Annotated in this window: 56 protein-coding genes, 2 pseudogenes and 2 riboswitches; of the genes and pseudogenes, 12 read left to right on the forward strand and 46 right to left on the reverse strand. The window is 34.1% G+C overall.

The genetic code is table 11. The features are described 5' to 3' along the window. A partial coding sequence (locus tag C7Y47_RS04285; RefSeq protein ID WP_142507633.1) for an IS110 family transposase occupies positions 1 to 687 on the forward strand: 687 nt, incomplete at its 5' end. A 155-nt stretch (positions 688 to 842) separates the two neighbouring features. On the opposite strand, the gene C7Y47_RS04290 is transcribed toward C7Y47_RS04285, so the two are convergent. Beyond that, the gene (locus tag C7Y47_RS04290; RefSeq protein ID WP_142507634.1) at positions 843 to 1,694 is read right to left on the reverse strand and encodes a leucine-rich repeat domain-containing protein; all 852 of its coding nucleotides are present in this window, start codon (positions 1,692 to 1,694) and stop codon (positions 843 to 845) included. Between the two features lie 254 nt (positions 1,695 to 1,948). On the opposite strand from C7Y47_RS04290, the gene C7Y47_RS04295 reads away from it, so the two are divergent. Continuing rightward, a complete protein-coding gene (locus tag C7Y47_RS04295) occupies positions 1,949 to 2,245 on the forward strand; it encodes a hypothetical protein (RefSeq protein ID WP_142507635.1) in 297 nt (98 codons plus the stop codon). 374 nt (positions 2,246 to 2,619) lie between these two features. On the opposite strand, the gene C7Y47_RS04300 is transcribed toward C7Y47_RS04295, so the two are convergent. After that, positions 2,620 to 3,219, reverse strand: coding sequence for a hypothetical protein (locus C7Y47_RS04300; protein ID WP_436970094.1), 600 nt, complete (start codon positions 3,217 to 3,219; stop codon positions 2,620 to 2,622). Positions 3,220 to 3,979: 760 nt separating this feature from the next. Next, positions 3,980 to 4,582: a hypothetical protein gene (locus C7Y47_RS25410; RefSeq protein WP_255504998.1), complete on the reverse strand. Its 603-nt coding sequence runs from the start codon at positions 4,580 to 4,582 to the stop codon at positions 3,980 to 3,982. A 437-nt stretch (positions 4,583 to 5,019) separates the two neighbouring features. Between C7Y47_RS25410 and C7Y47_RS04310 the strand changes: the two genes are divergently transcribed. Beyond that, on the forward strand, positions 5,020 to 5,448 hold the full coding sequence (locus tag C7Y47_RS04310) for a HEAT repeat domain-containing protein (RefSeq protein ID WP_142507637.1): 429 nt from the start codon (positions 5,020 to 5,022) through the stop codon (positions 5,446 to 5,448). A 245-nt stretch (positions 5,449 to 5,693) separates the two neighbouring features. Here C7Y47_RS04310 and C7Y47_RS04315 read toward each other — a convergent pair whose 3' ends face one another. The 4 genes from C7Y47_RS04315 to C7Y47_RS04330 all read right to left on the reverse strand — a co-directional run bounded on the left by C7Y47_RS04315 (position 5,694) and on the right by C7Y47_RS04330 (position 8,834). Beyond that, entirely contained in the window at positions 5,694 to 6,137 is a 444-nt protein-coding gene (locus tag C7Y47_RS04315) for a DUF3997 domain-containing protein (RefSeq protein ID WP_142507638.1), read from the reverse strand. Between the two features lie 257 nt (positions 6,138 to 6,394). Continuing rightward, positions 6,395 to 6,955: a TIGR00730 family Rossman fold protein gene (locus tag C7Y47_RS04320; protein ID WP_142507639.1), complete on the reverse strand. Its 561-nt coding sequence runs from the start codon at positions 6,953 to 6,955 to the stop codon at positions 6,395 to 6,397. 101 nt (positions 6,956 to 7,056) lie between these two features. Next, the gene (locus tag C7Y47_RS04325; RefSeq protein WP_142507640.1) at positions 7,057 to 7,626 is read right to left on the reverse strand and encodes a TIGR00730 family Rossman fold protein; all 570 of its coding nucleotides are present in this window, start codon (positions 7,624 to 7,626) and stop codon (positions 7,057 to 7,059) included. Positions 7,627 to 7,699: 73 nt separating this feature from the next. Next, positions 7,700 to 7,798: riboswitch (purine riboswitch) on the reverse strand. Between the two features lie 151 nt (positions 7,799 to 7,949). Then, positions 7,950 to 8,834 (reverse strand): aminoglycoside phosphotransferase family protein, encoded by an 885-nt coding sequence (locus C7Y47_RS04330; RefSeq protein WP_142507641.1) that lies wholly within the window; start codon positions 8,832 to 8,834, stop codon positions 7,950 to 7,952. Between the two features lie 231 nt (positions 8,835 to 9,065). On the opposite strand from C7Y47_RS04330, the pseudogene C7Y47_RS04335 reads away from it, so the two are divergent. After that, positions 9,066 to 9,622 (forward strand): annotated as a pseudogene (locus C7Y47_RS04335) (DDE-type integrase/transposase/recombinase); the annotation flags it as partial. Between the two features lie 427 nt (positions 9,623 to 10,049). On the opposite strand, the gene C7Y47_RS04340 reads toward C7Y47_RS04335, so the two are convergent. From C7Y47_RS04340 to C7Y47_RS04375, 8 genes are all read right to left on the reverse strand, one after another. After that, positions 10,050 to 10,427, reverse strand: a complete 378-nt coding sequence (locus C7Y47_RS04340) for an SET domain-containing protein (protein WP_142507643.1) — start codon at positions 10,425 to 10,427, stop codon at positions 10,050 to 10,052. A 105-nt stretch (positions 10,428 to 10,532) separates the two neighbouring features. Further along, positions 10,533 to 10,742 (reverse strand): hypothetical protein, encoded by a 210-nt coding sequence (locus tag C7Y47_RS04345; RefSeq protein ID WP_142507644.1) that lies wholly within the window; start codon positions 10,740 to 10,742, stop codon positions 10,533 to 10,535. Positions 10,743 to 11,035: 293 nt separating this feature from the next. Beyond that, positions 11,036 to 11,350 carry a thioredoxin family protein gene (locus C7Y47_RS04350; RefSeq protein ID WP_142507645.1) on the reverse strand — a complete coding sequence of 105 codons (315 nt, stop codon included), beginning with the start codon at positions 11,348 to 11,350 and terminating at the stop codon, positions 11,036 to 11,038. Between the two features lie 140 nt (positions 11,351 to 11,490). Then, positions 11,491 to 11,676: an FAD-dependent oxidoreductase gene (locus C7Y47_RS04355; protein WP_142507646.1), complete on the reverse strand. Its 186-nt coding sequence runs from the start codon at positions 11,674 to 11,676 to the stop codon at positions 11,491 to 11,493. Positions 11,677 to 11,796: 120 nt separating this feature from the next. After that, complete coding sequence (locus tag C7Y47_RS04360; protein ID WP_142507647.1) at positions 11,797 to 12,630, reverse strand: CPBP family intramembrane glutamic endopeptidase; 834 nt, start codon at positions 12,628 to 12,630, stop codon at positions 11,797 to 11,799. 160 nt (positions 12,631 to 12,790) lie between these two features. Beyond that, entirely contained in the window at positions 12,791 to 13,393 is a 603-nt protein-coding gene (locus tag C7Y47_RS04365; protein ID WP_185903390.1) for an NDxxF motif lipoprotein, read from the reverse strand. A 296-nt stretch (positions 13,394 to 13,689) separates the two neighbouring features. Beyond that, entirely contained in the window at positions 13,690 to 14,484 is a 795-nt protein-coding gene (locus C7Y47_RS04370; RefSeq protein ID WP_142507649.1) for a MerR family transcriptional regulator, read from the reverse strand. Between the two features lie 201 nt (positions 14,485 to 14,685). Beyond that, positions 14,686 to 15,561 carry a helix-turn-helix transcriptional regulator gene (locus C7Y47_RS04375; RefSeq protein ID WP_142507650.1) on the reverse strand — a complete coding sequence of 292 codons (876 nt, stop codon included), beginning with the start codon at positions 15,559 to 15,561 and terminating at the stop codon, positions 14,686 to 14,688. Positions 15,562 to 15,913: 352 nt separating this feature from the next. Between C7Y47_RS04375 and C7Y47_RS04380 the strand changes: the two genes are divergently transcribed. After that, positions 15,914 to 17,107 (forward strand): macrolide family glycosyltransferase, encoded by a 1,194-nt coding sequence (locus tag C7Y47_RS04380; RefSeq protein ID WP_142507651.1) that lies wholly within the window; start codon positions 15,914 to 15,916, stop codon positions 17,105 to 17,107. 121 nt (positions 17,108 to 17,228) lie between these two features. Here the strand turns inward: C7Y47_RS04380 and C7Y47_RS04385 are convergent, their stop codons facing one another. Next, entirely contained in the window at positions 17,229 to 17,678 is a 450-nt protein-coding gene (locus C7Y47_RS04385) for a VOC family protein (RefSeq protein ID WP_142507652.1), read from the reverse strand. Between the two features lie 298 nt (positions 17,679 to 17,976). Here C7Y47_RS04385 and C7Y47_RS04390 point away from each other — a divergent pair, with 298 nt between their 5' ends. The 3 genes from C7Y47_RS04390 to C7Y47_RS04400 all read left to right on the forward strand — a co-directional run bounded on the left by C7Y47_RS04390 (position 17,977) and on the right by C7Y47_RS04400 (position 21,037). Next, positions 17,977 to 18,915, forward strand: a complete 939-nt coding sequence (locus C7Y47_RS04390; protein WP_142507653.1) for a helix-turn-helix transcriptional regulator — start codon at positions 17,977 to 17,979, stop codon at positions 18,913 to 18,915. A gap of 305 nt (positions 18,916 to 19,220) precedes the next feature. Further along, positions 19,221 to 20,303 (forward strand): helix-turn-helix transcriptional regulator, encoded by a 1,083-nt coding sequence (locus C7Y47_RS04395; protein ID WP_142507654.1) that lies wholly within the window; start codon positions 19,221 to 19,223, stop codon positions 20,301 to 20,303. Positions 20,304 to 20,515: 212 nt separating this feature from the next. Next, on the forward strand, positions 20,516 to 21,037 hold the full coding sequence (locus C7Y47_RS04400; RefSeq protein WP_142507655.1) for a GrpB family protein: 522 nt from the start codon (positions 20,516 to 20,518) through the stop codon (positions 21,035 to 21,037). Between the two features lie 369 nt (positions 21,038 to 21,406). On the opposite strand, the gene C7Y47_RS04405 is transcribed toward C7Y47_RS04400, so the two are convergent. After that, a complete protein-coding gene (locus C7Y47_RS04405) occupies positions 21,407 to 22,501 on the reverse strand; it encodes a DUF418 domain-containing protein (protein ID WP_142507656.1) in 1,095 nt (364 codons plus the stop codon). A 280-nt stretch (positions 22,502 to 22,781) separates the two neighbouring features. Here C7Y47_RS04405 and C7Y47_RS04410 point away from each other — a divergent pair, with 280 nt between their 5' ends. Then, entirely contained in the window at positions 22,782 to 23,510 is a 729-nt protein-coding gene (locus C7Y47_RS04410) for a MerR family transcriptional regulator (protein WP_142507657.1), read from the forward strand. Positions 23,511 to 23,755: 245 nt separating this feature from the next. Here C7Y47_RS04410 and C7Y47_RS04415 read toward each other — a convergent pair whose 3' ends face one another. From C7Y47_RS04415 to C7Y47_RS04480, 14 genes and pseudogenes are all read right to left on the reverse strand, one after another. Further along, the gene (locus tag C7Y47_RS04415; protein ID WP_142507658.1) at positions 23,756 to 24,478 is read right to left on the reverse strand and encodes an SDR family NAD(P)-dependent oxidoreductase; all 723 of its coding nucleotides are present in this window, start codon (positions 24,476 to 24,478) and stop codon (positions 23,756 to 23,758) included. 115 nt (positions 24,479 to 24,593) lie between these two features. Further along, positions 24,594 to 24,788, reverse strand: a pseudogene (locus C7Y47_RS25415) (DUF2087 domain-containing protein); the annotation flags it as partial. A 492-nt stretch (positions 24,789 to 25,280) separates the two neighbouring features. Beyond that, positions 25,281 to 26,147: a hypothetical protein gene (locus tag C7Y47_RS04425; protein ID WP_142507659.1), complete on the reverse strand. Its 867-nt coding sequence runs from the start codon at positions 26,145 to 26,147 to the stop codon at positions 25,281 to 25,283. 285 nt (positions 26,148 to 26,432) lie between these two features. After that, positions 26,433 to 27,608 (reverse strand): hypothetical protein, encoded by a 1,176-nt coding sequence (locus C7Y47_RS04430; protein WP_142507660.1) that lies wholly within the window; start codon positions 27,606 to 27,608, stop codon positions 26,433 to 26,435. 12 nt (positions 27,609 to 27,620) lie between these two features. Continuing rightward, complete coding sequence (locus C7Y47_RS04435) at positions 27,621 to 28,448, reverse strand: hypothetical protein (protein ID WP_142507661.1); 828 nt, start codon at positions 28,446 to 28,448, stop codon at positions 27,621 to 27,623. Beyond that, on the reverse strand, positions 28,445 to 29,134 hold the full coding sequence (locus C7Y47_RS04440) for an ABC transporter ATP-binding protein (RefSeq protein WP_142507662.1): 690 nt from the start codon (positions 29,132 to 29,134) through the stop codon (positions 28,445 to 28,447). Before C7Y47_RS04440 ends, C7Y47_RS04435 begins: the two co-directional genes overlap by 4 nt. Next, positions 29,131 to 29,520, reverse strand: a complete 390-nt coding sequence (locus tag C7Y47_RS04445) for a GntR family transcriptional regulator (RefSeq protein WP_142507663.1) — start codon at positions 29,518 to 29,520, stop codon at positions 29,131 to 29,133. The genes C7Y47_RS04440 and C7Y47_RS04445 overlap by 4 nt, the downstream gene beginning before the upstream one ends. 419 nt (positions 29,521 to 29,939) lie before the next feature. Further along, a complete protein-coding gene (locus tag C7Y47_RS04450; protein ID WP_142507664.1) occupies positions 29,940 to 30,815 on the reverse strand; it encodes a hypothetical protein in 876 nt (291 codons plus the stop codon). A 414-nt stretch (positions 30,816 to 31,229) separates the two neighbouring features. Further along, positions 31,230 to 31,403: a DUF5071 domain-containing protein gene (locus tag C7Y47_RS26040; protein WP_142507919.1), complete on the reverse strand. Its 174-nt coding sequence runs from the start codon at positions 31,401 to 31,403 to the stop codon at positions 31,230 to 31,232. Next, positions 31,404 to 31,934: an aminoglycoside phosphotransferase family protein gene (locus tag C7Y47_RS25420; RefSeq protein WP_255504999.1), complete on the reverse strand. Its 531-nt coding sequence runs from the start codon at positions 31,932 to 31,934 to the stop codon at positions 31,404 to 31,406. Beyond that, positions 31,904 to 32,281 carry a hypothetical protein gene (locus tag C7Y47_RS25425; RefSeq protein WP_255505000.1) on the reverse strand — a complete coding sequence of 126 codons (378 nt, stop codon included), beginning with the start codon at positions 32,279 to 32,281 and terminating at the stop codon, positions 31,904 to 31,906. Before C7Y47_RS25425 ends, C7Y47_RS25420 begins: the two co-directional genes overlap by 31 nt. A gap of 211 nt (positions 32,282 to 32,492) precedes the next feature. Next, on the reverse strand, positions 32,493 to 34,322 hold the full coding sequence (locus C7Y47_RS04470; protein WP_142507665.1) for an ABC transporter ATP-binding protein: 1,830 nt from the start codon (positions 34,320 to 34,322) through the stop codon (positions 32,493 to 32,495). Continuing rightward, positions 34,315 to 36,078 (reverse strand): ABC transporter ATP-binding protein, encoded by a 1,764-nt coding sequence (locus C7Y47_RS04475; RefSeq protein WP_142507666.1) that lies wholly within the window; start codon positions 36,076 to 36,078, stop codon positions 34,315 to 34,317. The genes C7Y47_RS04470 and C7Y47_RS04475 overlap by 8 nt, the downstream gene beginning before the upstream one ends. A gap of 71 nt (positions 36,079 to 36,149) precedes the next feature. Further along, positions 36,150 to 36,581 carry a MarR family winged helix-turn-helix transcriptional regulator gene (locus C7Y47_RS04480; protein ID WP_142507667.1) on the reverse strand — a complete coding sequence of 144 codons (432 nt, stop codon included), beginning with the start codon at positions 36,579 to 36,581 and terminating at the stop codon, positions 36,150 to 36,152. Positions 36,582 to 37,048: 467 nt separating this feature from the next. On the opposite strand from C7Y47_RS04480, the gene C7Y47_RS04485 reads away from it, so the two are divergent. Beyond that, positions 37,049 to 37,561: a peroxiredoxin family protein gene (locus tag C7Y47_RS04485; protein ID WP_142507668.1), complete on the forward strand. Its 513-nt coding sequence runs from the start codon at positions 37,049 to 37,051 to the stop codon at positions 37,559 to 37,561. A gap of 233 nt (positions 37,562 to 37,794) precedes the next feature. Here C7Y47_RS04485 and C7Y47_RS04490 read toward each other — a convergent pair whose 3' ends face one another. The 7 genes from C7Y47_RS04490 to C7Y47_RS26050 all read right to left on the reverse strand — a co-directional run bounded on the left by C7Y47_RS04490 (position 37,795) and on the right by C7Y47_RS26050 (position 44,183). Next, a complete protein-coding gene (locus C7Y47_RS04490; RefSeq protein ID WP_142507669.1) occupies positions 37,795 to 38,637 on the reverse strand; it encodes a nucleotidyltransferase in 843 nt (280 codons plus the stop codon). A gap of 938 nt (positions 38,638 to 39,575) precedes the next feature. Further along, on the reverse strand, positions 39,576 to 40,271 hold the full coding sequence (locus tag C7Y47_RS04495; RefSeq protein WP_255505001.1) for a precorrin-3B methylase: 696 nt from the start codon (positions 40,269 to 40,271) through the stop codon (positions 39,576 to 39,578). Between the two features lie 47 nt (positions 40,272 to 40,318). Next, complete coding sequence (locus C7Y47_RS04500) at positions 40,319 to 41,317, reverse strand: ABC transporter substrate-binding protein (RefSeq protein ID WP_142507670.1); 999 nt, start codon at positions 41,315 to 41,317, stop codon at positions 40,319 to 40,321. A gap of 55 nt (positions 41,318 to 41,372) precedes the next feature. Further along, a complete protein-coding gene (locus C7Y47_RS04505; protein ID WP_142507671.1) occupies positions 41,373 to 42,149 on the reverse strand; it encodes an ABC transporter ATP-binding protein in 777 nt (258 codons plus the stop codon). Continuing rightward, complete coding sequence (locus C7Y47_RS04510; RefSeq protein ID WP_255505028.1) at positions 42,150 to 43,139, reverse strand: FecCD family ABC transporter permease; 990 nt, start codon at positions 43,137 to 43,139, stop codon at positions 42,150 to 42,152. It lies immediately after the preceding gene. Positions 43,140 to 43,330: 191 nt separating this feature from the next. Next, a riboswitch (cobalamin riboswitch) is annotated at positions 43,331 to 43,514 on the reverse strand. Positions 43,515 to 43,792: 278 nt separating this feature from the next. Then, on the reverse strand, positions 43,793 to 43,963 hold the full coding sequence (locus tag C7Y47_RS26045) for a hypothetical protein (RefSeq protein ID WP_366151249.1): 171 nt from the start codon (positions 43,961 to 43,963) through the stop codon (positions 43,793 to 43,795). After that, positions 43,929 to 44,183 carry a DNA topoisomerase gene (locus tag C7Y47_RS26050; protein WP_366151254.1) on the reverse strand — a complete coding sequence of 85 codons (255 nt, stop codon included), beginning with the start codon at positions 44,181 to 44,183 and terminating at the stop codon, positions 43,929 to 43,931. The genes C7Y47_RS26045 and C7Y47_RS26050 overlap by 35 nt, the downstream gene beginning before the upstream one ends. A 162-nt stretch (positions 44,184 to 44,345) precedes the next feature. On the opposite strand from C7Y47_RS26050, the gene C7Y47_RS04520 reads away from it, so the two are divergent. Next, positions 44,346 to 46,520: a DNA topoisomerase III gene (locus C7Y47_RS04520; RefSeq protein WP_142507673.1), complete on the forward strand. Its 2,175-nt coding sequence runs from the start codon at positions 44,346 to 44,348 to the stop codon at positions 46,518 to 46,520. A gap of 786 nt (positions 46,521 to 47,306) precedes the next feature. Then, positions 47,307 to 48,644: an adenosylmethionine decarboxylase gene (gene speD, locus C7Y47_RS04525; protein WP_142507674.1), complete on the forward strand. Its 1,338-nt coding sequence runs from the start codon at positions 47,307 to 47,309 to the stop codon at positions 48,642 to 48,644. A 1,023-nt stretch (positions 48,645 to 49,667) separates the two neighbouring features. Here the strand turns inward: speD and C7Y47_RS04530 are convergent. The 8 genes from C7Y47_RS04530 to C7Y47_RS04570 all read right to left on the reverse strand — a co-directional run bounded on the left by C7Y47_RS04530 (position 49,668) and on the right by C7Y47_RS04570 (position 57,488). Beyond that, on the reverse strand, positions 49,668 to 50,213 hold the full coding sequence (locus tag C7Y47_RS04530; RefSeq protein WP_142507675.1) for an NADPH-dependent FMN reductase: 546 nt from the start codon (positions 50,211 to 50,213) through the stop codon (positions 49,668 to 49,670). A gap of 414 nt (positions 50,214 to 50,627) precedes the next feature. Then, complete coding sequence (locus C7Y47_RS04535) at positions 50,628 to 51,074, reverse strand: GNAT family N-acetyltransferase (RefSeq protein ID WP_142507676.1); 447 nt, start codon at positions 51,072 to 51,074, stop codon at positions 50,628 to 50,630. Positions 51,075 to 51,513: 439 nt separating this feature from the next. Further along, positions 51,514 to 52,611 carry a DUF418 domain-containing protein gene (locus C7Y47_RS04540; protein ID WP_185903392.1) on the reverse strand — a complete coding sequence of 366 codons (1,098 nt, stop codon included), beginning with the start codon at positions 52,609 to 52,611 and terminating at the stop codon, positions 51,514 to 51,516. Positions 52,612 to 53,139: 528 nt separating this feature from the next. After that, on the reverse strand, positions 53,140 to 54,084 hold the full coding sequence (locus tag C7Y47_RS04545; protein ID WP_142507678.1) for a DMT family transporter: 945 nt from the start codon (positions 54,082 to 54,084) through the stop codon (positions 53,140 to 53,142). Positions 54,085 to 54,616: 532 nt separating this feature from the next. Next, positions 54,617 to 55,513: an NAD(P)/FAD-dependent oxidoreductase gene (locus C7Y47_RS04555; protein ID WP_142507679.1), complete on the reverse strand. Its 897-nt coding sequence runs from the start codon at positions 55,511 to 55,513 to the stop codon at positions 54,617 to 54,619. Between the two features lie 27 nt (positions 55,514 to 55,540). Then, positions 55,541 to 55,855 (reverse strand): thioredoxin family protein, encoded by a 315-nt coding sequence (locus tag C7Y47_RS04560; protein WP_142507680.1) that lies wholly within the window; start codon positions 55,853 to 55,855, stop codon positions 55,541 to 55,543. 111 nt (positions 55,856 to 55,966) lie between these two features. After that, complete coding sequence (locus tag C7Y47_RS04565; RefSeq protein ID WP_142507681.1) at positions 55,967 to 56,863, reverse strand: NAD(P)/FAD-dependent oxidoreductase; 897 nt, start codon at positions 56,861 to 56,863, stop codon at positions 55,967 to 55,969. Between the two features lie 238 nt (positions 56,864 to 57,101). Then, positions 57,102 to 57,488, reverse strand: a complete 387-nt coding sequence (locus tag C7Y47_RS04570) for an Rrf2 family transcriptional regulator (RefSeq protein WP_142507682.1) — start codon at positions 57,486 to 57,488, stop codon at positions 57,102 to 57,104. Positions 57,489 to 57,671 lie beyond the last annotated feature (183 nt).

A 57,671-nucleotide genomic window follows, 5' to 3' on the forward strand; every position in this document is an offset into this window, starting at 1 on the left:
TACCCTACATCTGAATTAGTACTAGACGCAGGTGTAGAAGAGATTGCACAATTTATTGATAAGCATTGTAAAGCACGTTCATTTAATTGGGCGCATGAAAGAGCTGAAGTATTAATAGTAGCTGCAGAACGCAACCCATTTCAGTCAACGCTTTATCAAAGCCTTCTCGTCAGTCTGAATATGTATATTGATTTACTTCAAGCTTACCGCCAACAACTTTCTACGTTAGAGCGTGAGATTGATCAATTGGCGGCACAACTCGAAGAATATGAATTAATCCAATCACTTCCCGGTGTAGGTGAAAAAATCGCGGCCACGATACTTTCAGAAATTGGGGAAATTGAGCGGTTTAATCATCCAAAAAAGTTAGTAGCCTTTGCTGGACTAGATCCCAGTGTGTTTGAATCAGGTAGCTTTAAAGGCACGAAAAATCACATTACCAAACGCGGCTCAGCTAGGCTTCGCCATATGCTTTATACAGCCGTTCGCTGTTCCATTCGAGATAGCCGTAAAAAGAAAACAACAGATGAAACTATTGCCCGAAACAAACGATTACGAGCCTTCTACGATTTAAAACGTGAGGAAGGAAAGCCGTATAAAGTAGCCATTATTGCTTGTGCTAATAAGCTTTTACACTGGATTTATGCGATTTTAAAAACGAAAGCACCATTCCAAGAAACTATTTAATAACAGCATTTTCAAATAAAACAAAAACCTTCCACACTGAATGAGGAGGGTTATTTGTCTTGCGCATTTTTAGTATAACATGAAGTGTTTTTTGATTATCAATGTTTTTCTTGACATTCTATTAGCTGGTTTAGTTTAAGTGCATTTAATCACAATTACAAATAAACAATACACCCTTTTTCCTCCAATTCACTTATCCACTTTGGTATGTTTAATTGGTGGTTCCATCTAAGATCAAGACGCTCTAACCCCTCAATTTCCAGCAATGATTTTGGTAAGTCCGTTAGAAGATTACTTCTTAGATCAATTTCTAATAAATTCTTCAATTGTCCAATCTCTTCAGGCAATGTGGTTAATTGATTATGTCTCAAATTTAATCTTCTCAACCTTAAACATTTATGTAGCGATTGAGGAATATCTTTTAATTGATTGTCTTCCATATCTAAAATACGTAATAATGACAATTCCCCTAAATTTACTGGAAGAGTTGTGATTTGATTATTTTTTAAATGCAATTCCTTCAAGTTACTTAATCCACTAATACTGTACGGCAACTCTTTTAATTGATTATTCATTACACGGAGTTCTATAATATTGGTCAAATGTCCAAGTTCTTCAGGTAATTTTATTAATTGATTATCACTTAGATTTAAATATTTCACTTTGACCAGCTTAGAGATTTCAGGTGGAATGGATTGTAATTTATTATTATGAAGATATAAATAATCCTCCATATTATTAAGGGAGCCAATTTCAGGAGGAAGAACATCAATTTCATTATGCCCTGCATCCAGCATTCTAAGTTCTGTTAAATTCTCTATCTCAGCAGGCATTTTACTAATCTTATTAACTGATATATTCAAAACTTTTAATCTGTTCATTTTATAAATTTCTGAAGGAATCGTTGTTAACTTATTATCAAAAAGGTTTAAATTTGTTATTTCTTTTATGGGTACATCTAAATTAGGTAAAGAGTCTAATTTCATATGGGGAAAGTTTAGTTTCATTTGTCTGCCTCCTTTTAAAAATACAATCTTAACATAATTCAATGGTCTTTATACAATTTTTATATCTTTGCTAAACTAACCTGCCCCTTTAGTTGAAGAAGAACCTTTTCTTCTATTGCACATTTTTTCGGAATACATCTCAAATTCCTAACAGTTCGTATTAACAATAAGAAAATAAAAAGTTCAAGATCGAAACTTAACGACATTATTGTACGTATATTATAAATAGTCTGAAATCAAAAAGGAGCCTAGCTATGAAACATTTATCAATTTATGTTTTTATCTTTAACTTACTTTTTTATGGACTAACCATTTTTAATATTGATCTTGTTCCAGGTATAGTATGGCGAAGCGTATTAATTACAGGACCTATAATAGGGGTTATCTTAGCTTTGTTGTATTCTAAAGGAAAATTGAAAGTAATGGGATTATCTGGGAATTTATTCATTTTTGTCATTGCCATACTTTTGCCGTATATTGTTACAACATTTATTTGGAACCGATATAGCAAGTGCACTACTGCAGAGCCAATATCTAAGAGATGTGCTTAGATATTGGCTCATTTAATCTGAAATTCATTAATTATTCTGCTAAGTTTTTTGTTATCTGTGTTGCGCCGTATGTTCTAATTGTCTATTATCCTTCAATTTCAATTTTCTCTAATTCCAAATGTTGAACAGTTTTATTCTATTCGTCATACTTATAGCTGCATTTATACATATACAAATACTGCTTTTTTTATGAAATCGAAGTAATTCTCTAGATAGAAATTGACTTATCACTTAGATTGTATTGCATCTTTGTCTGTAGCTAAATAATCACTATTTCGGATTCTTCAATTTTTCACTAATGCGACATAAAAACAATGGAATTTATCAAATTTCTTATTGAACTAAACTGCACCGTTAGTTCAATAACGGCTGTGCTACATCTCCCACTTGATTCCAAGTTCTGCAAATGATATTCTGCTTTCGTTAAGACCTTCCTCATCGTCTGATTGAATCATTTTTATTTCACTATCCATCAATATAATTTCACCAGAAGGGTTACTTATTTTTCTCTCAAAGATGGAGTAAAGCAAATTTATTTGAGAATCGGACATATCGTAGTATTCTTTCCATTCATTTATTGCTGTTTCAATATCTTTAGTTTGACTTTCGATAAGAAAACCTCCGTTTTCAATAAAGTCCTCAAAACTATCGTTTGAATATGTCCCAACATCGCCTTCCCAAAAGGCAGTAGTAATGACTGGGACTGTATCTCCATCAATTTCATCTAACAAATATTGAAGGGTTTCGTTAACAGCTAACTGATTTACTTCCTTGGGAGCACCGTTAAAATAATCCAAAGCATCTATATACTCTCGTTCACTAAATTCGTTTCGGAAGGCACCTACAACGTAGTTGGGATTGAAGGTTATTGTCCCACGAGCACCTGAACTATCCTGAACGTTGTAATTAATGTCATCCCAGGAATGTTCATTTGACAATTCGGGATAGTGAGCGACCATAATAGCGTGAGCCATTGAAGCCAAAATGCATCCTCCCCAAAGGTGTTCTCTTTGCCAATTTAGCTTTTTCATAAATTTAATTCCCTTCATTTAACTTTCGAATTTATCATTATTAATTCGACGACGATTTCCAATTACTTCTTCAACTAACCGCCCCGTTAGTACAATAAGAAAAAAGAACTGTCTAAAACAGCTCAATGTTCACCCGTTAGCCATCCATGAAGCGCGAAAATAATCTCTTCACCACAGAAAATGAAAGATGTTTAAGTTCTTTCATGGGAGTTGAACAAGAAAAGTGAAGCTTATTCAACTAAAGCCCCTGTAATTGAAGAATAGGAACGATTAAAGAATGCAAGTTTAAAGCGTCTAATATACAGGTTTTTATTCAGTAGCGGAATGGGTACGTTATTTATTTTAAGAAAATTTTCTTTACTGAGAATACAATTTCGAAAAAAATAATTGGAACTCCCGAATACTATTTTTTATACTAGCTCTAGAATAAAAGTGATAAATATAGTTATCTTTCTCCCAATGTACCATCCAGCTTTTATATTTGGTATTTTGTCGACACAAAATAATTTCATTAACTGGGATGTATAAAATCGATCCACTTACTTTTTTGATATTCCAACTCTGCCTAGTTCCAATTTTATGACCTGTAAACTGAGGAAGCGAATCTGATAATTCTCTAGGGGCAATCCATAGCCAAAATCCGTTTGTAAAGTCTTCTTGAGAACGATATAAAAAATGATACTCTGAACCAGATTCATATTCTTTATAACCTATTGAGTCTTTTAGGAGTCTTAATTCCTAGGCTTTCTTCAATTCGTATTTTCTTGTTAGCCTCGTACCAAGCTACACGAGAAACTTCGTCATCGGTATCCCATTTGGATTTGTTATAACGAGCGGTGTAACTACAGGTAGTAAAAGACTGTTCACCTATTATGCGAATTGAATCGTTATCAACTGCTTTTAAACTTTCTAATACCATTAAAATTTCTTTTTCATCAAAAGTCCCCTCTATTACAGAGAGTTCAATATTAGTGAACCATCTACAAAAACAAGCCGCTTGATTACCTTTGTAATCGATACCAATAAAACCGACTACACCTTCTATTTCAAAAGACTTCCCTTGATGTATTAAATTCGTATCTGCTGTAATTACAGGTATCGCCCAATCATAAAAAAATTGTTTAATGCGAAGGGCTTTTCCTTTACTATGTATTTCAAAACGAATTGAAGAACGTTGCTTATTTGTTTCTTTTTTTAACGTAATATTTTTAAGGATATATGATTCAGGTAATGAAGGCATTAATATTACAAAATTCGTATATTTTTGAGCTACTTTTATTTCATCAATTAAAAGTTCGTTAATCACTTAAATCCCCCCTCATCCAATTTTCACATAAAGAAAACACATAATAAATCATTCATAAGTCCAATATTGACAGTGCCATCCCACTTAACTTCCCAGAATGGTCGTTTTGTAACATTGAATAAAATGATATTATTCCACAATCTGGCCCGATTATTGAACACGAGTTAAACAACACTCTTAAACTAACCTGCACTGTTAGTATAAAAAAGAGCTGCGATCTTCAAGTAAAGCAGCACCCAGTTAGTTTATTAAGAAAAGCAAATCTAGTAAAGAATAGTACATACTTATGATACGGTTCACCTTAATGTAGTTAGTTTCCATTTTCTATATATATTCCTTACCAGCGATTCATCGCTATTTTCACCCAGACAAAGTATAATAAAAGAAGTGGAAGAAGAATTCATTTTTCCTCTAGTCAAAAAAAGAGGTGCAATTACTTGAAACAGTTTGAAACAGCATTACCTGAGCAGTATGAAACATTAAAAAAACAGGCCAATTATACGTCTAGCTGGCGAGAGCGTTTACACGCAGTCGAAATGTTATCGGCTTATCAACATGACAAAATCATAGATTTATTAAAAAATCGTATGCAGCATGATACTGTCAACAAGGTGCAATTAGCAGCCTATGAAGCACTCGTGGCGTTTGGTGAGGACGTAGAGAAGCCATCACCTGCACGTTTTGATATTATCAAAGGCACAGACAAAATTTTCCTGCGGGTGAAAAAGAGCTTGCCGAAGGACCATACAGTGGCAGACTTTGCGGATAAACTAAAACGTATGCGTTTAGATGTCTTTGATGCGTATGAAGGCGACAAAGGTGTACAATTTATGAACTGGTTAGAGGAACGTTGGGCAAAACTATAATCAGTAGTTTTGCGATTTATGAAGGAAAGTCATTCTCTCCGCTTGTGGAGGGAATGGCTTTTTCTTATCTTACGCTGTGGATCATCGAAACTAATATTAAATTGTATTACTTCTTTTCTTTGTTCATCTATCTTTATTGTTTAATGATAAAACAAACACCTTAATTAAATTAACCTGCTCCGTTAGCATAATAAGTTCAACAAAAAGGGTTAAAATTCTAAGACCGACGCCTTCGAAAGATTAATCTACTTCAATTTTTCAATTGATGTTAGGGATATTTTTTCTGTTAATCCCAAATTATCTGTTTCAGCTTCTAACTTTTTTTCATCAAATGGACCAAAAACTTGATGATTATTTACATCAATAATCCAATATGAAATTTCTTTATTAGAAAGCTTTTCAGGTGGCTTTTCATAACCGTTTTCATCAACCACTAATACTATTTGTTTAGTAACTATATAATCTTTGTTCCACCAAACATCTGTCACTTTAGCTGGAACATACAAATAATTTACAATTGTTTCATCATCAGATTGTACAGGCTTATCACCATAGATTGCGATCTGGTGAGCTGATAGTCGGTCAATTCGATATCCATTTTCTAAATCGATTGTATAATCAGCCATCCCAGCACAGCCAGTTAAAAATAAACATAGCAATATTAGCATTACTTTTTTTATCAGAATCACACCCCTCTCAAATATGTAACGACATATTAGACAATGGGTTTCTTTTCCACCTCTAACTATACTCCTTATTCAACTAAACTGCCCCGTTAGTTGAGAAGCAATAATATTTTAGAAAAGGGGCTGTCCAAAAATAGAATTTTTAAGCAAAAATGAATAAACAGCGAAAGGCAAAAACGTTGATTTTACAGCGTTTCTGCCTTTTCCATTTCATATGATTTTAGTCAAAAAGCGACTTATGAGACTGCACTATCTCTAAATTAATATGTCCGTACCATTGGTGGTGTATAATTTGCAATATATTGTTCGATTTCGATGAATGAGTTGGAAAACTTCATTGCTTTTTTATCTGCTTCAGTTAAAAAACCGTTTGTTACCATATCATCATAAAAATCTTTTAATTTATCATAGTAGCCACCTACATTGAATAAAATACATGGATTTTGGTGTTGTCCAATTCTTGCCCATGAAATTACCTCGGAGATTTCTTCTAGAGTTCCAGGTCCCCCAGGTAGTGCAATATAGCAGTTCCCTAATTCAATCATCTTATTTTTACGTTCAGACATGGAATGAACAACTTCTAAACGAGTTAAATTAGGATGACTTAGCTCTCGGTCCATTAAAAATGTTGGAATAATGCCGATTACTTTACCGTTATGTAATAAAACTTCATCTGCAATCACACCCATTAGACCTGCTTTTCCTCCGCCATATACTAGAGTATGACCATTTTCGGCAATCCATTTTCCAAGTGATCTAGCTGCCTCTTCGTATAAATCCTTGTTACCTAGACTTGCACCACAATAAACTGAAATATTCAAATTTCATTCCTCCTCTATGTTATTATTATAGAAGTATAAAGAGTGATTTTCATTAAAGAAGGCTAAATAAAAATAAGATAACCCTATTTATAATTGGCTTATTACCATTTCACCTGATAAGAGTACTTATAAGCGTCCATTTTTTCTAACAGCTTCTTTGGGTCGGTATCTACAATTATCAAATCCCTGTATGTTTCTTTCATAAACCCTTCTTGAATTGTATGATCTATCATAGACAATAGCGGATCATAAAATCCATGAACATTTAATAATCCGCATGGTTTTTGATGATAACTTAGTTGTGCCCAAGTAAAAACTTCAAACCACTCTTCTAAAGTTCCTGCACCTCCAGGAAGAGCAATGAAACCATCCGATAGAGATGCCATTTTTGCTTTTCTTTCGTGCATAGTAGCTACGACATGTAGTTCTGTAAGTCCTTCGTGTGCAATTTCAATATCTTTTAATTTTTGAGGAATAACTCCTATTACATCCCCTCCATTTTCCAAAGTTGAATTAGCTATAGCCCCCATACAACCTACTTGAGCGCCTCCGTAAATTAATGTTCTGTCTTGTGAAGCTAAATCTCTTCCCAGTTCTTTAGCTGCTTCTAAATAAAAGGCATTTTTCCCCTCACTTGAACCACAAAATACGGTTATATTTTTTATTTTCATTATTGGACCCCCTGTCTCGATTTCAATTTTAAATTAAATACAGAAATAAAAAATTCCTGATTACGAAGGAGTACAAGATTTGTACTTTCTTCGTAATCAGGAATTACGGTTCCTGGTAGAAACCTCCAAACCATATCATTGGAGTTATACGAAACTTCATTAAATTCATAGTTGCTTTTTAAAACATAACAAAAAATAGTTTAAGTTGTCAATATAGTGTCCAACACCGGAAAATCCTTTAATTATTGTAAAAGCATACTGCATATGCAACTCAATGATCTTCAAGTAAAGCACCGTTAGTGCAATAAAAAAATTTTTTTGCCTTATCTTTCAGTTTCGTAATCATTAATGATTACGTTTATAATATTACATTGTTCATCCGCGACTGCTTTGTTAGATTGTTTATTATAGTCGTAGGTTATTAAAGCCTTCCATAAAGCCCAACCTCTTGCTCTGTTCCAAGTTTCTTCATCAAAATTCAATGCATTCTTAAATGTCTTTCTGCTTTTATCATCAAAAAATGTCCAAGCCATTGCAGCATCGCAAGAAGGGTCTCCTACTCCCAATATCCCAAAATCAATAACCGCACGTAATTTACCATTTTTAATTAATATATTTCCTGGGGCTATGTCACCGTGGACCCAAACTGGTTCACCAGCCCACTTTGAAGTCAATGCTAATTCCCAAATTTTTTCCAATATATATTTATTAAAAGTAGTTACATTATTATTAATGGCATCTCTACACTCATCATCGTATACAACAATATCACCGCCTCTATAAAAATTATGTTCCCCAGCTAAGGGACCTCCACTGGCAGCAATAGATTGTAATTCAACTAAAAATCCCCCCAATTCATTCGCAAATTGATTTGGATCATCTATATTTTCGATAGTTACTATCTCTCCATCAAGCCATTTGTTGACTGACCAAGGATGTGGGTAATCCCCACTTGGTTCTCCTTTAGCTAATGGTTCAGATATTGGTGTAGAAAGATGCTTGGCTAAAATGGGTAACCATTTCTGCTCTTTTTCAACTTGGGGTACATAAACTTCATCACTTGGTAATCTAACGCTCATACTATTGCCTAAGTGAAAGGTTTTATTATCATTTCCACTTTTTTTTACAGGCTTAATTTCCAAATTAGACCACTCTGGAAATTGGCTATTTATTAACTTTGATACTAAATCTACGTCGATTTTTATCATTTAATTTCTCCCTTTAAATTAATTACATTTATTGTACCATTTACTTACTACTACAAGGACTTCTTATTCCACTATCCTGCACCGTTAGTTCAATAAAGTTAATACTCTTATTCAACAAAATCATCATAAGGATTAGCGTACAAATCTACATCAAATTCAGCTTCAATACTTGAAGCAAATTTTATGATGTCTTTATCCAGATATAAAGCAGGGGTATTTCCCTTTTCTATTCTTGGACTCGTATCAAACTATACAGTAGCACAGTATAAGCCGCATAAATCAACATGTAATGAAGCGTCAGTAAAAAATGAATTACACCGTCAGTTTGAGCAAGAAGAGCCATTGGCTGTCATCGTCAGCAATTTAACATACGTTCGTGTCGGAAAAAAGTGGCACTATGTATGCTTATTTGTCGACCTTTTTAATCGTGAAATTATTGGTCATAGTGCTGGAGCGAATAAAACCGCAGAGCTTATGTATCAAGCGATTGCGAGCATACATGACAATTTGAATGATGTCAAAATGTTTCATACTGACCGTGGAAAAGAGTTTGATAACAAGCTAATTTCAGAGAGTCTTGAAACATTCGGTATCCAACGGTCACTAAGCGTGAAAGGATGCCCTTATGACAACGCTGTGGCTGAAGCGATGTTTAAGGTATTTAAAACAGAATTCGCTAACGGAGCTCATTTCTCTTCTCTTGAACAGCTCGTCCTTGAACTTGCATTAGAATTCACGGAACACTAGGCTATTTAACACCAGTGGAATTCAAGCAACAGCCCTTATAATTTTTGTCCAGTTTAGTGTTGACATACCACAATTTCCAAAATAAAAATGGTGAAAGGTAGATATAAATCCTACTCTCATTTGCCATTTTCTTCCTACTAGATTATGTCTCAAAGATCCTCATACGTGTTAAACACTTTTCACTTAAGATAACATTGGCATCAACTCCTTTCTCTTCAAGGACTCGAAGAAAACAGGGCCAATCGCCCATAAAACCTCTATCTAGTTACTCTCTCATTATACTAAATTTTTAAGAACTCTTTTTCCCCATAGAATTTCCAACACCCCATGGACAATAATGCACGCACACCCTTTGGATCACAATGTCCTGTAACAGCAAATATATGATGGGTTAATAGATTCAATAACCTCAACAAAAAGAGCGTCAATCCTTGTTGGATTAACGCCCTGATTTATTTTAAATCCTTTTTATTCTTGATCAAACCATAGTAGCTCTTTATCATCAACATCGCCATTATAATTGATAAGAATTTCATCTCCAGCTTTTATATCTGTGTAAGCAAAGAAGTCAAATGTGCGATTTTTAAAATTAATCTCATAAGTTGCATTAGGTTCATAAGAATGGTTAAACAACATTCCATAACCAAGAAGGATAGCTGTTTGACCGATTCCATATTCAAAAGCATAATCAGCGAGTAAAGTTTGCTCAATGTATTGATGCTGTTCGTTTGGATAAGAAATAACAGGTGCTTCGTGTAAAAGCTCTCCTTTTTTGATATCACATGTTGCAAATACCCCTCTATTGAATTCTCCATCACTTAACGGAGATGTTTTTATTTCTATCATGGTTGTTCTCCTACTCACTTTTAATATATTCTTTTTAGCTGTAACATTGGGCTCTTTTTTATCTGTAGTAATGCGTATAGCTAATATGTCGTATCATTTATACAATTAGCGTGACTCTTTTGGTGGTTGGCAAACATCACATTTACGTTGATTTTTATTTTTAAATTTTGTAAATGTTTTTTCAAAGTTGCTACCACATGCACATTTTAATAGTAATTTTTGAGAGAAACCGTGATATTCAGTCGTTAGTAACTTACTTTCCGAATTATTCTCAACAAATTCTTTAATTTTATCAATCGTCCATTTTTTATTCAATCTCTTACACCTCTATATTTTATCTCATGCGGAGGCTTTCTAAGCATCCGTTCTGTTATAAGGAACTTTTTGATTACCTTAAGCTATTCATTATAACATGAACTGGTAAATAATTAAACAGATTCAAGATACCTTCATCTAACATCTCACTACAAATATTGATACGTCATCGGTTTCTAATCCCAAAACGTTTTTATTGGCAGCCTTTCTTTGTTATAAGTTCCACCATCCCGAAATTCGGATAAACTCTAGAAAAATCTATTATGCCGATACTCCAATCAAAATTCCATACATCAAATACCAATCATCTGCTTTAGTTGTTCAAAAGGCACATAACCAATGATGGGTTCATATGATTTATTGTGAATAATCAAACGAGAATGAGGAATTCCCATTACCTTATATTCTGCTGCAATATCTGGGCTTTTTTCTACATTCACCTTTATAATTTTTATCTTACCACTGAATTCTTCACTGAGTTGATTAAGAGCCCCTGCAAGCATTTTACAAGGGCCACACCACTCAGCCCAAAAATTTAATAACACAATTTTTTTAGTTTTTAATTGTTCTCTTAATTCTTTCTTTGTTGTTACATGAACAATCGACATAATTTTATTCCTCCCTTGTGAAAATAAAAATCTTGAAGTTATAATATGCTTATAATTATTATTAGACCCTACTCTCTCCCTTTCACCACACATTAAAAACCTTTAATATCCACAATTGAGCAAAAATTTTAAAAATTATACTAAAAAACAACTGCAATTGTATATCCTTCAGCAGCAGCAATTATTAATGAAGACTGACCTAATTTAGCTGTCTCCCCCGCTGCATAAACATTTTCCTGTGATGTACGCCCTACCTCATCAACAAAAATGCTATCATTTTTATGTAAATGACAACCAAGCTGCTCTGCAAATCGCTTCGGACGCACAAAGTTTAATAACCATCCTCACCATGAAGATTCTGAATGGATTCAGTAATGACAGTTCTATCTTCAATGTCGAAGCAGAAAGTTCATGATCATTTGTGGCGATTACTAAATTCTCTATCTCTAAACCATGTAATGCTTTCCATTAACAATATTTGTATCTTCTTTTCCATACAATACGTTTTTTGGATTGATCACGATGAGTAAAACCGCTACTACTGAATAAAGAATTGCGCTGTACATGATTAATTCCAGTAAGTTACCATTTATTAAGCCAATAAAGAAATTAAATAATTGGTGGATGATGATTGGAATGATTAAATTCTGATTTAAGTTATAAAATGCTGTCATGACGATTTTAGTGGAAATGAGTGCAATCATAAAGAATAGTATATATTTGAGTAAATCCATGCCCATATACCCTGTAGTAAACCATATAGGAAGATGCCACATCCCCCACCAAAATCCAATGATAATCGAAGCTTTTAATGGCGAATGCTTCTTTTGAAGCTCCATTTGAGCGAATCCTCTCCACCCTAGTTCTTCACCTAGCGGTCCAGAAAGTAGGTTTTTAAAAAAGAAATAGATCAGCATTCCCCATGAAGAAACAGTAAAAACAGAGTCAACTTCACTGTTTTTCGATACGAGAAATACAATCATCAAAAATATAAATGTTTGAATCAACATCGCAGAAAGAATTACCGAAAACTTAAGCTTATTGTTGAATTTATCTTTAACAAATTGCATAAAACTTTGACCAGGATAGATTTTTTTAAACAATATGGCAAAAGCAAAGGTTGAGGACCAAGCTGATATACAGAGCATTACATCAAAAATCCATTTAGGAAATCCTAACACACTTGTGGCTCCTACAAGACAAAAAAATGGCAAAAAAATGATATTGGTTAGTAAAATAAAACTTGCTACTGGTTTTTTAAGTTTCTTTTCTCTATTCATGCATATTCCCCGTTTCAAACTAAGTTTTCGTAAAAATTTTTAAGAATACCTTTAGCTTAAACCTAGGGGTTACTCACAGGTCAACACTCTTACCGCCTCAAAATTCGGCGAATGAAAAAAAACCCTTCATAGACTTGAAGGGTAATTACATATATTCTTTCTATTCATCGAAATATGAAGTTTTAATATTTTTCTCGTCCAGAAATTTTTCGATTTTTAATTGCTGCCTTCCGTTTGCTTTAGTAAAATGCTCTGAAGCAAAATCTGATATATCTGTAAGGTTACCATTTTCGACCATCCCAACAATTTCATCTTCAAATTGTATTAAAGTTTTTCTGATCGATGAAACAAATTCATAGATTGCCTTTGAAGGTTCTTTATAATCATCAGGGATATTATTATTACTAATAAAATCATTGAAATTCGCATCATTCTTTTCCCCTTCAGCTACTAATGTATGTAATTTTTCTTGATCAGATTTAGAAGCATCCTCATATTTATAAACAATTGTCTGCATTTCTTTGTCTAACACATGACTATAATCCATATACTTTTTTATACTGGCTTTCATTTCATCTTCACTAATCGTTTCATTCTTTTTATTAGAAACAAAAATATCGTCAGGAATTTTAACGAGTACATTGTTAACAGGTTTTTCCTTACTTTCTTTATGGTTTTCTTCGTTAGGCATTGTTTCGTGTGAACAAGCACACATCAATACAATCGTGAACGCCATGAATAAAAATAAAGTAAATCTTTTCATATCTATCTCCTTCTTCCATCTTGTCATTAATTGCACCCTTTCTTATAATTTACCTTCATTCACGAATCGTCTCTACTTCCTCGTCTGCAATGAACGAACCATTTTACAATAAATAATTTGGTTTAAAACAGGCTATACACTTCGTGTCATAGTGTACTAGCTAAATAGTACACTATGACTTGTGATTTCGCAAGTATTTTATTCAAATAAAAGGAAGAACCCCTAAATAAAGGGCTCTCCCTTAATAAAATTGAACAAAGCATACCTCTTCAGCAAAACGAAGGAAATAATAAGTTTCACTTGATAGGTACATAAATCTCTAAAAATACCCGTTCAAGTCCATCTTCATAAGTGGTCAGTAATAGGTTTATATAAACTTGTCCCAAAAGTTCATACCCTTTTTCTACTGCTATTTTTCTTAAACTCGCTTCCACGTGTTGATCAATATTTTTTCCGCCAGTTGACCATCTTCCATCTTCAATTATTGTATAAATACATTTTGGATGGGATAGGATTTCACCGTCTATTTTTTCATCCGAGTCTTCCAATTTTCTTACAATGATAAACTTATCATCTATAGTACCTTCTTCATTAAAGTTGATGACTCTTCTTAAAGATGTGAGCGTAACTGCTTTTTTTAAACTGTCCGTATTCTTTTTTAAAGTGTCATATTCATCATATGCAGTATAATGTTCTATTTCCCCCTTTATTTCTAAAGGTTTCATTTCCTTAACTATGTATTGTCCTAAAAATTGTTTAATATTCTCACAATCTTCTTTTACTATTTGAAGCTTTTTTAATAGAAGTTTTTGATATTCTATTTCCCGTAAAACCTCTTGTTCTTTCTCTTCTAATAATAATTGTATCCCCTCAATACTCTTACTTTTTCTTAATTCCTGAATTTTTTTAATTTCAATATCAATTTCTCTATAGAAATTGACTGTTGTTATATCATAAATATCAAAACGATTATAAATTCTATATCCATTCCCCATATTTTGCTTTGGCTTTACTAATTCCTTTTCCTCATAAAATTTCAAGGTATCTCTAGATACACCTAAAAAATTAGCTACTTGCCCAATTGTGTACATTTTCCTCTCCTACCTTTGATGCAAAATCTTTATTGAATTACATAACCATATAATACCATTCGAGAATTAGAGATGCCAGATGATACTCTGACAAGCAATGGAGGTTTATTAGTCCATATTTACAGCTTTATTGAAGTAATTCTTTTTCTAATAATGACAAAAATAAGAGCCGTCGAAACAGCTCCAGGTTTCTAAAAAACTTTATTCTTCAAATGATAAATTTGTCGGTTCCTCTAAAAGATGGTTTTCAAAATGAATGTGGGTTGTAGGGATATCGTTATCAACTACCTCAAAACTAAGCCCATCCAGCCAAACTTCCCCTTTTCCTGTCAGTAAAATACCGAACGATATTATTGCACTATTTTCTGGTACATCCAGAACTATAGAATATCGATTCCAACTATTTGTACCAATGATTGGTCTATCACTCATATTATCAAATTGCAGGATATCCTCCAATGCATTATCTACTCGCATCCAAAGTCCCGCAAATTGTTTAACATTTTCAGTTTTAATAAACCCCGAAAGTTTAACTCTTTTATTTCTAAATTCATTTGCCTTAAATTGTTGCATCATTGTTGCAAATTCATCTGGATCCCGAACCGTTTTTGATTTTAAATATCCCGATGCTTTTCCTTGATGTACAGTTTCCTGATCTATTCCTATTTCATAATTATAAGGATGACTCCCACTCATAAACCAGCCTTTAATTTTCTCTTCCATTATTGATTCCTCCTTGTTTTTTCTCATAGCTCTCATTACTTTTCTGTATTGCCCTGGTGGCAAACCATATAGTTTTTTGAATGCTCGTGTAAAGGATTCTTGTGACTCAAATTGATAATAGAACGCGATATCAATAATTCTTTCATTCGTATGAAGAAGTATACTTGCAGCATTTGCAAGTCGCCTCATTCGAATATATTCCGTGACAGACATGCCAACAGAGGTTTGAAAAACTCTGTGAAAATGATATCTTGAAAATCCGCTTACTGCATCAATATCATTGGCGGAAATTGGCTCATGTAAATGTGATTCAATCCAATTTATTGTTTTTTGAATTAGCCAATCATTTTTCAACGGTATTTCACCTCCTCTTCACTTATAATCATAACGAATAAAAATTAATAATTTTTGACTTTTTTTGCGATATTTTTCAAAACCAGAGATACTTTAACAAAACATCTTCAATTAAATTAATTTTTACTACACTTTAATCCAAGTGTAAAATTCGAATACGGGTATAAAAGCAAGTGACTATTTCACTCCTTTTACTATTTCGCCTTTCACGCTAAGCTGTCCACCTAAAAAAGATACATGCTTAAACTTGCTAAAAGATCTTATTCTGCTTTAACATAATTAAGCAATAATATGTGACAGTATCCATTATCTAACAAATCTTAAAAATATCTTTACCGAAGGAGTGATAGAATTGGCACGTGTTTTATTTATTAACGGTGGATCAGAAGGACATATCAATCCAACTATTGGCGTTGTGCAGGAGTTAATTTCGCGTGGAGAAGAGGTCGTGTTCTTTACGATAGACGCTTTTCGAGAGCGTATTGAGAAGACGGGAGCGACTGTGCGCACATTTGATGGTCAAAAATTTATCAAAGCTTTTATTTCAGGTGGAAGAAATCATTTACTTGAAAGGGTCAATGGACTTTTACTTACTGCAGATGTCGTCATACCTAGCGTTCTTGAACAGATTAAAGGAGAACATTTTGATTACATCATCCACGATTCTATGTTTGGCTGTGGCTATTTACTTGCCAAAATCCTTAAGCTTCCAGCAATCAGTTCATGTACATCTTTTGCCGAGACTAAACAATCATTTGATAAAACATTAGAACATCTTTCAAATAATATTCCAACCGAAGTTTTAAAAAAGGTGAACGATGATTTTCAACAGCTAACAGCAAAAATTAAAGAAAAATATGGCGTTGAAATCCATTCACCTTATGAAGTTTTTTGTAATCCCGCACCACTTACAATCGTTTATACAACGAGGGAATTTCAACTTAACGGAGAAGCATTTGATCAATCCTATAAATTTGTAGGCCCATCCATTTCTTCACGATCCACACAAGAAGATTTCGACTTTACTGCAATCGAAGGTAAAAGCCCCATTTACATTTCACTCGGTACAGTCTTAAATCAAGCTATTGATTTCTATAAACTTTGTTTTAAGGCATTTGGAAAAACTGAGCATACCGTTGTTATGTCTATTGGAGGACAAACAAAACTTGATGAATTGGGAGAAATTCCTGACAACTTCATTGTAAAACCTTATGTTCCACAAACCCAATTGCTAAAATACACTAAATTATTTATCACACACGGCGGCATGAACAGTACGAATGAAGCGCTCTATAACGGGGTTCCGCTAATCGTTATCCCACTTAGTGCGGATCAGCCTTTAATCGCTCAGCAGGTAACCACTATCGGAGCAGGTATTCAATTACAAATGGGAAGTTTGACGGCAACTCAACTATATGAAGCTGCAGATCGTGTGCTTCACACCCCTTCCTTCCATATAGCTGTTGCAAATATTAAAGACTCCTTCCAAAAATCAGGTGGGTATCACAAAGCTGTCGATGAGATTTTCAAATTTACAAGTCAATAGGATATATAAATTTATTAGCTACCATCATTGGTGGCTTTTTTTATGTAGATAAAAAAGCTAGGACAACATCCCAGCTCTTTGCACGTACCTTGAAAAAGAAGAAGCTACGAATCACCATTTATTAATGTAATCGATCATCAAACATTAATTGTATTTGAATACCGAACGGGTCCTCAAGTATCCCATATGCTTTACTAAAAACATTACTTGATAACGGAACAATAATTCTTACTCTCTCATCTGTCGTCAAGCTCTTGTAAAAATGTTCGATTTCTTCTAAGTCCGCACTTTGTATACACAATGAGGTGTTGTTCCCTACTACATATTTTTCTGTGACATCCATTGTATTCTCTGCCATCATTATCTTTGTTTTCCCGATTGTTAAGACGGAATGCGTAATATAATGTTTATTCTCCTCAGTAATGTGCAGCGAGCTATCATGTTTTGCCATGTCTTCATAGGTAACGAGTAACAATTCCTGCGCATTAAAATGTTTTTTGTAAAAATCAACTGCTTCCTTAGCTTTGCCGTTCATGGATAAGAAAACGGCTACTTCTAATGTTGTACTCATAGTATCAATCTCCCTTTTAAATATTGATTTTAGGAAATATTTTATCAATTGATATTACCTTGACCTTATTTTAAGATATAAAGGTGTCAAAACATGATACCTTTATTCAGTAAAAGACTCCTACTTTTCCAAAGATTTTGCGATGATTGCAGATATGAATCCTTTTTCAGGTGTTCCAAACACCTACTGAATGAAGATAAAGCCTCCGGCGGATGTCACGGATTTTCAAGGGAATGAATTGTGCTCGTACAATTCAACATCCAGACACCATGACCGTCGAAATTATTAGGAGATTCACATGAAAAAATCAGAAAGATTAAATGACATGATTAGATATTTGAACAGTCATGAGTACTTTAATTTAAGTGATCTAATGGCTAAATACAATATTTCCAAAAGTACGGCTCTTCGTGATATTAGTTCATTAGAACAATTAGGTATGCCTATTTTTGCTGAGCATGGTAGGCATGGACGTTATGGTATTTTAAAAAATAGACTGTTATCCCCTATTATTTTTACAATTGATGAAGTATATGCTCTGTACTTTGCCATGCTGACATTAGAATCTTATCAATCAACCCCATTCCATTTAAGCGTTCATAAACTTAATGAAAAGTTCGAAAACTGTCTATCTAACAATCAAATACAACAAATTCACAAAATGAAAAAAGTTCTACAATTTGAAGTAAATCAGCATAATAATATTAGCCGTTTTTTAGATAAAATTTTAAAAAGTATTCTTACTGAAAGTAGCTGTAAGATTCATTATTTGAAAAATAACGAGCAAAAAAGTTACCATATTCAATTTTTCAAAATTTCCGCTAGGTTTGGTCAATGGTACGCTACTGGAATAGACTTCAATACAAAAAAATATAGAGTTTTCAGATGTGATAGAATCACTTTTATTGAAGAACAGGATGTGAACTTTCGCTTTTCTTTAGATGAACTTATTAATCGTTCATTAGAAATTTATCAATCCGAGGAGAGTATTGACTTTGAGGTAGAAATTTTAGCAGCAGCAAAGGATATTTTTTATAAAGAACATTATCCTTCCATGACATTAGAAATTGAAAATAAAACAGTCGTGAAGGGATTTTATAATCCTGGAGAAGAGGAGTTTATCGCTAACTATTTTATAAGGTACGGTCAAACTATTATTTCAGTAAAGCCTGAATCATTAAAACAAATGATTCAGGCTAAAGTAGAAAGCCTCTTAGATCACTTCAAAAAATTATAATTTTTGGGGTTGCCCAGCTGAGTATAAATGATTTTAATAGATAAAGAAAAGGAGAAAAACGTAAAGTCTTTTCTCTTAAAAAACAGCTATGCTTTACAATCATCTGTCATTAATCAATTTACAATCGCTACTATCGGGAATGTGTTAAATGCTGTTAGAATTGCAACAATAGGTGCAACACTAATTCTTAATATTTCATCATTTCCACCTTATCGTTGAATTCAGTTCGGTACATTCAAAAACACAACGAATATCAAAACCCCTTTTCATTCTTCACTATAATTAATAAATAGGAGTGATACATGATGAACAACATGATTCAAGATATGATTGATTGGATTGAAGAGCATCTGTTTGAGGGGTTTTCTCTAATGAAACTAAGTGAAGCAATGGGCTATTCTTCTTATTACTGTTCTTTTAAATTTCATCAAATAACAGGCATTAGCATTAAACGCTATATGACCCTTAGAAAAACCTATCTTTCATCAATCTCTCTTAGGGACACAGATGAAAGGATAATTGAGATAGCAATCAAGCATGGCTATTCATCGCAAGAAGCATTTTCTCGTGCTTTCAAAGAAATATTCGGTGTGACCCCCAATGCTTTTCGTTTATGTCCTAAACCATTGCAATCTTATGTAAAACTCACTATGAATGAAGCGAGGGGTTATTATATGGATATTTCGAAAAAATTAAGAATTGAAGATTTACAAAAGCATGTGGATCATCGTTTTGATTATGAAGTATTGAACATTTTAAATGGACAAATGATGTACGAACAATTCAGTTCTCAACAATTAATGGGAAAAAGCGATTACGCACCTTTTAATGAAGCTATGTGTGTATCCGAAACCGTTAAAACTATTTTTGGCGATTCATTCAAACAGGTTCGAGCAGCAGCCCATAAAGTCTCCCTTACGGAATACGAAACAATTACAGTTGCACCACTCGAAAAGACCTTATTTTCAAAAAAATATCAATGTATCGTTCTTTGGTTTGGTGAAGATATGTTCTGTCAGATGAATTTAATAACGATCTTAGCTTATTTAGAACAGATTTCATTTAAAGGAACTATTTATTATCATGCTGTAAGTGAGCAAACATATGATGTGAAAGAAACCGAAATAACACTAGGTAACTATTATGATATATACAAAGCAGTGTTATTGGAACACCGTATGCCCTATGTAGAATTGCTCCCTGTTATGTATCAAGGAATTAAATTGTATTTAGAATTGTTGCAAAGCGATAACGAAATAACAAAATACATTCAAACATATTACCATCTTCCTCACCGTGAAATCGTTCGAAACTTACTGCATCTTTTCCCTCAATACGGTTTAGGGGATTCTCAATATTTCGCATTAATTAAAGCAACACAAAAATAAAGATTGAGTGTTGCTTTCCTCCACTTTAGAGTGATGAAGAGTTGCTTCAAAACCTTCATCACTATGAAAAAACGAACACCTACTTTTTTAGAGAAAAGTAAAATATTCTTTATTTTCTTACAACATCATTGACAATGCATCAAATTTCTTATATTTTGTAATAATGCGTAAATTTGTCAAGTGGCATAAAAACAAAGAATGAGGTGTCTTAAATGAGGATTATAAAAGTTGTAGATCATAACCACAATTGGAGCAACGACTATCAGAAAGAGGAACGTTCAATTAGGGCGATCCTTCAAGAAGAATTGGTGAATTGTTTTCATATTGGAAGCACATCAGTTCCAGGTTTAAAAGCAAAACCAATTATTGATATTTTACTAGTAGTCAATGATATTCATAAATTGGAGTCATTTTCTAAGCAATTTCAAGAGATTGGCTACAAAGTTAAGGGCGAATTCGGGATAACAGGAAGAAGATATTTCCGTAAAGGTGGCGATCATCGCACACACCAAATTCACGCTTTTCAATATAACAACATTGCAGAAATAGAAAGACATTTAGCATTTAGAGACTACCTTCGAGAGCATCCCGAAGTTTGCAGGCAGTATGGAGAAATAAAGAGCCAACTTGCCAAGCAGTATCCAAATGATATTGATGGCTATTGTAACGGGAAAGACGATTTTGTCAAAAGTGTTGAAAAAGAGGCTATTAAATGGCATTGGTCTGTCCGTTAATATCGATAACCATTTAGTGGCTGTCCTTGAATGCTCACTTTACTATTAAGAATTTAGGATATTGAATATTTATCGGACAATATTTTATACGCGGGTGTAATGAATGAAAAAACCGTAGCCTTCTAAAATACTATTTAGGGGGCAAATAAAAATAATTTTAATAAATTAAATCAAAAACGTATCGAGACGAGTATTTTGAGCATTATTTAACCTGCAAACAACATTTAGTATGACGTCGAAAATAGATATTCGCATTCTATATATAAACATAATCCCGCTATAATCTGCTTCTTTTGTAGGAAGCGTTCCTGCTTATTACGGGAACGCTTTCGAATCTCCCCATATGTAACAAACATTCACTTCCGCTGACTAATTTGTCATTTTTCTCATCACCCACTCAATCGGTCCTCTGTTAAATTTTTTGCTCCATAAAACAGAAAATAAAATACTCGCTACGAAAAACAATAGTGTAAATACTAATGAAAATGCTAACGTCTGGTTTTCTAACCTATTTAACAATGCCAATATACCAACACCGATGAATACATGGCTTACATAATGGGTTAATGTTAATTGTCCTGTTTGAATAAGTGATTGTATCAACCTTTGCCCAGCAAACTTTTCTACAATATAAATAGAAGCAACGATGACGATTGTCGTAGAAGCTGAATTTGATAAGATATATAAAATGTTTGGTGGAATTGGCCCTGTTTGAAACAAGAATTCTGCACTGTTGACATCCAACATCGTTAGAGATAGGCGCATTAAAACTTGTGAAAGTACCTCTATAGTTATGAGAGAAAATATAGAAATAAACAACATTTTGTTTCTTATCGCTTTCTCCGATAAATTCAGTCTGCCAAGAATCATTCCAAGTAAAAAGAAACAGACCCACGGGAATACTGGGTGATACCCATTAAACAAAAGATTTCTGATAAAGCCTTCTATTGTCCAAAAATCAAGGTATTCCATAAATGGTTGATCTGGATGCCATCCCTTCAAATAATTCATCTTCACTTGTAAGACTTGCGAGGTGAATAAAATAATACTAGATAGGATGATCATGCGCTTTGTAGAAGCTACGATAAGAAAGGATGCAATCAGCATATAAATACCATAATAATGGAGGATATCTCCAGTCCAATCCGCCACATAGAAAAGTAAACCTAAAATGAAAAGAAAAGCGGAACGTTTCGATAATTTCAACCTATTTTCTTTAATAGTAGAAAGGTCTCCGCCATTTCTAGCTTTTCTTGTCATCAAAGCAACTCCGATACCCGCCAGCGTCACAAAAGTGGCAGATGCTCTTCCTTCGAAAAGTCCAGTAAACCATATGAGCCAATCCGAGCCCCTTCCTGTTGCTCCCATAATAATTTTAAAGTTGACTATCAGCATCCCAAACATAGCCAAGGCTCGAGCAAAATCTAATCCTTCAATCCGTTTAGATTGTAACTGTTCGGTCATAAATGTTCCTCCTTATGTTATAGCGCTCTGCTTAATACATCATCAATATAAACTATAGGGTTGACCTAATGTCAAACCGACTTTTTTTGCCCAACTCACAATTCATTTGCCCGTTATAACCTACACAGCGCAAATCCATTATTTAGCTTTATCACATGGAATTTATGTCTACAAATGCTTCCATTCCTCTTATTATCAATGATTACTGTTTTATCCTAGGTTTATTGTTTGACATTAGGCTAGCCCTAAAGTTTATATTTATCTAGAGAAGAGGGATATTATGGATGAAACAATTACAATAAATCAATTGGCTAAAATATTTCATATTAGTCATCATCAAATACGATATTACGAAGAAAAAGGGCTCTTATTTCCATCCTTCACGGATAATAATAGGTATCGAAAATATTCTCTGAAGGAAATTTATCAACTTGCTCAAATATTAATGTTGAGAAACTTAAATCTGTCAATCGCACAAATTAAAGACATGTTAACTTCGTATGAAAAAAATGATTATTTGAATTTATTAAGAGAAAAATCAAAAGAACTTTCAGACGAAATAAACAAACTACAAAAGATTAAAAAGGCAATTGATCACCATTATGTAAATATTACAAACAAAAAAGTAAATTCAATAAAATATTTAAAGGAAAGTCATTTAGAAAAAGTAATCACTTTAAAAACACAGGAAACTTTATCAGCGAAAGATTTTTTTAAATTACAATTATCAACGCAATTTTTTTATAATGATATTATTTATGTTTTTGAAGAAGATGAATATCATATATGTATAAAAACAGAACATAAAACTGATTTCATTATGAATGAAGGTAAATATAGTTCTCTATTTATGATTGGTGAAAATGATGATGAATTTGGGGAACAAATATTATCCATTATCGACAAGAAAAATGCCCCTATATATGCAATGGAGCTGTCAAGTGGCATTTTTACTAATAGTAATATTCTTGAGTTAGAAGTTCTAATTCCAGAAAAAAGTGATATCTAATCAGTTTAATTTTTTGAATATTCACCACACGCTAGAATTTATAGTACAAACAACAAAGGGGTTAGAAAGCTGTTATTGCAGTAGGATTTTGCTCGAACTCATTTACAATCAAATGTGTATCTATCATTCAGGACTCAATTAGAACAGACGAACTCCGAATGACTCGAAATGGGTTAATAAATTATAGTGTTAACGGCTCGCATATTGAACAGAATCGTTCAACATGCGAGCCGTTTTTACCTAAATTATACATTCATATCTGTAATAGCAGGAATATTTATTTCCTTCACACATGAAACTGGTGATAAATTAATCACACATTGGACAATGGCTACAATATCTTGTACAGGAATACGTGTACCTTCATACAATTTAATTGCTTTTTCGGCCCCTTCTTCAAAAGGTACTTCGGCAGCCAGTTCTCCTGGATTAATACACGTTACAGTGATCTTATCTTCTCTCACATGCTCGCGTAAAGCATTTGTAATGCCTCGTAAGCCAAATTTAGATGTCACAAAGGAAACTTGTTTATTATTCGTATGATCCAAGCCTACTGTCGATCCTATTAAAATTATTTTTCCGTTTTCCGCCTGTCTTACATTAGGTAATAGAGCCTGAATATATGTAATTGTGGAAGTTAAATTAATATTAATTAAGTTTGCAATATCCCCAACTTCATCTTTATCAAACGTATAGTCATCTTCAAAACCACGCTTTTCCCATACTCCAACATTGTAAATTAATACATCCATAGCAACGCCTTGTAAAGCTTCTTTTAAAGTAGAAATATGTTGTTGACTTGATAAATCAATAGCCAGCCATTTACGAATGACGCCATCATTTATATCTAAACTACTTGGTCGTGTTCGAGACACCACCCAAACTGTATCCCCTTTTGTAGGTAACCCCTTTACAAATGCATCACCTAATCCTTGGCTTGCTCCAAATATTATAAAGTTCTTACTCATCCAATCACCCCTTCTATATGACTACAACGTAAGTATAGTTAAAACAAAAATTAGTAACAACTAATGTGATTTATGGAAATATTAAGGTGCTAAAAAGTATCGACGCCCATCCATTTTAAACTTCTTTCACCCAATACGTTGTGCAATCATCACTTCGATCTAAGAAACCATATGCAATTAAGTATCTTCTTATTGATACGTAATCACTATAAATAGGCTTTAAAATTGAATTTATTTCTTTTTCGTTATATTTACGCCCTACCTCAAACTTCGTTACAATGTATTGCCGTAAAATAATTTTTCGTTTTTCTTTACTTGAAAACTTTCAATCGAAGCCATATTTAAAATACGTCGCTAGTACTTTATCTTTCTCGTCTTCTGTAATCGCATAACGCTCATCCACCTATGTTGCCCCCTTATGAATTGACTCATTTACTTTTGTTGTTTCTAAAGCCTGCATAATTGCCAGAAAAACTTTTGCTTGTTTTTCTTTTTCTTTCAATTTAAATCGATGCTGTCGAATTGTTGAAATGCTATTTGCAAAAGTGCTATTAACAATTTCCTTATCTTGTGCCCCTGTTGCAAATAGCTTAAGTAACGCTTCAAATACAGAGATGTGTTCATTCTCGATATGGCGTTGGTTTATCTAAAAGAGAAGAAATCATTTGGACAATACAATCAAAACAATTCCTGATTTCACTGGATATAAAAATCCAACGTTTTGAATAATGTTTCTTCAAAACGTTGGCTTTTCTTTTTTAAATTTCCCCCACATATTCGCAAGCATTTGTCACTGTAAGTGCTAAGGAAGATACTTCCTCCATTCCTCCCAGGCTTCCAAATAACCATTAAGATCGTGAGGATGAACTTTTATACACACGCCAATACGTGTATATAATTGAAAAACAACTTCATTCAACAGTCGTTCCTTCGTCAAGGATGCATTGCCGTTCCACAAGGAAAACGATGATAAAAGTGTATGTAAATCAAGACTATCTGGTGAAGAACAAAACGCATAGGTAAAATCGTAAATTTTGGGACCGATTAAAGGTGAAGGGTCAATAACTCCTTTTAACTGATTACAAGAATAAACAAAGTTATGGACACCAGTATCTCCGTGTAGGTAATACTTCTTCTCTTGATGATGATAGGTTTTTAATTTATTTACCAATAACTCTACTCTTTTATGGTCCTCACTCGGCAAGAGCTTACCTATATTCATTTTAGAAGACTCGAAACTACTCTGATTAAAGTCTGACCAGGAGCTTCTATGAATCCCATTTACTCTTCCCCAAGGAATGTCTTTGTCCACCTTTTCATAATGATTGAATAACTTTTTCGTTAAAATTTTCATCCATTCCAATTTCGATCCTCGATTATAGTGTGTTTCTCCGGGTATATAAGCGTACACAATAAATTCTTTTTTATGATCCGTGTAAAGTACATCCGGCAACAAATTTACCTTTTTATAGGCAAGCAGGAATTCCTCAGTGGCAGATATTATTTTAGGATGGTCTATCTTTATCACAAAGGTTGGCATATTTTTATATAGGATAGTATAGATAATGCCATCCGTCGTGCCGCTTTTTAACCTCTTCACTTCTAAACAATCATTTTTGATCAAACCTTTATTCATGAGTAAATCCACGATTTCATTTATTTTTTCCATTTCTCAATCCTCTTTAGACGATTTAGTTAACTAACTTATAAGTTCGCTTGCCTTTTTCAACAATCCTGCTTTTCAATAAGAAAAGCTGCCTATGTCTTTGTACTCCGTTAGCTCAATAAGATAAGTTGCCTTTAACTTTACCCAGTGACTAATATCATTATCGGCATACTGTCATTAGTGTTTCACAAATATCCACCCAAGGAACAAAAAACAGCAGATATGAATCTTAAAATTCATACCTGCCAAGCTGCTTACTCAAATTTATTAAAATGTATGTTCTTCAATTTAATGAATGTTGTTATATATTTGCTCGATATAAAGTGAGTAATCTGTATCTAGTTTTTCTTTATTTTCAATGATGATTTTACCTTCATATAATGATTCACCTGTACGTAAATCACCGATAAGGAACAAATGACCACCCGAAACACGATCGACTAAATATAGTTTACCATCTGTAATTTGTAAAGAAGGTTTTTCTTTAGCATTAGTAATGCTTGGGTATATAAAGTTTATAGGCTCTTCCCACTGATTCTTCTCTATATTATAACGGTTCAGTACTAAACCATTGGTTGAACGAACAGGAATGAATATATCTTTTTCTTGAAGAACGATCCAGTGCTTATATGGTTTTAATTCGGCCGGAATTGTCCACTCCTTCTGTTCATTATTCAGATAATTATACAAATACATTGGGCTAGAGATAATTTCACGCTCACCATCTTCTAGATATTTGTATTTTTCAACCATATATAAGAAATAATTTTCATTTTGTATTTTTTTATTGTCATTAAATATATCGATGCTGGCGCGGCTTACCTCGTCTGACTCTATTTTTGCAATAATTGAGTCTTGTTCTAATTCCTTTTTGTTTTCATCAACCGTATATAAGTGCAACTCTTCCTCATTATTGAGATTGCTTGTTGCTAATATTTTTATTTTCCCATTTTCTACATAGACATCTCTCTCATTGATCCAGTCATATCTTACTTGGTCTGGCATATTGATTTCAAATGAAGAACTTTCATTTGTATTTTTATCAAGTATATCGATTTGCAGAGTGAAAGAACCTCCTCTGCCCTCTTTATTCGAAAAAGTCGTGTAAATTAAACGGTCTTCGTCTTCAAAATACTGACTAGGGTTTGCTTCTTTTCCACGCATAAACTTACGGTGTTCTTGAATATATTTTTGAAACATCACAGGGTAATATCGTCCCTTCAACTCTCCGATAAAAGACTCACTCTTATTAGTCGAACCAGCCTTTGATATATCTAAGCTACGATAAATTTCATCACTTTGATAAGTTGCATGAAGGATAAGATTGTCGATTTCTCCCTTATCTCCGTTAGTAGTTTCAATTTTAAAAGATACATTCTTTGCCATTGCCTGTTGAATATAGTAAGAACCGATTGTCGTCAAGATGATTAAACTAATCAATATCGTTTTCCAATATTTTTTCATTACGATCCCCCCTTAGACCATGATTTTATATTTTAGCAAATGATTTGCGATCCAAATGGCACTGACTAATACGATGATGCTTATTAACAGTTCCATTAGGAAGACTTCTAGTGTGTAAAAATAGCCATTTAATAACCTATTTACGAATAGTGGCGCAATAAATACTCCGAACGAAAGTATTCCATAAACGATTGCAATAAAAATGCCTTTTAAACCGTAACTTCGTTCAATTAAAATGGCCGTGAATAGAACAGCTACAAAGATTAGCCCGACGCCATAAATCAGGAAAAATTCCGTTAAGGTATTCGGATACAACCATTCCAACATTTCTAAACTATCAAAATTATAAATGGAAAAATGCGATTGTAAATCTGTTGGTATAATATGATTAACAATTTGTATTTCGATTGAGATTAATACTATTTGCAAGGCAACTAAACCAAGTACAAAAAACATAATTGTCGTTAATTTTGAGAAATAAATAGTAATTCTTTCAGTTGGCAACATTAATAATCTGTAAATAAATGTATTTTTTCCAAACCAGTCCCGATACCAAATAAAGAAAACATAAATCATCAACATAGCTATGCTAAAAAAGATTGGCAGCAGAAACCATTCAGAACTAACGAACTGATGAAAAGAAAATAACCCGTAATCTTCAGTGTATTGGCTCATTGATAGTTGATTTTTATACATCACTTGATCCACGTCATTCATATATCCTTTTGACACGACAATCGCCCCCATGAATTGACTGACAATTATCAATCCTATTAAAGTTAGGTACAGTTTGAAAAATCGATTTACTTCGAAATTAAGAAGTTTTAAATAGTTTTTCATCCACGATACACCTCTCTCATGACATCAACGACTGATTTCCCTTCCTTTTCACGCACTTCTTCTACGCTAAATTCCTTTAATACTTCACCGTTATCAATAAGTACTGCCCTATCAATCAAGTGTTCAATATCACTAATTTCATGGGTTGTGATAATCACACCACGATCTTCAATTAGGTGACTTGTAAACACTTCAGCAATCTGCTCCCGAGAAAAAATATCAATACCCGAGAATGGCTCGTCCATCAGTAAGTAATCCACATTCAGTGCCAAACCTAATATCATATTGACTTTAGCCATATTCCCCTTTGATAAATTGGCAATCCGTTCTGTAGGATCTAGTTTAAAAAATTTTAGCAACTCTTCTGCCCTTATTGGATCCCAGCTTTTATAAAAATCGGCCATGAACGCAAAGGCTTCACAAATTTTCATTTGCGGCAACATCGTAATCGTATCTGGAATAAAGGTAATTTTTTCAAGGCTTTCTTTTCGGAGTTTTTCACCATCGATCAAAATTTCACCGCTATTAATCGGAGTGAGCGCCATAATAGCTTTCATGATCGTCGTTTTCCCCACTCCGTTAATTCCGATTAAACAAGTAATTTCACCTTTTTCAGCAGTAAAGGAAAGACCTTTTAATACCCGTTTCCTGCCGTATTTTTTAACGACATTTTTTACTTCGATCATTTCGATTCCTCCGATTCTCCGCTTTCAGCATCATGCTTTTTCTTAACTATTTCCAACACTTCGGATAACGGCACATCGATGGATTTAATAGAACCTAAAAATAAGTCAACCGCTTCGATAATCAATTCCTCACGGACACTTTTAAGGACAGCTTCATCTTTAGTAATGCAGCTCGGCATATTCCCCTCAGTAAAAATCAATCCTTGTTCCCCCATTTCCTTATAAGCTCGTTGTGCAGTATTTGGGTTAATCTTCAGCTGGTTGGCTAGCTCTCTTCTTGATGGAATCTCCTGGCCAGGTTCAAAATACCCCTTGGCGATTTGTTCTTTAAAATGCCGGATAACCTGGACGTACACTGGATCCCGATTATTAAACTTTACAGTCAATTAACTCAACTCCTAGAAAATCATATTTTCGTGTATTAAGCGCTTAATACAGTTTGAGCATAATGGTGTGCTAAGTAACTTTTTAAGAACTACCCGATATATTATTTAGCCATTACCCCGCCAATCGATCTTGATGTATTAACAGCTTAATACACCACCCTTAAAAAATGTAAAAGTGTATTAAGCACACAATACACTTTTCGTAATGTATTATATGCTTAATACACTTTCCATGTCAATCAAATCCATGGAAATATATCTCAACATTTATAAAGGCAACCAGTTAATAAACTAATTTGCCACGAAAGTTGAAATAGAAAAAAGCTCTACTTCATAATAAAGTAAAGCATGCGTTTGTTTAATAAGAAACTAGAATTCAAACTTTACAAATAAAAGCCTGCCTTGATTTGGGTCATTGCTTAATTACTTTGTCGATACTTCACAGGTGTTAGGTGCTCCCACTCTTTATAAACTTGCTCTTTCGAAAGTACCTTCCAAGGATTAAACATCGTTTGTCCATGCTTATTAAAATATAATTCTTCATCAATATGATAAGCTGCATGTTGAATAATACCATTTTCATCTTTCCAAATCACAATATCCCCTGGGTGTATTCCTTCACCGAAAAACTCCTCATATTTATACTGACTCAATTGTTCAAGAAATGTTTCTTGGTATATCCATTCATAAATGAACCACTTTTGTTTTCCTTTTGAAATTGCAAATAAAACAGCTGCCAAGCAATTTGCACCTTGTATATGACCAAAAACATTGGCAAATGGCTTTAGAAAACTAGGTAATGATTTTGGAGGTTCCTCACATTCTCCCTTATCCCACCATTCATAAACCATTGTTGTAAGTAACTGTTCTTTAAAAGTTTCGTCAAGACCTTCCCACATAGAACGCTGAATGATAACGTGCCCATTTTGTATATAAATTGAAGGTACTTTTTCTATCTCTTTTATAAACTTAACGGGGAGCACAAGACCCCTTTCAAAAGGCACTTGTAAAGCTAATATCAATTGTTGTTCCTCTTTTGATAGGCTCTCAATCCATTCCTTTTCAGCAATAATTACGTATTGTGCGTTCTTATTATTCCAGTATTCATAACTATTTACATAATTCAATTGCTGATACGTACTGTGCGTATAAAACTCATCTGTTGGTATTAATAACACATCTGTAAAATCAATTTCATGATTAAGATGTTTCTTCGATAGAAAAAATAAATCTCTTTCAGGTACGTAACTTTCTATCCATGACAGTAAGACTTTTTTTGTTGGCTTAATTATCATTATGTATTCTTCCAACTTGAATTTATTGCTCATTATTTGAAAAACTCTACAATTCTTCTTCCTTCGTTAGTAAAAAGTGTCTTAACTTTTTGTAAAAACGCCCTGTTACTTGAAACATATCACAAACCGCTTTTCCCCTGCGTTCCATTGATCTAGAGTAACCAAAACAATCTCTAAATAACTTCCTACCAATATACTTATGGAAATCATTATATCTATATCGGTAGAACTCGTTCCAATAGCTAATCATTCTATTATAGCTCTTACAAAACGGCACAATATTTTCAAGACAAAATCTCTTAACCCTTTATGTATTCTGTTCTTTTAAAAAGATAAGGAATAACCCAATACTAAGCTGCTCCGATGATTAAATAAAGTAATAAAGAGCTGCCTATGAGCCAAGCAACCCGTTAGTTAGATTGTTTCCAAAATCTCCTTTGTGATTACATCAAGTTCTTCTGCGAGTTCATTAGGTGTAGGTGCTTCAACCACTTTTATAAAATACTCTCTAAACTGAACTCTTGACTCTACTGGCAATTCAATAACCAAAAAGTTTAAAATAAACCACTTCTTCGTTGAACGCGTAATCTATCTATAATCTTTTATTCCATTTTCAAAAGCCTGTCTATCGTCATTCTCAATCCCGTGCAAGGCTTCTTGTAGAGCAAATGTACTTTTATAAAATTTAACTCGCTCAGCTATTTCAATACCGTTAGGATATTGGTGAATACACATATCAAAAAATTCCTCACCATAGCTAGAGAGTATTCCAGCAAAGTCATACGCTGGATCACCTATACCAGAACCACCAAAATCTATTATCCCTGAAATCATACATGTTTCTGGATTCCACAAGATGTTAGACGCTCCGAAATCTCCGTGTATAAGTGTTATATCTAAATTTGAGAATGCTTCCCCTTTTAAGAACGTTTCAAAAGATTGTGATATTTCCTTTTGAGCGTCTTGTCTGATAAAAGGAAATAATGTATTTTGAATTTTATCGTACAGGTTATACATCTCTTCACTAGGATTACGAACCTTTAGTTTCAAATCTCGACTTGCTTTTTCTCCTGAAATAGAATGGAGTTCTACAAGAAAAGAAACAAGTTGTTTTGCCACAACCCTTTCATCAATTCAACACTCTCTACCCCTGTTAAACTTTCATTCCACAAAGGAACACCATTTATTAGTTTATAGCCAGTAAAGACTTTACCTGGTTCTATCTCTTCTAAAGACTGATAAATGGGATACGGAATAGAAGTAGAAACGATCCCTTTAAGATATTTCAAAATATCCGTCTCTCTCCTTAATTGAATGATGCCATTTTTATATTTTGGAAATCTAAAAACTAAAGATTTGTTGACAATTAACACATCATTATTCTGTCCAATTTCATTAGGATAAAAGTCTTCAATGGAAAGGTCAGAATAAATGGATTGAATGTTTTCAATAAAGTTATTATTCATTTTAAATTCCCCCTTGTGGTCACTTTCTATTGTTTTGATCCCCATGCACAGTAGTTTACCTACAGTTCTTCTTTAAATAGATTTTAACATAAATATCCAACAAAAAAATCACCTCTAAAACGAGGTGATTTTCATCAATCTTTATTATAAACAATCCATCTTTTTAAACTACAATGCCCTAGTAGCCAAAAGCGAAAATATGCATTCATTTTTACGAAGCATCTTCAAATTGACTATTGTATAGATCCGCATAGAATCCTTTTTCTGCAATCAGCTCTTCATGATTACCACTTTCAATAATATCTCCATCTTTCATCACTAAGATTAAATCGGCGTTTTTAATAGTAGAAAGTCTATGTGCAATGACAAATGATGTTCTTCCTACCATCAATTTATCCATCGCTTCTTGAATAAGTGCTTCCGTACGCGTATCAACGGAGCTAGTAGCTTCATCTAAGATAAGCAAAGGTGCTTTTTTAACCATTGCCCTTGCAATCGTAATAAGCTGTTTCTGTCCTACAGATAAACTTGTATGATCATTTAAAACTGTATCGTAACCTTTTGGCAGCGTTCTAATAAAGTGGTGCAAACCTACTGCCTTACATGCTGCAACTACTTCTTCACCGGTTACATGATCTTTGTTATAAATGATATTTTCCTTAATGGTACCTTCGAATAACCAAGTATCTTGCAGCACCATGCAGAATAAGTCGTGAACATTTTTACGTGAAATCGACTTAGTCGGTACGTCTCCAATCATGATTTCCCCGCTATCTACTTCATAGAAACGCATGAGAAGATTAACAAGCGTTGTTTTCCCAGCGCCAGTAGGTCCGACAATGGCAACTTTTTGACCTGCTTTTATCTGGGCAGAGAAATCTTTAATAATCAGTTTCTCTTTCGTATAGCCAAATTTAACGTTTTTAAATTGCACATTGCCTGTAACATCTTCGGCATCTAAAGTGGCTTTTTTCTCACTTTCGTCTTCAAGTTCCTCTTCATTTAAGAACTCAAATACACGTTCACTTGCTGCTGCAGTTGACTGCAAGCTTGTAGCTGCCTGTGCTAACTGAGACAATGGCTGTGTAAATAGGCGGATATACACCATAAACGAAACGATCACACCAAATGTAATGGAACCTTTCACTGTAAGTGCAGCCCCTACTACACAAACAACAACATATCCTAAATTTCCGATAAAGATCATGAGAGGCATCATCATGCCCGACATAAACTGTGCACGCCAAGCGCTATTAAAAAGACTTTCATTGATTTCATTAAATTCTTTCTTCGCTACTTTTTCACCGTTATACACCTTCATGACATCATGCCCTGAGTAGATTTCTTCAATATGGCCATTTATTCTACCAAGATCTTGCTGCTGGCGTATGAAGTATTTTCGAGATTTGGAAATGATAAAAGTCATTAATACAACTCCAACGAAAGTTGCACCAATGGCAGAAAGTGCCATCGTAACATTAATAGAGAACATCATAATTAATGATCCGAAGAACATAACGACCGCTGTCACTAGCGAACCAATACTTTGATTTAGAGACTGACCAATCATATCTACATCATTCGTAACACGACTTAATACATCACCATAAGTTGTAGAATCAAAGTATTTCAACGGTAATCTATCGATTTTGTTCGAAATATCTTTACGTAACCTTTTGGAAACTCTCTGCGTAATCGTAGCCATAATAAACGCCTGAATATAATTGAAGATAAAACTCAATCCATATAAAATAGCAAGGAATAAACCAATATTCCCTATAGCCGTAATATCAATCTCACCAGTAATGCCATCCATTATCGTATCAGTTATCTCACTAAGCTTATTAGGTCCAATGATCGTGAAAATGGTTCCTACAACTGCCAAGACAAGTGCCAAGATAATCGCTGGTAAATAAGGTTTACAATAGGCAATCAACTTTCCCCAAGGCTTTTTAAAATTCTTTGGCTTTTCTCCAGGAGCCTTCATATGACCTGGACCACCGGGATCTTTTCGGGGCTTATTTGTTTGTGTATTACTCATTTTCCAACTCCTCCTTCGATAGCTGCGAATAGGCGATTTCCTGATAAGTCTGACAATTTTCCAATAATTCACTATGTTTCCCCATACCAACGATTTTACCTTCCTCAAGAACAATGATTTTATCAGCATCTTTAATCGTTCCAATTCGCTGCGCCACAATTAAAGTGGTAACACCTTTCGTTTCCTTTTTCAAAGTAGAACGAAGTTGACGGTCTGTTTTATAATCTAAAGCAGAGAACGAATCATCGAATATAAAGATTTCTGGATTTCGATTCACTGCTCTGGCAATAGAAAGACGTTGTTTTTGGCCCCCTGAAAGATTTGTACCACCTTGGGCAATAGCTGCATCATATTCATCATCCATTTTCTCTACAAATTCTTTCCCTTGAGCAATTTCCACTGCTTTCTTGATCTCTTCATCTGTTGATGGAGTCTGATCGTTACCTCCGTAGGCAACATTAGATTTTACTGTACCTGAAAATAGAACGACTTTTTGAGAAACGTAACCAATTTTATTATGAAGAGTTTCTTGTTCATATTCTTTCACATTAATGCCGTCGACTAATACTTCACCCTCAGTAGCATCATAAAATCTTGGGAGTAAATTAATCAGCGTACTCTTACCACTACCCGTTGAACCGATTAAAGCGACAGTCTCGCCTTTATGTGCTGTAAAGCTAATATTTTCTAAAACATAGTCCTCTGCATTAGGATATTTAAAGCTAACATTACGCAGTTCAATTTCACCTTCGATACCCTTAGGCGACGATTGTAATTTCCCATCCATAATTGTTTGAGGTGTATCGAGTACTTCATTAATACGTGCTGCAGATACAGCTGCTCTCGGTAGCAAAATAAAGGTCATTGATAACAGCATAAATGCCATAACTACCTGCATTGCATAGGAAGAAAATACAACCATATCACTGAACAAACCGATTCGATCCATACCCCCTGCATTATTAATCAAATGAGCACCGATCCAGTAGATAGATAGCGTTAAACCTGACATAATCAGACCCATACCCGGCTGCATAAGAGCCATAAGTCGGTTCACGAAAAGATTTGTATCCGTTAAATCCTTATTTACTTTTTCAAATTTCTCTTCTTGATATTGTTGTGCGTTATAAGCATGAACAACACGAATACCAGTCAAACTTTCTCTTGTTACTCGGTTTAGATTATCTGTCATTTTTTGAACGATTTTAAATTTCGGTAGCACAAAAATAATCAGGTTGCCTATCAAAATAAGTAAAACAATGACAGCTACTCCCGTTGCCACTGACCACTCCCAGCTTTTCCCGGTAATTTTCAAAATAGCCCATGTTGCAAGGATAGGAGCCTTAATCATTACTTGAAGACCCATTGCAACAGTTTGCTGTATTTGCGTTATATCATTAGTCGAACGAGTAATTAAACTTGCGATTGAAAAACCATTAATCTCTCCCATAGAGAAAGATAAAGTTTTATCAAATACGCCTTTTCGCAATTCCTTTGACAGCGACGTTGCTACCTTTGCCGTGAAATAGCCCACAATGACCGCCAATATCATACTGCCAAGGGCACATAACAGCATTTTTCCTCCAGCTGTCCATATCTCGCTCGTTTTACTGCCCTCTGTTTGTACAAGAGTCGTAATTTTAGCCATATAATCCGGCAATTTCAAATCCAAATAAACTTGCCCTACAATGAACACAATACTAACAACAATTAGCGTCCATTCTTTCGGTTTTAAGTATTTAAATATTTTCAACATATTTGCAGTCCTCCTCATTTTAGTTAGCACGCTAACTATATAGTCATAAAAACATCAAAATAGCATCTTCTTCAAGATTCTATATTTTCTTTCATAGCATCCATTACTTCAAAAAACACATCAAGTTTCTCTTCCGGGATACCTGTTAGTAATTTTTGTTCAAGAAGCGCTCTACGAGTCATGATACTGTCATGTATTTTCAGCGCATCTTCTGTTAAGACAATTTTTTTGAGTCTTGAATCGTAGGGCACAGATTGCCTTGTAATCAAACCGTTATTTTCCATAGCCTTTAGTATTCTAGATGCTGTTGATTTACGAATAGAAAAATCTCTTTCAAAATCTTTTTGAAAGACATCTTTATCTTGGTTTTTGTAAAGATAACTAATCGTCCAACCGTGCATGGCAGTAAGGTTTTCTTTTTCCATTAGTGTTTGATCCAATTGTCTTCTCATTAAGAGCGACAATGTACGCAACTCTAACCCAACTGATCTCTTTTTGCTCAATTTTCTACCTCCTATATGTTAGCGTGCAAACTTTAGTATTTAAAAACTAGATTTAGTGTACTGATGGGGCATGTCGTATGTAACTCAATACATAATTTTATTCGTAAGACGCTTATGCCCTTAGGTAAAAGATGGATCATGTTCAGATTTATCTTCGTATTCAGTTTGCCATATGGCCTGCAAAAAGTTCAACAAAAAAGTAAAACCACTTTTTGTTATGTAAATAAGTGATTTTGCTTTGACATAAAGTATGCTAAGAAATGACAAAATAACAATGTTCATTTTCGCTCTTCTAAGCCTGAATATAAAAAAATTTACAGCTTGGAATGCGTGGGAAGGAACGTTTTTTTTTCAGTTTAGTTAGGGATTAAATTTTACATATCTAATTTAGAAAAGGAAAGAATATAAATGAGTTCCAAATCTCTACCAGAGCTCAATAAGAATTCACAATTTTTAGGAGGATAAGTATGTCTACATTTAATTTGGGTGATAAAGTCCCCGATTTTACTCTTCCAGCAGTTAATGGCGAAGAATTCTCTTTTGTATCTCATCAAAACCAGCATAAAAGTTGGCATCTCATTATCTTTTTCAGAGGATCATGGTGCCCTGTTTGTCTTCATGACTTAAAAGAGCTTGAAGAAAGCAAAAGTTATTTTGAAGGCAAGAATGTACACCTAATTACAATCTCAACGGACCAGTTAGAAAATTTAAAGAAAATGGTTGATGAACATAACATTACTTTTACTGTCTTAACTGATAAAGAGTTAAAAACAGTAAAAGCATATGATGTTTTTTATCATGGAGAAAATGCTCCATATGAGGATCATGGTACGCATGGAGAACCAGCTTATTTCCTAATTGATGAAAATGGACAACTGCTATATCAACAAAAACAAACAAGTCCATTTGGACGCCCATCATCTACTGAACTTCGCAAAATTATCCAATATATCGGAAAGAATTTAAAGACAAATCAATAAATAAAAATATTTGATTGGGCGCAACTATAGTGCAACATAAGTAGAAAAACAATCAATCTCGAATAATTTGCTTTATACGATTGCTCTAAAATCTAAAATGCTTAAAAATAAAAGGTAATCTCATTTTAGATATGACTAAGATGTGATTACCTTTTTTTATATATGGAATCATCAAAGCTAATTCCATTTGTAGCTACTAACGTGCATTCGAACTTCGTAAGTTATACATTAGATTATATTTTCATGTTTAATTCTCTATTGGGATTATAGAATTGTAACCATTTATCAGCTTCACTAATCATCCACGTTCCAAAGTCATTTAAAAACGATAACAATAGGTTTGCATCTATTATGGGTGTTATGGCATATTCTAGTGCTTTTTTCATGTCGTTTTCCTTTTCAGGGAAATATTCCGAAAACAATTTATAAGCAGGATATAAATCCCTTGTATATGTGTTTGCTTTAGTAATGACAAGCGCAAGTCCTGCTCTTACTACAATCTTCATAATCCACTTGCAACAATCTTTCATATCCTCCATATCAGAATTATCTTGAAGATCATCACAGGCATTTTTAATTTGACCTTGTAAATGAATAAGGTGGTCATTTGCTAAAGCTTCGTCAGCTCTATATCTTGGTAATTGGGGTATCAAGTCTGCTCCAAACACACATATTCCATGGGTTTTGAGTATGAAACTAATGATTGAAAAAGATGACGCATTTAAAATATCTTCTACACAGTATAAACTTAGTTCAATACCATCTACACAAGTATGTTTTTGATTTAATTGTTGTTCTACTTCTTTTAACCGCTTTAACTGTGGTTTATTAGGGTTTTGCTTTGTAACCGCTATTGTGTCTAAGTCAGCTACGCCTTCAATACCTATCCCTTTTGGAATGGATCCTCTTATGTATACACTATGTAAGTCATCTTGAAGGTGAGTGGAATACGTATTAACCACATCGTAGATCACAGGATGAAAAATTGGGTTGATTTTATCCCAGTCTGAATGGTTAATAATGTGGCCATCGCTATCAGTAATACATAAGCTTCCAATTTCTTTAATAGTAGTCATCACATAGCTCCTTTTATTAATTTATAGTCACTTCGTCTACCTACTATGCTACGACTCTAGCTATCGGTTTTATCTTCTTACGATCAATAATGACTTTACATAGTTATTTTCTTTAATATCTATTTCGCATAAAAATAGGATAGCACGTACTCTATCGAACACGCTATCCTACTTTCATTTTAGAAGTACACATTAGGCTAAAATAACCTTCATATTATTTAATTCGTAATTTTTATCCTTATTATTAGTAAACTCCTTCTTCTAGCTAAAATACCCTTTATTTGAATTTTTCACATTTAATTGGATCATCAGCAAAACATGTGGTTGATTTCCGTTCCGACTGGGCGCTTTGTTGCTGCCGCTACGCTTTCGCACAGTCAAAACATTTGTAGCTGACGCTTTGCTTTCGCTACAGAAAACATTTGTTGCTGACGCTTCGCTTTCGCACAGAGCAAAGCTTCCTGGGGGCGTCCGATGAGCCGCTTTTGGTGTTGCTGTCGCTTCGCTTTCGCACAGTCAAAACATTTGTAGCTGACGCTTTGCTTTCGCTACAGAAAACATTTGGTGCTGCCGCTACGTTAACACTACGCTTTCGCACAGAAAACATCCGCTACGCTGCAGGGTCTCGGCCAACACGATGTTGGTCACGAAGGCGTTATCACAGGATGTGATGCTTTTAGCCTTCGTTCCTCTATCGCTGATCCCCGAGGAGTCGCCCAGTCGGAACGAAGGTCAACTATTTACATAGTAGAAGTTTTAACAAAAGTCCTCCACCACTTTTGGTGATATACCATTTAATTGAGATTTAATTGAGCACCGAATTTAGACCATTTTTTAATCGTTCCCCAATACCGTTCCGCCGGCTAGCCATTCTCAATCAACTTACGAATTGTTTGTATGTAGCTCATCATATCCTACTAGAATCCGCGGAACTATTTTCATAGCATTTGATTACCTGGGTGATTTTTTATCGTTTGCCAATAGTCTGCATCTTTTGTTCTCTTGTAAAATTTGTAAAAAGGTTCTTTTTGGTGAGCAAGTTCTTTATAGACTCTAATTATTTCCTGTAAAAGATTATCGATATGCTGTACAGGCACTTTTTTCACAAATAGCTCCCCTGCCTGTGCATGTTTCCCCATTGGAACAGCGCCTAAATACACATCAAAACTATCTTTCTGATATACAAGCCCAATATCATCATAAACGGCATTATAGCAAGCTGATGCACAGCCATTCATATTAATGCGAATCCTGCTTGGTACTTCCAAGCCTTCCAGCTGCTGATACAGCTCCTCTGTAATCTGTGCTGCCTCCATTTTATCGCCATCACAAAAATCACAAGCCTTCATAGCTACAATCTGACCTTGCTTGGCAATATATAAGCCCACCTTTTCCAACTTCCTTTTGGCCGTCGTTAATTCTATTGTCGGTATAGATAGTAGTATACTGTAGGACGCAGAATATTTAATAGCACCCCTCGCTCCGACTACCTTTGCGATTGTTTGAAATTGTGCTGGTGTATAATGTTTGTTGATAATGCCAGGGCTCACAGCAAGACGCGTAAATTCACCTTCTCTGTTTAACTTAGCAAATGTTTTTTCAGGAATATTATGGCTAAAAGCATTTATAGTCATTTTTACCCTCCTAGGAAAAAAGCTAGCACATGGCTAGCTCTTCTTCTTTATTGAAAGCTTTCTGGATAAAATCCTTGTGCCAAAATTCGAATTGCTTCAGCCGCACGAACACCCTCAGATGCTGCTGATAGTGGTAAAATAACGAAACGTCCGTTTACTACCGCTTCCGTTTCTTTTAGTGCCGGATCATTTTTTAGGAAATTAATTTTTTCTTCAGCAGTAGTTGAACCATAGTCAATTACAACGATAACTTCAGGGTTACGCTCAACTACATCTTCCTTTGAAACGGTTGTCCAGCCAGACTCAACATCGCCGAATATATTTTTCCCACCTGCTACTGTCACAAGTTCATTCATGAAGTTTTGTGCAGCTGTGAAAACTTCTTTCTCACCACTGTCAAATACAAGAATACGTAAATTACCCTCCTCTTGCGGAAGCTTCGTACGAATGTCCTCTACATCTTTTGTCATTTGCTCAATTAATTTTTCTCCACGCTCTTCCACATGGAATATCTTAGAAATATTGCGGATATCCCCGAAAATATCCTCTAACTTAGGATTTTTAATGCTTGAAGATGTATGTAAATAAGTGTGGATGCCAAGTGCTTCTAGTTCTTCTGGTGTTCCGACACCCTTCTTACTAAACCCACTTTTCCAGCCCGCATATAAAAAATCTGCTCCTGCATCAATCACTTGTTCCTTTGTTGGATATTGCTCAGCTAATACTGGAACTTTTTCATATGCTGCTTGTAACGGTGGATAAATTGCATCATCTAAATATGCTGTTCCGACCATTGAATCCTCTAAGCCTAACGCTAGCATAATCTCTGTCACATGCTGATTTAAGCTAATTGCCTTTTTTGGTGCTTCCGAATAGACTTGTATCGTATCGTTATTGTCAATCGTTACTTCCGTTGCTTCAGCTTTTGCTGGTTCTACTTGTTCGCTTTGCGATGATGACTCCTGTTTTTCCTCGCTAACACAAGCTGTTAACATACTTAGCATTGTGATTGCAAGAACAAGCCATACGCTTTTTAATGTCTTCATGTCTACTTCTCCTTTTTTCTAAATAATCTATAGAAAGAAATATAAAACTCCTAACTTACTTTAAAAATTGCTCAGATATATAAAAAATATGCGGCTTTTTCGTGACAGGATGTACACTAACTTCCGCATGTACACCAAACACCTTTTGTAGCAATGAGGGTGTTAATACATCAAACGGAGTTCCATATGCCACAATTTCTCCGTCCTTTAAAACATAAATTTTATCGCAATAAGTTGCTGCAATATTTAAATCATGCAAGGCTGCAATGACCGTGATCGGCAAGCCCCGTACTAAATCCATGAGCTGGAGTTGATGCTGAATATCTAAATGATTCGTTGGCTCATCTAATACCATGACCTTAGCTTGTTGCGCCAATGCCCTTGCAACAACGACCCGTTTTTTCTCACCACCAGATAAGGAACTAAAAGTACGTTCACTTAAATGCAGTACCCCTGCTTGCTGCATCGATTCCTCAACAATAGCTAGGTCTTCTTTTGTATCTACTTCCAAAAGCCTTTTATGCGGCGTACGTCCCATTGCCACAAGATCTTTAACAGTGAACTCAAATAGCACTGGTGTTTCCTGCCCTACGACGGCAAGTTGCTTTGCTACCACCTTTGAAGATTGCTTGTAAATATTTTCATTAAATAAAAATACTTCTCCCTCTTGGGGTTGTAGCATACGGTACATATTTTTTAAAAGGGTCGATTTCCCACTGCCATTAGGGCCAATTATGCCCACAAACTCGCGTTCTTGAATATGTACAGAAACATTGTTTAATATTTTCACCTGCTGCACGGCAAAAGTAACGTTTTTTGCAACGTATACCATTTAATTCTCCTCCCCGAAAGAATACATTTGCTTACGCAACATCCATATAAAGAATGGGCATCCGCATAAAGCCGTTATAATTCCAATCGGCATTTCCTCAGGTGCAATCACAATGCGCGCAGCTGCATCAGCCCATATTAAAAATATCGCACCAATTAATGCACTGACTGGCAGTACAAACTTATAATTTGAGCCGACTATCATGCGTACGATATGTGGAATAATCAGGCCAATAAAGCCAATTGCACCACTTACAGCAACAAGGACACCTGTTAATAGAGAAATTACTAAAATTAGTAGCAATCGAAATTTCTCTAAATTAACCCCTAGCGTAACAGCAGATTCTTCGCCAAGTAAAAGTAAATTCAAATGGCGTGCATGTAGACGTAAAATTATGTAGACGATCGTTAAAACTACGAACGGAATCATTATATTCACCCATTTCGCTCCGGCCAAACTTCCCATCATCCAATAGATGACTGCCTTTATGCCCCCCTCTTCCTTCGTCATCATCAGCATAAAATTCGTCATTGCTGACAAAACTAGTGACACGGCAATTCCGGCTAATAATAATCGAACAACTGAAATTCGTCCCCCAACTCGTGCTAAGAAAAACACAATCAGTACTGCAATTGTCGCACCTATAAAAGCAGCAAATGATAGCGCATACATACCTAAAAATGAAAAAGTGCCAAGTAAAATAACAGATGTAGCCCCGACAGATGCACCGGAAGATACCCCCAAAATATAGGGGTCCGCGATTGAATTACGAACTAAAGCTTGAATAGCAGCACCCGAAATAGCAAGCCCCGCTCCGACTATTATGGCAAGTACTACGCGGGGAGTACGAATTTGCCATATGATGATTTCCTGTGAACGGCTCCAATCCAATGTAATGCCAAGTGGATTGAACGGGATATGCGATAAAATAATGCGCCATACAATACTAGGTGTAATAGACACAGAGCCTACCATTATCGCTAACGTCATAGATATTAGAACGACACCCGTTAATACGACTAAAAGTAAGTTGATTTTTCTTGTTGTTGGATTCTTCAAAACGCTCTCCTCTCTTAAAGCAAAGGGCATAAAAAAAATCCCCTTATCTACAAGAGGATGTCATAGTTAAATAAAGGGCGTCGATTCCCAGTCACTACAACCATCCTCGTGGTTCTATGTAAGTTTGTTGACTTTTATTGGCAGGTCTCCTGGCTTAGGTTCATCATCTATACGCCTTCCCATAGCTCGCTACAGTGACATATTGTATAGACTCTCCATTACAGTTGCGGGACAGCACCGGATTTGCACCGATTTCCCTTTTAAGCAAACGAACAAGTCATTCGCACCAACAAAATAATATTTTATTAAGTTATAAGAGGAACAATATCAGAATATTTTCCAGATAGCAATTATATTATATATTACATTAAAGTAAAAATATTAATTAATGAGCGTTTAATAGCCGTAAAATAGCAGCATTGAACATTAATTATTATTAGAAAAATAAATAAATTTAGATAGTGATTTATCTTACTTACTATACAAATTCCTCCAGTACACTATACAAAATAAAATATATTGGTTATCTTTTTTTATAAATATGTTAAAAAAAGTCAGTTGGCACATGGTTACTTTACTAAGTGTTACATCTTCACTATTTTTAATCGTGTGAACGGCATTGACGGAAAAATAACAATTAAATGTAGGAACCGTTCCTTCGTAAACTTTCTCTTTTCAATTTCCGATAATGTTTTTTCTAATCTACCAGTTAACGCTAAATCAAATAAATCTTTTACAAGAAAAGTTTCTACCAAGCTCCGTACACACTAAATTTTTATTTTCCATAGCTAAATAGCCGACTGTAATAAGTTTCTTTATCGTCTCTGCCCAAGTAGCCGGGGTACCAATGCTATAACCGCTTAAAATAGCCTCCATAATTTCATTCCTATCTTCATTTACAATCCCTTTACCACACGTCTCCATTACTCGTAATAATGTTTTTTCTTTAAGCGGTGTTGTTACATGGTTTGTTATTTTGACTGAATTAAAATGTCTAAAAGCCTAGATTATTAGTCAACCTAATTTGGACTTCCTAATAAAAGATAGGACACAATTATTAATATAACCGTTATACTTAAAATTCATTTATAATTATTAAACATAAAGTTGTAATTATTATTAATAGGAGAAGTGCATATGAAAATAGTAATTGCAGAAAAACCAGACCAGGCTGCAAAATTAGCTGCCCCCTTTTCTTTTACAAAAAAACCTGGTTATTTCGAAGTTAAGCCAAACACATACTTTCCAGCTGGAGCACTTATCACATGGGCGATTGGACATCTATGTGAACTAAAAGCCCCGGAAGAATATAATTCTACATGGAAAAAATGGACATTAGAAACATTACCTATTATTCCAGATCGATTTGAATATAAAGTGACTAAGTCAAAGTATAAACAATTTAATGTGATTAAAAGTTTAGTAAAAAGACCAGACATTCAAGAAATCATTATTGGTGGTGATGCTGGGCGTGAAGGTGAATTGATTATCCGTACCATTTTAAGAGTATGCGGTGTTAATAAACCGATGAAACGTCTATGGATATCATCTTTAACAGAAAACGCTGTAAAAAATGGGTTTGCAAATTTACTACCAGAAGAGAAGACACGCGACATTTATTTTGAAGCACTAAGTCGTTCATGTGCAGACTGGCTAATTGGCATTAATACATCTAGATTATACACAGTACTCCTCAAAAGAAATGGCGTGAAAGATGTATTTTCAATTGGTCGTGTACAAACACCTACACTTGCACTAATAGTAAAGAGAGAGCATGAAATTGAGAATTTTAAATCAGAACCATTTTGGGAAGTGGAAACAGAGTTTGATTTTGGTGGAAAATTGTTAAAAGCGAAATGGCATAAAGATAACAATTCAAGAGTTCAAGAGGAACGACAAGCTATTTTGATTGCTAATTTCTGTATCAATAAAAATGTAGAAATTAATAGTATTAAAAGAGAAACAAAGGAATATGCTCCCCCATTGTTATTCAACTTATCTGCATTACAAGCTACAGCAAACAAAGCTTATAAATTCTCACCACAAAACACGCTGGATATTTTGCAAAAACTTTATTTAAAGGGTGTTGTTTCCTATCCAAGATCTGATTCACAATTTTTAACGAATGAAGAAGCCAAAACACTACCAAAGATACTAGAGCATTTAAGTAAAATTGATAAATACAAAGGTCTTCTTCCGCCACCGACAAGTTCAATGATGAATAATAAAAGATTTGTGAATGAAAAAAAAGTAACCGATCACCATGCAATTATTGTTACCGAGCAAATACCTGATGTAGCAAAGCTAAGTCCAGAAGAAGAAAAAATATATGATTTAATTGCAAGACAAGTCATTGCAGCACATTACAACAATGCCATATTTTCTTACACAACGATTCATTCACTTGTTGATAAACGTGCAGAGTTCATCTCTAAGGGCAAAGTGCTAATAGAAGAAGGTTGGCGTAAGGTTATTTATCATTCTAAAGATAACTCACCTACAGACAAAGATGAACTGCTCCCCCTATTACATGAAAATGAGCAAGGTATCGTTGCGAAAGCGAACGTAAAAAAAGGTGAAACCCAGCCACCAAATCGTTATTCTGAAGGAAATTTGATTACTGTAATGAAAACAGCGGGTAAACATTTAGAAGATGCGGAATTAGAAAAGGTCCTATCGAAAACGGAAGGATTAGGTACTGAAGCTACACGCGCTGGAATTATTGGTACATTAAAAGATCGAAACTATATCGAAGTTAAGAAAAACCAAGTCTTCGCAACGGCTAAAGGAATGTTACTCATTGAGGCACTAGGTGAAAGTATCTTAACGTCCCCTTCCATGACAGCAAAATGGGAGCAACGACTATCTGAAATAGGTGAAGGCAACGCTTCTCCTAAAGCATTTATGGAACAAGTAAAAAAGCTTGCTGACAAATTGATTTCAGATGCTAACAAGCGTGAAAAGGAATGGTCATTTAATCAAAATGCAGTCGATAAAATCACTGCAAACAATCCGTATTCTAAAAAATATACTAAAAGAAAAACAGTTGTTGGGAAATGTATCCTTTGCGAAGGATCAATCATAGATCATGGCACTTTTTACGGTTGTTCAAATTATAAAACAGCAAATTGTAAATTCTCAGTTTCAAAGAAACTTTTAAGAAAAACTATTTCACAATCGAATATGAAAAAACTCTTGGCAGCTGGTGAAACAGACTTGATAAAAGGATTTCAAAAAGGCGAAAAAACTTTTAATGCCCACCTTATTTGGGATGAAAAAGAACGTAAGATTAATTTTAAATTTCCAAAATAGCTAACAATTCTACTTTCAACATATCGTTGAAAGTCGTTTGTGTAGATTTATAATAAAGATTGATCAAATTAATACCTATGCCTTGATAAAAGCAAAAAGAAAAAGCGTGTTTTAAAAAAGGATTAAGCAAAACATGCTCTTTATATATTTTATTGAATCATTCTTTTATAAAAAGTTTGATCATTTCTATGATATTTCCTCCATTAAAACGCCCTTTAATGGAGAAACATACCTGGGCAATCCCTCAGCCAATTTTCAGTGGCTTTGGAAAAACCTCACTAATCAGGAACCATTTTAGAGATTCGGGCGTAAACATCCATGCCGCATTACTATTATGTATCTTGTGATTACTACATGCATTGTCGGAGGAAAATTTAAAAAATTGCGAAATTTTTATATCTATTGTATAGTAAAAATACTATTTTATTAAAGGGTGAACTTTTTGTTAAATGTAGAATTCTAATCTAAATCAACTTTATAGCTTATTTTTGTTGAACAAACCTCCTATTTGTAGGTGTTATTTGTTGTGCAGAAAAAAGCAAGATTAGAATTAGTTAGCATCGTATATACATTTTTGCGCGACTAATTTTAGTCGCGCTTTTTCTATTCGTTGATTTAGATAATTTCAATTTTTTCTATTTAAAATTGAGAGGACGAATCTACAATGCAAAAACAATTACAACAAATTACCGCTAATATGCTGCTTGAAGAACATTATCACACATTAGAAAAGGCTTTACTTGTTTATATTTCCATAAAAATTGTACAACTAAATCTTTAGCTTATATGACAGACTTACCTATACCTATTGTTTCTGCAATGAAGAAAGAATTTGCCAAGCAAGGATGGGGTAAACATAGCTTAACGAAAAAGGGCCAGTTAGCTATCTCACAATATTTTCAACTCTCTGGTGCTGATGATAAACTTTATTTACAATTAACAACAGATGATGCATTTCGTTCAGAATGGATCACAAAAAATATTAGCGAGTTAAGCACTATTTATGATGCTAGACCCACAGCTGACGTCGCAATAGATCAAGCCAAATGTACAGTTGAAACAGCCTTAAAACGTGCATTGCTCGCACTAGACTATACGATGCTACTTAATAAGCGTATTTTATGTTTAGGCGATGATGATTTCATTAGCATTGCATTAGAATTTTTACTAAAGAAAATTGCTCCATATTCTGCAACTAAAATTGTTGTATTAGATATTGATAGACGAGTTTTGAATACGATTAGCAAAATAGCAAAAGATTATGAGCTTCCGATTAAAGTAGATTATTATAACGTTCAGGAGCCTTTGCCTATAACATACACCCAACAGTTTGATTGTGTATACACAGATACGCCGTATACCTTGATTGGCGCACAGCTCTTTTTATCACGGGCAATAAATGCACTCAAACCAGAAGAGCAGTGGGAGCTACAGCAAAGCTTACAAGCTATGGGCTTCGTGATCAATAGCATTAAATACGATATAAACTCGTATGAAGGTGCACAGATTTTAGGAGCTACAAGTCAGTTACTCGTATTACAAACTACAGACCAAATGGTTCCCTACATTCCTGATCAGCGGAAATTTACGCGGCCAATTTATACAGGAGAAGTAGAGCGGAAATCTGTCGTTTATCAGTGTAATCATTGTAAGCACTCGCTTACAGTCGGCACTGGCAACCAATACACTACTATTAATCAGCTCCAATCCAGTGGTTGTCCAAGCTGTAAAAATAAAAAGTTTTCACAAATAAAGAGAACAGTACAAAAAACACAGTCCCAGCATGCATTAGGACATCATATTTTATTAGAGTTGCATGATTGCGACGTTGCATTACTTAATGACGTACAAAAAATTAAAACAATTATGTGTCAAGCTGCCGACAAAGCAAAGGCAACGATTGTAACAGAACATTTCCATCATTTTGCACCTTACGGGGTTAGCGGTGTAGTCATTATTCAAGAATCACATTTGACGATTCATACGTGGCCAGAGTACGGTTACGCGGCAATAGATGTTTTCACTTGTAACAGTAAACTAGCTCTACAAGAGGCTGTACAATATATTACTGAACAATTTAATGCGGGAAATGCCACACAGCATTACGTACATCGAGGTAAATAGAAATAAAAAATATAGCCCCTAAAAGTGGTAACCGAAACATCTAGAATTTATCTAGTATAACAGTTGAATAGAACTTGACTTCTATTCAACTGTTTTTTTCCTGTTAGAATTCTAAGGTCAGCATGATTATCATTAGCCATTCCCCTATTGCTTATTGAGTTTAGATAAATGTTTACACACTATCATCTTATCATGATAATAATCCCTTTGTGTTGACCTCTATTTTCCAATTCCACTTTGATACTGTACACTCCAAATAATAAACGGTTAACCTCTCAGTTTCGCTATGCCTTATTAAATTTATTCATTGTTTTATTCCTTAAATTGATTTGTTAAAGGAATAGCTACATCCGTAGTATTAGCCCGACTTTTCATGTAAAAACATCACAACTTGCAAGACAAGGATTTGTGATCTCTTCTTGGTATGTATTATTATTGATATGGTTATTTTCGTAATATTAACCGTATTTGGATCTTTATATAATCATATTAAAATTATAAAAAGGCTGTTCAATAGCAAAACATCCATAATGTAAAATCTATTAACCTAAATAAAATAAACACAAAAAGCCTAGGCAAAGCAAAAGCAAATGGTATCGACTTTTATTAATATCTAGTGACGTTAATAACAGAGTTACCAAATTTACCGCTCCATTAGCAGCCCTAGATTTCAAACAATTACATGCTTTGGTCGAAAAATATCCAAGTAATATGTGCAAAATAGCCAGCTATCTGAAAAAAACTTAGATAGCTGGCCATTCGTCGTGTGTACCAAGAAGGTGCGCTTATTTATTTGTATTTCGGCTTATAGAGAATATTAGACGAGACCAGGTACTCACATTATGAGCGCCTGGTCTTTTGTTTATATGGCAAAATATAGTCGTGCTATGATAAGGCTTTTTATGTGGTATATCTATTTTTTATTGAGTTAGCTCATTTCACACACACGTCGAGCTAGACGTGTGTGTAAGGCAGTAAAGTGTTTTAGTTTTATAGTGCATTTCCGTGCACTTGTTGATTATGTTATTTATTAATCTCGTACACTAAACTATTGATAAGGTTAATGATTGATTGCTTGGTAGCCTCGTCTTTCACTGTAGCATTTTTGTTAAATTTAGTTCCGACAGATGGAACTAGCAACGACCCATTTTCAACAATAATAGTATCAATCATCCCCAGCGTAAGCAGTAAAGATTCATGAGCTTTGTCTCCACCGTTAATCGACGGTGAAGCTGTTATAACAGCCACTGGTTTTTTATAAAGTTCTCCAGATGAAACAAGCCAGTCTAACGCATTTTTCAAGACGCCTGGTACTCCTTTTGCATACTCTGGCGTACAGATTATAAGCGCATGTGATTCACTTAACGTTTTTCTAAAATTCTCAACAACAGCTGGTGGTTCTGTTGTATCTATATCCTGGTTAAAATACGGAAGGTCTTTTATGCCGTTATAAATTGAGTAATCAATACCTTCAGGAATAAAAGCTGATATAGCCTTTAATATATTAGTATTGGAAGAAGCTTCTCGAATGCTACCTGAAATAGCTATTATTTTTTTATGGTTGCCCATACTTTCACCTCTTTGATTAAAATACTTGATTGTATACTTAGTAATCAAAAATTATGAATTATCATATGGAAATCTGTCAAATTTCACAATAAAAAATCAACTTATTTGACATTAGATTTCTTAAAACTCTAAAAAATATAGTCCAGTCATGTATGACATGCACTGAACCAATTTAGGAGGCACTGGTCGGTAGTTGTTCTGTCTTGGTAATTAATTATTTTGAGAAATACCAAGGGAGGAAGCCATTACTCACCTACCTAACATATAAGAGCCTTAATGACATATCTGTCAATTTGTAAACTTTTTTGTAGAATGCAATTTGCTGAAAACAACCTCAATAAAATTGCCCTTATAAAAAAGAACAGTATATTGCCCAATTTTTCAAAAAAATCATTTCAGACTTATTAGGTATGCTTACTTAGCAAGAAGAATTGCATTATCAGATACTTTGAATCCATTTTTAATATAAAATTTTTCTGACGGAAACCCCTTAGAAGTTGTTAGCACAATAGTATTTATATCTTGCTTTTTAATGTCAGATTCTATAAGTTCTAAAAACTTACTACCTACTCCTTTGTTTTGAAATTTTTCACTTACACAAAATTGATCAATGAAATATTCCATTCCATTCAGACATGGCTTTTTTGCCCCTATGCTCAATCCAACAAGTTCATCACCTATTTTTAGAACGTATCCAATAAAATAATCATTTTTCATGTAATTTTCAAAAAAATCTACAACTTGTTTTCTTGACTCATATACATCATTCCAAGGTTCCTTTGAGAAAGTATCAATAAATAAATCAACACAGTCATCAATTAAGTCAACTTTCAATGAATATAAATCTGCCTTTAAACCCATAAATACTTACCTCCATCAAATTTAAGTATATATAATTCCGTACTTGGCGCTGAGCTTGACCGAAGTTCACCATGACTTTCTCCCGAACATTCATTAAAATCCGTAAATCGGCGTAGTTGGTCGTCGGAATTTAGGTTCGGAGTCGCACCAGATCAGGTTTCGACTTCGCTCAATGTTCGCTTTGCCCAAGAAAACAAAATAATCTTAGTTATTTATTGCCAAGGTCACGTAAGGGTTTGTTTTACCTTCTGTACGGTTTCCTTGATGTTCATTTCTATGACAAGGTCTGCGATTTAACCGTTTTCTTGCTTGCCCCTGATTTCTAAATTAGAATTTAATCAAGGTCTTGATGCGATGTTACCATACCCAAATTCACGCAAATAAACGGCACTACAATTGACATTCTGAATTCGTCTTTGTATTTTCATTTTTTAATCTCTCAGTGCCCTCTTTGTAACTGCTTAGCTTTTGGAGCATACTTTCCATATGTGAAAAAACGCCAAATTTTTTCAAGAGGTCCTTGCTGAAATTTCTGTATCCAACTAAAACTAAATATAATCAGTATAGTAAATACAATGAAGTCGAGTACCAAACTTTGTACAAGTGTATATCCATCTGTCCAACCTAGCAATAGAATAAGGAGCTTAAGAAGCAATAAATGGCCTACATAGGAGGTTAACGACATCCGCCCTACATAACTAAGCGGTTTATAAACATATACTAAGTAATTCAAATTATATAACATAAGCATAGACGACAAATAAAAGATTAGTAAGGGATATGATGCTAAATCACTTATTCCTAGAAAAAATATGTTTTGGCTAATTTCAGGATTTGTATAACCAGTCCACACCCCTCCAAAAACAAATGGTAAGCTCAAGAAAAATGAATTTTTATGAACTCGTTTAATTATACTCATTCGTTGTGATAATTGCTGAAAAAGATTAATTTTACCGACATAAAGTCCTAGTAAAAACATACTAACAATTAATAAGATATAATATAAAAAATGCATAAATACCGTTATTATCAGAGCACTATCAGTACCATTGGTTAGTAAATTTATAGATACCATAGTTCCAATCATTAATACCATATTACTTGATGCTAGTATTCCAGTAATGAGAAGAATAATTCTAGGTTTTAGTTTAAAGAATGGCACCAAGATAAACCCTAATAAACTATACATTACTAAAATAGGGGTAACCTGAGGAGCAATTATCATCGATATAATCCCTATAGGAAGCAAGGAAATCAGCCGCCTTGAAAAAAGTTGATAACTACGCAATCCGCGTTGTTGTGCGTTTGAAAAAAACATTTGAGAGCCAACACCAAATAAAAATGAAAAAATAGCAACAAACTTAAACTCAAACAACAAATGATTAATAATAGACAGGTAGTAATCCAAAGAATGGATTGAATAATTGTTTGCCCCTGAAAAACCAGCGGCATGGACAATCAATACCCCTAGTAAGGCAACACCACGAATAATATCAAGGGACATAGTACGCGTAGAAATATTTTTTTGAGTATCCATATTTTTATTCTCCATTCTAAATGTCAAACGGTGACCTATTATTATCTAATATATCGACGTAGCACTCCATTGCACGGTCTTTATTGACATTGACCTCTGCAAAAGAAACATGCAGTATTATCCATCCCATATTGAGTTTCCCTGCCAGTGGAGCTACCAATCTATGGTAGATATATTGAAGAATAAAAGATAGATTTTTCATCATGATAACACTCCACTGATCTTAAATTTATACTAAAATTATAAACTTAAAATCTTAAGTAATTAGCATAAAATTCCTTAAGAATTCTTAAGAGAAATGCTTTTGGAATATTTATATCCCAAAAGCATTTTGTAAGGAATTGGTATGTCAATACTCTAGATGGTTTGAAGGACACCTCACTAACTAATATAGTTCTTGTCTTTCTATTATATTTTATCCTCTACTATGTGTTGACCTTCTATTATAAGTATCGTAGTCAAAGGAATGGGTTGCAAAAGACTTGCCATTAAAAGTCTGTACCCTTTGCGCCTAGTCACATAATAAAATTACAAGAACTTAACAAATATTATTCCAATAATAGTCAATACTAGCGCGGCAATTCTTCTACTATCGATTTTCCTTTTTTGTAAATTAAATATACCAAACTGATCGATTATTACAGCCATCATCATTTGTCCCAATAGAAAAACCATAGTAGTTAAAACCGATCCAAGTTCAGGTAATAAAACAATGTTACCTGTTACAATAAATATGCCAAATATCCCCGCCATATATACCCAAATAGGAATACGTTTGTTTTGAGTGTCATACAAAGGAATCTCTAAGCGACGTTTAGTAATCAAAATCAAAATTAGCAAGATAATTGCGCCAACAAAAAAAGAAATAAAAGTAGCTCCTAAAAGAGAGCCCGTTGCAACGCGAAGTTTTCCATTAATAGCGGTTTGCAATGGCGGTAAAAAACCAGCTATAACCCCTAGAATTATCCAAATGATTTTTCTGTCCTTTTTCTCTTCTGACGACGTAGTTAAATCTCTTTCCTTTTTAGATTGAACCAATGAAATAGCTAAAATCATAATGATAGTCCCGATTATTCTAGTAGCACTAATAGGATTAGCTGGTACACCAAACCACTCAAAATGATCGATTAAAATTCCTACAATCATTTGCCCAGTTACAGTTATTATTGTTGTAACGGAAGCACCTAGTTTTAAAAAAAGAATGACATTAGCTACATGAAAGCCAATACCAGCTATTGCTCCACCAATAAAAACATACAAAGGATATGAAAAATCAATCCCAACACTGATTCCTGCAGGATCTACTATTAAATTAATAATGAGTAGTATCACAGATCCAAAAGAAAATGCGACGAACGAAGCTGTTAAAGGTGTTTTTGAATAAGAACCTAAACGAGCACTTATAGATGCCTGAATAGGGAAAAGCATCCCTATAATTATCCCCATAATTAAGTAAAGTATGATGATTTGCATAAATTTACCCCTTTTATTTTTAACATTGAGCGAAATTTAGCTCAATTAATTTGATATTTTTTATATTAATTTGAAACTATATTAAAGGACTTTAAAGACTCTTAATATCTCTAATTTACAAAAAAATAAAGGTGGATTATTTCCACAGATTTTTTTAACAAGGTCTGATATTTTATGATTCTTTAACTCTTTCTCCATTTTCTTCTCTGCTGAAAGCATTATTATTTTAAAGCACATTTTCCATGGGCTTCCCCCAATATCCCCATTTGCACCTCATCCGAAATCTCCTCTAATCGACAAAAGAGTATGGAATTTATTTTTCATTCCAATACCCTCTCGTTATACCAACATATAAAATCTCCTACAGTTAACACTAATTCATTAAAACTTTCACTCAATTGTTCATTGCAATGATGTTTAGAGCCACTCAATAGAAATTACAATTTGATCATGATTGTTTGTGCTCAAGTATCTTTATCACATCGAACCATCCCAAGCATAAGCCTTCCTTTGAGTAAAAAGGTTTAAATTATTAAAATTTTTCACTTGAAGTATCTGAATTAATTGTCATTGCCACTTGAATTCCCGTTGCTTCTGAAAGAACAATTTCTGTTGGTGCAGGCTGAGCAGCATCACCGGCTGCATATACATTTTTTTCCGAAGTTCTTCCGAAATGATCAACAGAGATTAATCCATATTCATCTAAATCACAAGAAAATCCTTGACCAATAATATTTGTTGTATAAGTGGATGGTGTAATAAAGCCTGCTTCCCGCTCAATTTCTATCCCATTTTGAAAGACAACACTACTCAATACGCCATTATGTCCTTTCATTTCTTTAATCTTATCGGTAATTACAGTTATTCCTTTACTTTCCAGCTCTCTCTTTTCATTTTCCTTTATTTCATGGCCGTTTGTTGCTACGACTAAATCATTTGATAAGTTAAAAATAATTTTAGCAGTTCGTGCAGGATCACTTGTTTCATTTATATAAATTAATTTTTTACCCTTCAATTCCCAACCATAACCATATGGAGAAGTGAAAATACTTTTATTGTAATATTGCGTTATATTAGGAATATCAGTCTGTATTTTTGTACCATCTGTCAAAAGGATTTTCTCAGCAAGAAAGTTCTCGCCATCTTCTGTATAAATTTTAAAAAGCTTATTGTCTGATTGTTTAATAGCCCTAACGCTTTGACTGACGATGGAATGAATAGTAGGATATTGATTTAATTTTTCTTTTGCTGCTTGCATGAATTCAATAGCTGCGTTTCCATTTCTCGAAATACTCTCCTGAAGTTCAAATGCAAGGTGGGCATTCTTTGTGTCAAACAATGCTACTAATCGATTCGCTCTACCTAACAATAATGCTGCATTTAATCCTGCCGGTCCTCCGCCGATAATTGCACACTCGAAAATTTCCATTTTTCTTCCTCCTGTTTTTAAGACGAATCAAACTCCAATAATTTGCTTTAGATTTTCAAAAGGAACATACCCAACAATTGGTTCATGTAATTTATTATGAATAATCAAACGAGAATGAGGGATCCCAAGTACCTGATATTCCGCTGCAAGCTCTGGACTATTGTCAACGTTCACCCTTAAAATTTTCACCTTATCACTGAATTCTTCATTAAGTTGATTTAGAACCATTCCGAACATTTTACAAGGGCTACACCACTCAGCCCAAAAATTTATTAACACAATCTTTTCAGTTTTTAAGTGTTCTCCTAATTCTTGCTTTGTTGTTACATGAGCTATTGACATATTTTTTCCTCCTTCGTGGAAATAAAAATTTTGAAAGAATAATCTTGAACCCCTATCCTCCTTTCAATAAACTTTAAAGATCTCTAATATCTACAATTGAGCTAAAATTTTTTAAATTGTACTATCGAAGACAACAGCCATCGCGGCTTTGTATCCTTCAGCAGCAGCAATTATTAATGAAGACTGACCTAATTTAGCTATCTCCCCCGCTGCATAAACATTTTCCTGTGACGTTCGCCCTGTTTCATCCACAACAATGCTGCCATTTTCATTTAATTGACAACCTAACTGCTCTGCAAATTGATTTACACGTACAAAATTAGGTACTATAAAGCCTCCAGTTCTTTCAATTTCAAGTCCTGAACTAAACACTATTTTGTTTAAATAACCATCCTCACCATGAAGATTTTTAATAGGCTCCGTAATGACGGTTATATCTTTTCTTTGAAGTTCATTCAATGTCGGAGCAGAAAGTTCATGACCATTTGTGGCGATCACTAAATCTTCTGACCAGTTACAAATAAGCTTTCCTTTAAAAAGGGTATGTTCTTCATTTTCAGAAATAATAACTAAAGGTTGATCTCTTAACTCCCATCCATCACAAGTTGGGCAGCTGAATAAACTTTTCCCATAATACTCTCGAATATCCGGAATTAATGGAAATTCCTCTTGAACACCTGTTGCCAGTATAATTCTCTCAGCAACATATTCAACTTCTTCTAAAGTTTCAATTTTAAACAAGCCGTTTGATTGTTTCGTAATCTTCATAACCGTGTTTGGATAATAATGAACAGACGGGTATTTTTTCACATCATTCAAAGCCACTTCTTTAAATTCAGCTGGTTTAATTCCATCACGTGTAAGAAACCCATGTGATTCCTGCGTCACACGATTTCGATTTGTTCCATTATCAAATAATGCGACTTTTTTACGGGATCTTCCTAAAATCAAAGCTGCATTTAGACCAGCCCCACCTCCACCTATAATTGCACAATTAAATAATTCCATAATGTAGCTCTCCTCCATGAATTGTTTAGCGTACATGTTGTTTTTAAACATTACAACATGCCTTCTTGCTCAAATTGAAGTTTAAAACAGAATGCTTCTAAGCTAAAATCACGTGAAAGTTTATAGAAGTAACCAAACCAAGAAGATCCAGGGTAAAATCGTTAAGTTTCAATAACAGACTTAAAGGATTCTTATTATCTCCAATTATCCAAAAAATAATGGTGGACCAAATCCACTATTATTTTTTCACAATATCGGATATTTTTCTGTTTCTTAACTCATTCTCCAGCTTTTCTTCTGCAGATAACATTACTTCTTTAATTACACACTTTGGATCGTTATATAAACAACAATCAAACAAAGACGATTTACCTTCAATTGCATGTATAATATCTAAAAATGAAATATCTTCCCAATTCTGACTAAGCGTATATCCACCATTGGCGCCCGATACGGAGTTAATCATTCCCTCTTTTACTAACTTAGTAAGGATTTTAGACAAATACGTAGGAGAAACATTTTGCATCTCAGCTAATTGTTGGACACCCACTGGCTTATTTGGTGCTTCCTTTGCAAGAAAAAGCATTGTGTGTAGTGCATAATTTGTAGCTTTTGAATATTTCATACTATTTATTCACTCCAATAAAAGACTTTATATATCCATAATAGCGTAGTATTTGTGTGATTTCAATATTTTTGTCTTTATGTTGAAGACAACTGGAACGAAATTAAGCGTTTTCTGTGTTTAGCATGTTAATTTAGTTAACGTAAATATTTCCACCCGGTAAAACAAGCGTTATGGTCCGCC

This window comes from Lysinibacillus sphaericus (assembly GCF_006864135.1).
Classification (GTDB): domain Bacteria; phylum Bacillota; class Bacilli; order Bacillales_A; family Planococcaceae; genus Lysinibacillus.

Bases quoted from the DNA above. Each gene is read 5' to 3' on its own strand.
- C7Y47_RS04510 (WP_255505028.1), bottom strand. From the start codon at position 43,139: ATGACGTTAGCGATAATGGTAGGCTCTGTGTCTATTACACCTAGTATT.
- C7Y47_RS04475 (WP_142507666.1), bottom strand. From the start codon at position 36,078: ATGTTGAAAATATTTAAATACTTAAAACCGAAAGAATGGACGCTAATT.
- C7Y47_RS04385 (WP_142507652.1), bottom strand. From the start codon at position 17,678: ATGAGTACAACATTAGAAGTAGCCGTTTTCTTATCCATGAACGGCAAA.
- C7Y47_RS04450 (WP_142507664.1), bottom strand. From the start codon at position 30,815: ATGATAATTAAGCCAACAAAAAAAGTCTTACTGTCATGGATAGAAAGT.
- C7Y47_RS04415 (WP_142507658.1), bottom strand. From the start codon at position 24,478: ATGAGTAAGAACTTTATAATATTTGGAGCAAGCCAAGGATTAGGTGAT.
- C7Y47_RS04435 (WP_142507661.1), bottom strand. From the start codon at position 28,448: ATGAAAAACTATTTAAAACTTCTTAATTTCGAAGTAAATCGATTTTTC.
- C7Y47_RS04295 (WP_142507635.1), top strand. From the start codon at position 1,949: ATGAAACATTTATCAATTTATGTTTTTATCTTTAACTTACTTTTTTAT.
- C7Y47_RS04570 (WP_142507682.1), bottom strand. From the start codon at position 57,488: ATGAAATATTCAAAAGCTACAAATTATGCACTACACACAATGCTTTTT.
- speD (WP_142507674.1), top strand. From the start codon at position 47,307: ATGACAGACTTACCTATACCTATTGTTTCTGCAATGAAGAAAGAATTT.
- C7Y47_RS04500 (WP_142507670.1), bottom strand. From the start codon at position 41,317: ATGAAGACATTAAAAAGCGTATGGCTTGTTCTTGCAATCACAATGCTA.
- C7Y47_RS04365 (WP_185903390.1), bottom strand. From the start codon at position 13,393: ATGAAAAGATTTACTTTATTTTTATTCATGGCGTTCACGATTGTATTG.
- C7Y47_RS04470 (WP_142507665.1), bottom strand. From the start codon at position 34,322: ATGAGTAATACACAAACAAATAAGCCCCGAAAAGATCCCGGTGGTCCA.
- C7Y47_RS04340 (WP_142507643.1), bottom strand. From the start codon at position 10,427: ATGATAGAAATAAAAACATCTCCGTTAAGTGATGGAGAATTCAATAGA.
- C7Y47_RS04495 (WP_255505001.1), bottom strand. From the start codon at position 40,271: ATGACTATAAATGCTTTTAGCCATAATATTCCTGAAAAAACATTTGCT.
- C7Y47_RS04565 (WP_142507681.1), bottom strand. From the start codon at position 56,863: ATGGAATTATTTAATTGTGCAATTATAGGTGGAGGTGGGGCTGGTCTA.
- C7Y47_RS25425 (WP_255505000.1), bottom strand. From the start codon at position 32,281: ATGAATAATAACTTTATTGAAAACATTCAATCCATTTATTCTGACCTT.
- C7Y47_RS04540 (WP_185903392.1), bottom strand. From the start codon at position 52,611: ATGGATACTCAAAAAAATATTTCTACGCGTACTATGTCCCTTGATATT.
- C7Y47_RS04350 (WP_142507645.1), bottom strand. From the start codon at position 11,350: ATGTCGATTGTTCATGTAACAACAAAGAAAGAATTAAGAGAACAATTA.
- C7Y47_RS04430 (WP_142507660.1), bottom strand. From the start codon at position 27,608: ATGAAAAAATATTGGAAAACGATATTGATTAGTTTAATCATCTTGACG.
- C7Y47_RS04330 (WP_142507641.1), bottom strand. From the start codon at position 8,834: ATGATAAAAATCGACGTAGATTTAGTATCAAAGTTAATAAATAGCCAA.
- C7Y47_RS04530 (WP_142507675.1), bottom strand. From the start codon at position 50,213: ATGGGCAACCATAAAAAAATAATAGCTATTTCAGGTAGCATTCGAGAA.
- C7Y47_RS04490 (WP_142507669.1), bottom strand. From the start codon at position 38,637: ATGACTACTATTAAAGAAATTGGAAGCTTATGTATTACTGATAGCGAT.
- C7Y47_RS04300 (WP_436970094.1), bottom strand. From the start codon at position 3,219: ATGGCTCACGCTATTATGGTCGCTCACTATCCCGAATTGTCAAATGAA.
- C7Y47_RS04360 (WP_142507647.1), bottom strand. From the start codon at position 12,630: ATGAATAGAGAAAAGAAACTTAAAAAACCAGTAGCAAGTTTTATTTTA.
- C7Y47_RS04520 (WP_142507673.1), top strand. From the start codon at position 44,346: ATGAAAATAGTAATTGCAGAAAAACCAGACCAGGCTGCAAAATTAGCT.
- C7Y47_RS04390 (WP_142507653.1), top strand. From the start codon at position 17,977: ATGAAAAAATCAGAAAGATTAAATGACATGATTAGATATTTGAACAGT.
- C7Y47_RS04290 (WP_142507634.1), bottom strand. From the start codon at position 1,694: ATGAAACTAAACTTTCCCCATATGAAATTAGACTCTTTACCTAATTTA.
- C7Y47_RS04405 (WP_142507656.1), bottom strand. From the start codon at position 22,501: ATGACCGAACAGTTACAATCTAAACGGATTGAAGGATTAGATTTTGCT.
- C7Y47_RS04505 (WP_142507671.1), bottom strand. From the start codon at position 42,149: ATGGTATACGTTGCAAAAAACGTTACTTTTGCCGTGCAGCAGGTGAAA.
- C7Y47_RS04325 (WP_142507640.1), bottom strand. From the start codon at position 7,626: ATGAAAATAAAAAATATAACCGTATTTTGTGGTTCAAGTGAGGGGAAA.
- C7Y47_RS04395 (WP_142507654.1), top strand. From the start codon at position 19,221: ATGAACAACATGATTCAAGATATGATTGATTGGATTGAAGAGCATCTG.
- C7Y47_RS04485 (WP_142507668.1), top strand. From the start codon at position 37,049: ATGTCTACATTTAATTTGGGTGATAAAGTCCCCGATTTTACTCTTCCA.
- C7Y47_RS04560 (WP_142507680.1), bottom strand. From the start codon at position 55,855: ATGTCAATAGCTCATGTAACAACAAAGCAAGAATTAGGAGAACACTTA.
- C7Y47_RS04400 (WP_142507655.1), top strand. From the start codon at position 20,516: ATGAGGATTATAAAAGTTGTAGATCATAACCACAATTGGAGCAACGAC.
- C7Y47_RS04425 (WP_142507659.1), bottom strand. From the start codon at position 26,147: ATGGAAAAAATAAATGAAATCGTGGATTTACTCATGAATAAAGGTTTG.
- C7Y47_RS04370 (WP_142507649.1), bottom strand. From the start codon at position 14,484: ATGTACACAATTGGGCAAGTAGCTAATTTTTTAGGTGTATCTAGAGAT.
- C7Y47_RS04555 (WP_142507679.1), bottom strand. From the start codon at position 55,513: ATGGAAATTTTCGAGTGTGCAATTATCGGCGGAGGACCGGCAGGATTA.
- C7Y47_RS04545 (WP_142507678.1), bottom strand. From the start codon at position 54,084: ATGCAAATCATCATACTTTACTTAATTATGGGGATAATTATAGGGATG.
- C7Y47_RS04410 (WP_142507657.1), top strand. From the start codon at position 22,782: ATGGATGAAACAATTACAATAAATCAATTGGCTAAAATATTTCATATT.
- C7Y47_RS04440 (WP_142507662.1), bottom strand. From the start codon at position 29,134: ATGATCGAAGTAAAAAATGTCGTTAAAAAATACGGCAGGAAACGGGTA.
- C7Y47_RS04535 (WP_142507676.1), bottom strand. From the start codon at position 51,074: ATGGGTTTAAAGGCAGATTTATATTCATTGAAAGTTGACTTAATTGAT.